Genomic DNA, 50,278 nt, shown 5'->3' on the forward strand with positions numbered 1-50,278 from the left:
ATCATCTGGATCTGCCGCGGTTTGAGGCTCTTGTGGTAGCCCTTGTCCTCCGCGTGGAGAAGGTTCTCGGTGGCATGGGCCTGGGCCGGAACCGTGTGGTCTGTGATGGGTTGGTTACTCATGGGGAGTCCTTTGATTTCCTGTTGGGGGAAGGAATGTTGTTACTTGCTGAGATTCGCCAGGCGTTCGGGGCTGAGCAGCTCCTGCAGCTGGGCTTCGGTGAGCAGGCCGTGTTCAAGGACCAGTTCGGCCACGCCCTTGCCGGTGGCGAGTGCTTCCTGGGCAATGGCCGTGGCGGTGGCGTAGCCGAGGTGGGGGTTGAGGGCGGTGACCAGGCCGATGGACTGTTCCACGGTGAGGCGCAGCCGTTCGGTGTTTGCGGTGATGCCGCGGACGCAGCGGGCCGTGAGCGTGCGGCAGGCTGCTTCGAGGTGCGAGATGCTCTTGTGCAGGCTGTGCACAATGATGGGTTCGAAGGCGTTGAGCTGGAGCTGCCCGGCTTCGGCGGCCATGGTGATGGTGACGTCGTTGCCGATGACCTCGTAGGCCACCTGGCTGACCACTTCCGGGATCACCGGGTTGATCTTGCCGGGCATGATGGAGGATCCGGACTGGACGGCCGGGAGGTTGATCTCGCCGAGGCCGGCGCGCGGTCCGGAGGAGAGCAGGCGGAGGTCGTTGCAGATCTTGGACAGTTTGACGGCCACGCGCTTGAGCACGCCGGAGAGGTGGACGAACGCGCCCACGTCCTGGGTGGCCTCGATGAGGTCGACGGCGGTGACCAGGGGCAGCCCGGTGATCTCGGCCAGGTGCCGGCAGGCGGCCTCGGCGTAGCCGGCGGGGGCGTTCAGCCCGGTGCCGATCGCGGTGGCGCCGAGGTTGATCTCGTGGATGAGCAGGTCAGCCTCGGCCAGCCGCTGCCGGTCCTCGCCGATGGTCACGGCGTAGGTGCCGAATTCCTGGCCCAGGGTCATGGGCACGGCGTCCTGGAGCTGGGTGCGGCCCATTTTCACCACGGTGCGGAACTCCATGGCCTTTTCCGCGAACGATTCCTCCAGCTCCGCCAGCGCGGAGAGCAGTTCACGGGCAGCGAAGATCGTGCCGAGCTTCACCGCGGTGGGGTACACATCGTTGGTGGACTGGCTGAGGTTGACGTGGTCGTTGGGGTGCAGCCGCGCGTAGTCGCCCTTGGGGTGGCCAAGGATTTCGAGGGCCCGGTTGGCGATGACCTCGTTGGCGTTCATGTTCGACGACGTTCCCGCGCCGCCCTGGATCACATCGACGACGAACTGCTCGCTGAGTTCGCCGTCCATTACGTCGGCACAGGCCTGTTCGATGGCCGCGGCGCGTTCGGGGTCCAGCAGCCCAAGTTCAAGGTTGGTGCGGGCTGCGGCCATTTTCACGGCGGCGAGGCCGCGGACCAGGTGCATGTTGCTGGAGAGCGGCTGCCCGGTGATAGGGAAGTTCTCCACAGCACGGAGTGTGTGGACACCCCAGTACGCGACCGCGGGGATGTCGCGGTCGCCGAGCAGGTCGTGCTCGGAGCGGACATCGGACAGGGGTTGGGCGTCCGGCAGGGTTTGGGTTTCGGTCATGTGCAGTCCTTAAAGAACGTCGTCGGTCGGGGACAGGGAGGAAAAGTCTGCGGCCTGCAGCAGGCCCACTTGGCGGCCGCCGCCGAGGACCGCGCCGGTGGCGATGCCCCCAAGAGAGGAGGTGTCGACGTCGAGCGCTTCCAGCGCGCGGACGGTGACTGGCATCCGGGCCCGGTCACCGCCGTCCGAAATCTTGACGGCGATGGCGCGTCCGTCCGGCAGCCCCACCAGCTGGACGCCTTCGAAGCCGTCCTTCGCCAGGGCGCCGGGCAGGAGGCGCATGAGCTCCGTGACATCGCGGCCCTCGCCCGCCACCATGTCCGGGTGGCGGCGCATGGCATGTGCGACGGCGGCTTCCGGGCTTTCGGGGGCGGACGCACCGTCGGCAAGTTCGGCCGAGGCGAGGCGGCCGAAGGCGCGGGCCATGCCGGCGAGGGTGAGGGCGAACAGCGGGGTGCCGCAGCCGTCGGTGCTGATGCCGGCGGGTTCCTCGCCGGTCAGGTCGGTGACAGTTTCGGCCACAAGCTTCTGCAGCGGGTGTGAGGGGCCGAGGTAGCCCTGCACGGGCCAGCCGTTAACGACGCAGGTGGCGGCCATGGCAGCATGCTTGCCGGAGCAGTTCTGGGCCAGCTGCGTGGGCCGGCCGCCGTCGCGCAGCCACTGCTCGCGCTCGCGGACGCCGTAGGGAAGGTCGGTGCTGTTTTCGAGAGCTGCGGGCGTGAGCCCGTGGAGTTCCAGGATGCGGCTGGCGCCGTCGAGGTGGCGGGCTGCGCCGGAGTGGCTGGCGGCAGTGAGGGCCAGCAGGTCGGCAGGCAGGTCAAGTCCCGCCCGGACCATGGCCACGGACTGCAGGGGCTTGAGCGAGGACCGGGGGTAGAAGGCGGCCTCGGGTTCGCCCGCGGAGAGCAGGGTGCGGCCGTCGGCGGCGGTGGCGATCAGGGAGCCGTAGTGGACGCTTTCGACCAGCCCGTCGCGGGTTTGGAAGGCGAGAGGCTCATGGCGCGGCAGGATCGCTGCTGGTGCGGGAGGCGCGGAAAGGGAGTGGCTTGCCGGCATGGCGGGGGAAGGCATGGTGTCCTCTGCTGTGGGTGTTGATGTGTTGAGTCGGGTGTGGCTGGCGCCGGGGAAGGCTGGGGCCGTTACTGGCCGGGGTTTTATTGATTAAGGATGGAGTCGAGCGCCGCACCGACGGCGCGCAGGTGCTCAGCCATGGCGGCGCTGGCGTCTGCAGCGGACCCGGCTTCGATGGCGTCCAGGATGACGTGGTGCTCGACGTCGGAGGCGTGCTGGCGGTCGGCCACCATGTTGAGGGTTTCGGACTGGTGGGCGAGGGCGTCCCGGATATCAGCCACCACGCTTTCGAACACCTTGTTGCCGCTGGCGCGGGCGATGGCTGCATGGAAGCTGGAATCGAGGGCCACCCAGGCTTCTGGATCGGTCTCCGCAGCCATGGACGCCATCATGCCGCGGAGGATTTCCAAGTCCTCGGTGGTGCGGCGCTCGGCGGCGAGGCCGGCGGCGGGGACTTCGATGTGTGGCCGGGCCTCCGTGAGGTCCCGTGCCGAGAACTGGCCCAGGACGAGGTCGTTGGCCACGTGGTCGGCGACGACGAACGTGCCGCGGCCGGTCTTGGTGACGGTCAGGCCCAGGGCGGTGCAGGAACGCAGGGCCTCGCGGATCACCGAGCGGCTGACGCCGTACTGCGAGGCCAAAGATGCTTCGGAACTGAGCTTGGCGCCGACGGCCAGCGCGCCGCTCCGGATGTCGCTGCGGATGGCGTTGAAGACAGCTTCGGCTGCGCTGAGGCGCGCCAGCGGAAAGGTGGGCGCTCCGCTTTGTGGTCCGGCTGTCCGGCTGTCTGACAGGTTCACGGTTAAGAATATGGCACGGGTCACAGGCGGGTGTCAACCGGGTCCTTGAAGGGGGCCGGACATGAAGGGCCGGACCCTTGGAGAGACTCGGTGCCTGATCGGGACGATCGTTCCGATGCCGGCCTTGTGTCCCGCCCCCGTCGGGCGTAGCGTAGGAGCTACGGGCAAACCGGCACGATCGTTCCTAATCGGTAAGGAGGCGCGGTGGCCCACCCCTTCACCACGCAGCTCGCCGCGGCCGTCCGCGCCCGGCGCGCGGACCTCCGCCTGAGCCAGCAGGACCTGGCCGACATGGCAGGAGTCTCCGAGCGCTTCGTCCGCTTCGTCGAGCAGGGCAAGCCGAGCCTCCGGCTGGACACCCTGCTGGCCTTGCTGGAAACGCTCGGGCTTGAGCTGGAGCTCGGCACCCGGACCAGCGCCGCCGCCCGCGCGCTGGTGACCCAGCCGTCGGAGCTGCCGGTGACACAACCGCCGCCGCACGAACCGCCGTCGGCGGCCCCGCTGGAAGGCAGCGAGCCCAGCGAACGGGAGGACCGGCCTTGAGGCACCGCATCGCTGACATTTACAAGCAGGGCGTTCTGGCCGCCCGGCTGGAACGGCACGACGGCGGAACCAGGTTCAGCTATCTGCCCGCCTACCTGCAAAGCGGCCGCCCCGCCGTGGCCAGTTCCCTTCCGCTGTCACCGGCACCTGTGCTCTCCGGAGCCGGGGCCGCGCCGCCGTACTTCACCGGGCTGCTCCCGGAGGGCCGGCGGCTGAACGCTCTGCGCCGATCCATCAAGACCAGCGCGGACGATGACCTCTCGCTGCTCATCGCCGCCGGCGGCAACCCGGTGGGTGACGTGCAGATCGTGGGCCACGGGGAGCCGCTGGACCCGGAGGAGCACGCCGTCGAGGTGGACCCGCGCAGGCCCGTGGACTTCGACGAACTGCTGGGCGACTCAGGACTGATCGACCCCGTGGCGCTCGCCGGCGTGCAGGACAAGCTCTCCGCCGGAATGATCTCCATGCCCGTGGCCAGCGCCGGACGCCGGTTTATCCTCAAGCTCAACGCCCCGGAGTTCCCGCACGTGGTGGAGAACGAGTTCATCATGTTCCGTTACGCGGCGAAGCTGCGGATTCCGCTGAGCCGGGTGCAGCTTATGCGTGACGTCGCCGGCCGGCCGGGGCTGCTGGTGGAGCGGTTCGACCGGGTGCCCCTGGAAGCCGGTACGGCGGCGGGCGCGCCCGACGGCCCGGACCCGGTGCAGCGACTCGCCGTCGAGGACGGCGCGCAGGTACTGAAGCTGTACCCGGCGGACAAGTACAACGTGGGGTTCGGAACGGTGTGCTATGCACTCGCCGATTACTGCTCGGCACCGCTGCCGGCGCTCCGGAACCTCGCCATCCAGGCCGCCTTCGCCCTGCTCAGCGGCAACGGCGACCTGCATGCGAAGAACGTGTCCATGGTGCAGCAGCCGCACGGGGAATGGTCCATTGCGCCCGTCTACGACATCCCCTCCACAGTGGTCTACGGCGACAAGACGCTCGCCCTGACGCTCGGCGGCAAGCGCAGCGGCATCTCGCGGAAGCACTTCCTGGCCTGGGCCACGGGACTGGGCCTGCCCGAGCGCACGGCGGTGCAGGCGGTGGATCTGGCGCTGAAGGCGGCCGGCCCGCTGCTGGCTGATCTGGAGGCCGGGACGGCCTTCGCGTCAACGGCGGTCACAGCAACGGCCACCGCAGCAACGGCCGCCGCTCGAACGGACGACGGCGGCGCCTCGCCTTTTCCGGACATGGTCACCAGGGCGTGGGTCAAGGAGCTCAAGCACCGGCGGAGGCTGCTGGAGGGGTAAAGCCGTCGTACCAGCTCAGCACGCGCAGGGCCCGAAGCGTGTTCCAGCGGCTGGGCCGCCCGTCGCCGTCCTCCATGGCGAAGTGGATGCGGCCGGGGTGCGTGTTCTCGAGCAGCCAGGTCCCGTCGGGCTGCCGTTTTGAGCGGAGCAGGCCGGCGGCCTCGGCAAGGCGGCTGTCCGGCGCTTCGCCCGTGCCCCGGGAGTACGAGTCCCGGAAATAGTCCAGGCCGCGGAGCGCGTCGTAGAACCAGCGGGTCGGGTAGGAAAACTGCAGCCAGTCCGGGTCCACCAGCTCCCCGGTGCTCTTGCGCCGGAGCAGCGCGCGTTCCAGCAGGTACTCCTCGCCCCGCTTCCGCGCAGCAACCGATTCCGCGGTTCCGCCGGTGGCCCGCTCGTGTTCCAGCAGCCCCTCCAGCACGTTGATGGTGGTGGCGAAAGACGAGCGCACCGACCCCCGCTCCGCCTCGCAGTTCCAGCCGCCGTCGTCGAGCTGTTCGCCGAGGAGCCGCCGGACGATCCCGTCGACGTTCTCACCGAAGTAGGCTCCGAGCGCCACGGCCTTGCCGTTGATGCAGGGCTCCACCTCGCCGTCGAAGAACGGCTGGCCGCCTTCCTCCCAGCGGCTGTTCTCCCGGACTTTCCGCACCGCCGCGCGGGCCTCTTCGCTGCCCGGATCGAGGCCGAGGTCGCGCAGGAGCAGCAGGCTGTAGGTGGTGGCGGTCCACGGCTGGCCAGCCTCGGAGCCGTCATACGGCACCGGGAAAAAGGTGCCGCCGTCCCACTGGCCGTCGTCGCCCTGCAGGGCGAGCAGGCGCGCGCCCCAGCCCTCCACTGCCACCCGGACACGTTCGGCGCGGACCTCTTCGGCAGGCGCCTCGGTCAGGTCGCGCAGGACCTGCCAGCGGATCGAGGGGTCGGAATCGAGCAACCAGTCGAGCACGTGTCTGACCGAGCCGGTCACCGGGAGCTAAAGGTGCTGGATGCCCGCGCGCTGCATGGCGTCCTTGTAGACGTCCACGCTCTTGGTCAGGAGTTCTTCCTGCTTGGCCTCGGAAACAGCAAAGGCCCGCCCGCCGAGCGCGCTGGCCTTGTAGATTTTGATGCCGTTGTTCTTAAGTGAGGAATGGTAGGTCTTCTCGAAGAGCGTCAGGAAAGTGGCGGCGTCGGTCCCGTGGGCAATGATGGCCGAGACGCGCCTGTTGATCTTCATGAACTGCCGGAAGGGGCGCAGGCCGTCGGTCTTCTCCTGGATGCTGAGGGCCGAGGGCATGTCCGGGTCGCGCACCCAGGGGTAGGCGTTCCACGGCATGACGTAGCGCGGATCCAGTTCGGCGAGCTCGTAGATCTGGGTGGCCCGCCGGGCGGCCTCGTCGTCGTTGAAATGGGACACGAAACCGGATTCGGTTCCCTTGCCCGGGCTGACCTGGAGGCTGACAATCCGGCATTCGTCCTCGTCATGGACGGGGTCGATATAAGGAACGGTCGATCCCGGCTTCTTCTCCATAAGTTCATCGCACAGTTGCGTCACTGCTGCGATGTTCGGTTCCTGTAGCAGGGCTTTCTTTTCGTCCCAGTCAATCGTCACGATTTCTCCCTTAGCTGCATGGCGTCCAAGAATCAGGCGTCTTAGGCCACTCTACGCTTTTGACGGTAAGGGTGGGTGGGGGAGTTTCCGCCGGCCCGGCAGGACTCCTAAACCCCTGCGCCCCGGAACGTGAACCGGCCGGCCATAAGCGTTGCAGCGACGGGCATTGCGGCGAACACGGCATCGGACACGGCAAGGGGATCAGCATCCAGCACGGCAACATCCGCCATATCCCCGGCCCGGATCCGGCCGCGCCCACGCGTTGAGGCGAGCAGCGCTTCCTCGCGCGTCAGGGCCTGCTCCGGGTGCCAGGGGCCGCGGCCGTCTGCACGTGCGCGCACGGTCGCGGCGGACATCGCCAGCCACGGGTCCAGGGCCGCCACCGGTGCATCGGAACCGAGTGCCAGCCGCGCCCCGCCGTCCAGCAGCGAGCGCAGTGGGAAGGCCCGGGCCGTGCGGCCGGCCCAGTTGGTGTCAGCGGCGTCGCGGTCATCGAGCGCGTGGGCGGGCTGGACGCTGGCCGTCAGGCCAAGCTCGCCGAACCGGGCGAAGTCCTCCTGCCGTACAAACTGGGCGTGCTCGATCCGGCCGCCGATCCCAACTTCGGCGAAGGCATCCAGCGCAACCTTGTTGGCGCCGTCACCAATGGCATGGACTGCCGGAACGAAGCCCGTCTCCCGGGCCCTGGCGAGCAGGGTAACCAGTTCGGGTTCGCTCACCGTCAGGATCCCGTGCCCGCCGTGCGGGTACGGGGCAACACAAAAGGCGGTACGCGTGTTAAGGGAGCCGTCGATGAGCACCTTCAGCGGACCCACCCGCAGAAGGCCAGCACCGCCGTCGGCCATTTGTCCCGTCCGCATCCCGGCAGCAGCGGCCCGCTCCAGATCCTCCGGGTACACCCCCGCGTCAATGCGCAACGAGTGGAATCCGCCGCCGATCCGGCGCAGCCAGACGTCGCGGTTCCACGTCATCTCCAGGTCCACCACGCCCACAACACCGCGGCCGGCGGCTTCCCGGCCTGCCGTGCCGACCCAGCCGTCCACAACGTCGTCGGGCAGCCTTCCGAGTTCGAGCGTGAGGGCGAACGCCGGTTCCTCACGGAGCAGGCCGTCTGGCGGGAGCTGAACTCCGAACCGCCGCGCGGCCACCGAATTCAGCCAGACACAGTGCAGGTCATGGCTGACCAGGGCGGTGGGCACTCCCCGGGTGGCGTCGTCGAGCATTTGGGCGCTCGGGGCGTCATCCCAAATGGCGTCGCGGAAGCCGGCGCCCACCAGAGTACTGGCCGGTTCGGCTCCGGGGTCCGCCGCGGTAATCTGCTTCCGGACAAGCTCGACGGCGGCGCTCGCCGAAGCGGCACCGGACAGGTCGACCCGGTTGGCGGCCAGGGCCCACTGCGTCATGTGGATGTGCTCGTCCCACAGTCCGGGGATGACGAAGCGTCCCTCGAGATCCAGCACCTGGGCATCCGCTCCGCTGAAACCTCCGGGGCGTACCCCCGCTGCGGTGATTGCGGACACCCGGCCGTTGCGGATATGGAGGTCGGAGCACTCCTTGTCACCGGGCAGCCTCACGGACGCGAGCAGCAGGTCCTGTGACGTGGTGCCTTGGGCCGCTGGGTCGTATCCTGCTGGGCGGTCCTGGCTGGAAGGCATAGGAACAGGCTAGGCGGGTAGCGCGTCAGCACCAATCTGCGCCGCACCGCTGTTTCGGTGACCTGCACAGGCAGGGCTCCAGTGAACGCCTCTTCCCTGTGCTGGCAACAGGGTGCATTCTGGACGTTACACAGTTCCGACAACGAAGTCGGGGAGGCGTAGGCCACATGAACTTTAATATCCGGTCCCTTGATGCGTTCCGGCCGGGCCAACTTGGGCAGCGACTGCCGGCCAAAGGGACGTGAGCGGCGTGGACATCGCTGCAAGTCATCACCGCCTCAAGGTCATGGTCCGCATCGATGCGAACATGGAGCGCGCCTGCATCGAGGTCCGCGGAACCCTGACGCCAGCCAACATACGGGCGCTTTATGTTGTTGCGCGGCGTGCCAGGACCCTGATGCCGGGCAAGGAAATCGTATTGGACCTGTCGATGGCACGTGCCGCCCTGGACACCATCACCGCGCTTCATGATCCAGCGCATCTCACCCAACTCAGCGGCGAAGGCACCTCCGAGAAACCGTGCCGGCTCAGCATTCTGGACCCCCGGCCGGGCATCCACGCGCACCCTTCGTTCACTCACGGGCGCGGCGACCACAAGCACCCTGACGGCAAGCACCCTGACGGCAAGCACCCCGACCATCAACACGGTGACCACAAGCACCCGGACGGTAAGCACAAAGACAAGGCGGGCAGAACCCAGGAACGCAAAGTCGAACCATCCGCCGCCCGATCACGCACCGCCCGGGCAAGCGAGGTCCAAGCAACTGCCGTGGAAACGGGTACTGCCCAACCCAGCCCTGACCAACCACGGGTGGCACTTCGCCGCCGGGACCGAGATAAGGAACCGGCGTGAAACCTGGCCGCATGGTGATGCTCGTCCTCGGTACACTCGCCGCGCTCCTCGGACTGGGGCTGCTGGCAGGCGCAGCCGGGGTGGGCTGGCTCAACTTCCAGCAGCGCGACGAAGGATACTTCACCACTCAATCGCACCGGTTCGACGCCGCGTCCTCCGCCATCACCACGGCGGGGCTGGACGTCATGGTCAGGGGCAGGCTCCCGGACGTCATTCCGTCTCAAGCGGCCGGCAGCGTCCTGCTCCGAGGATCGGCAGCCAGCCCGGGCAAGGGGATCTTCATTGGCATCGCACCGCAGCAGGACGCGGCGCGTTATCTCGAGGGAGTTAAGCGTTCCGAGATCCGCGAGTTGAATCTACGGCCCTTCAGGGTCGATTACACCGAAGTGCCGGGAACGCGGACCCCTGCCCGCCCCGGTGCCCAAAATTTCTGGGTCACGTTCGCCGAGGGCACCGGCACGCAGGAACTCAAGTGGAACATCCTTCCCGGCAGCTGGACCGTGGTGGTCATGAACGCCGACGCCACCGCCCCGGTTTCCGTGGATCTGCAGGCCGGCGTCCGCTCCGACCTGCTGTGGCCTCTGTTCCTGTGGCTGCTCATTGCCGGGATCGTGCTGCTGGCCATCGGAGTGCCGCTGATCGTTGCAGGGGCGATGGGACTTGGACGGCACGGGCCGCCACCGCATCTTCCCCCCGGCCAGTATCAACCCGGCCACTATCCGCCCGGCCAGTATCAACCCGGCCATCCCCTGGCGGCGGGGCCTCCCGCCGCTGCCGGTGCCACCGGGCCGTTCCCCAGTTCTGCCGTGCCGGACGGAAGTGCAGGTGGCAGCGCAGGTCCTCCCAGCATGCAGCCGGGACCGTATCCGGCAGCTAGTTACCCGGCCGCCGGCTACCCGGCACCCGGTTATCCGACTCCTGGCTATCCCGCCCCAGCTGGCGGGGCGGGCGCACCGCCGCCGCCCGCCGTCGTCGACCAGTTTGAGAACCCGAGGTACCCTGCCCGCCTGACCGGACACATCGACCCGGCCCTGTCCAGGTGGATGTGGCTGGTCAAATGGTTCCTGGCCATCCCGCACCTGATCGTCCTGTTCTTCCTCTGGTTCGCACTGATCATCACCAGCATCGTGGCGTGGTTCGCGATCCTGTTTACCGCCCGCTACCCGCATTCGCTGTTCAATTTCAACGTGGGCGTGCTGCGCTGGAGCTGGCGGGTGTCCTTCTACGCCTTCACGGCGATCGGAACGGACCGCTACCCGCCCTTCACCCTGGCCCGCACCGACTACCCGGCCGACTTTGACGTCGACTATCCGGACCACCTCTCGCGCGGCCTGGTGCTGGTGAAGTCCTGGCTGCTCGCCATTCCGCACCTCCTGATTGTGGGTGTGCTGGCGGGATCCACGCGTACCTGGGTGGCGTCGTCGGATGACGACTTTGCCGGCGGCGCCGGCCGCTACACGGCGGGCAGCGCGGTCTCCCTGCTCACGCTCCTGGCCTTCATCGCCGGCGTCATTCTGCTGTTCACCGGCAGGTACCTCCGGACCCTGTTCGACCTGCTGATCGGCCTCAACCGCTGGGTTTACCGCGTTGCGGCTTACGTGGCCCTGATGCGGGACGAGTATCCTCCGTTCCGGCTCGACATGGGCCCTGCCGATCCCGGGGAACGCCCGGTGGCGAGTCCGCAAACCGCTCCGCCAAGAGGGCCGTCATGAAACTCACCGTTCACACCTTCGTGAGCCTCGACGGCGTCATGCAGGGCCCGGGCGGCCGGGACGAGGACACCAGCGGCGGCTTCGAATTCGGCGGCTGGCTGGTGCCGCTGTTCGACGAGGACATGGGCAGGATCGTGAACGGGTGGTTCGCCGAAGCGGATGCGATTCTGCTCGGCCGCACCACCTACCAGATGTTCCAGCCCTACTGGGAGCAGGTCACGGACCCGGGCGACGCCGTAGCCACGGCGCTCAACAGCCTCCCCAAGTACGTGGTGTCCTCAACACTGACCGAAGCGACCTGGAACAACACCTCCATCCTTCCCGCGAACTTCCTCGAAGCCGTGGATGACCTCAAAGCGGGCCCGGGCCGGGAGCTCCAGGTTCACGGCAGCTACCGGCTGGTCCGGGCCCTGCACGACGCCGGCCTGGTGGACGAGTACCGGCTGATCATCTTCCCTGTGGTCTTGGGCCAGGGCAAGCGGCTTTTCGAACCCGGCGTCACGCCGTCGGCCTTCACCCTGGCCGGGAGTAAAGCGACGTCGTCAGGTGCCGTCCACCTGACCCTCCTGCCCGCCGCCTTTGGCGCCGCCGGCCTGGAGGTAGGGGAGTTTGAGGTGCGGGAAGGCCGGGAGCAGGTTAAGGACTGAGGGGCTGGCAGCCCAGGCCGCTGTCAGCCCAAGCCGCTGTCAGCCCGGTCCGCGCAGGCGTTCCATTTCGCGGCGGTCCTTCTTGGTGGGCCGGCCGGTCCCGCGGTCCCGCTGCGGCAGCCCGAGCGCCGGCGCCACGGGCCGGGGTGGCGTGTGGTCCGTGAAACAGTGCGACGCTGCCTCTGCACCCACCCGCTTGGCGATAAGCCGGCGCACCTCGAGGATGCGCTCATAACCGGGTTGCCGGACGCGCACGGTATCGCCGGGGACGAGTGACTGCGAGGCCTTGGCCGGGTTGCCGTTGATGCGCACATGCCCGGCACGGCACGCGGCGGTGGCGGCGGACCTGGTCTTGTAGGCGCGGATCGCCCATAGCCAGGCGTCGACGCGGACAGTGGCGGGGGACGAGGAAAGGCTGCTCATAATTGCAGCCGAGTATAGCCGGGACGGAACTGACCTAGACGTCCGAGACGGCGGAACTCACCGCCGTCGGGCTGCCATATTCCCTGTCCGGAATACTCTGGAGCGCGTCCAGGACGTTGCTGTCTGCGCCGGACTCCTTGGCCCGGGAGATGAGGGTTTGGCGGCTCGCGGGGTAGTCGATCCCGCTCAGGAACTTCTGGATCTGGATGGGGTTCGGTGTCTCGGCCATGTCAGTACCTTTCGGCTAGTTGGTGGGTTGCATCCTCCGGGCTGTCCGCCAGCACGATGTCAAAGGCTTCCACCCGGCGGTCCGTGACCGTGGTGGGGGATTCCAGGTGGACGGCGCCCGTGGGAAGGATTCCCGCGCCGCCGAACCTTTCCATCACCCGCCACTGGGCCACGACGTCCTCACCGCAGTGCTCGGGCGGCAACTGGGTCCAGAACCGGAACCCGCCAGTCTCCTCCAGGGCCTCGCGGCGGAACATGGTGCACCCGCCCAGCCAAGCCACCTTGTACGGCACCCATTGCCCGGATTCCAGTCCCAGTTCGGCGCTCAGATGGCTCAGGTTCGCCGCATTGTGCAGCGGCCAGCGCTGGAAGGCCTCGCCGCCGGGGCGGATCCGCTCGGGTGTCACCCTTCCCTGCCATGGTTCAAACGTGCGGGTCTGTTCCGGGCGGCGGTCGTTCAGGAAGGAGAGCCCCTGCGGTGCCATTCCCACAAAGCCGCAGCCCAGGGTATCGAGGGCTTCACTCATCCTGTTCAGCGCACCCGGTTCGAGCCAGACATCGTCATCGAGGAAGAGCACTTTGTCCGTCCGGGCCTGCTCGAGTGCGAACTGGCGGTGTTCGGCGAGGCCGCGGCGCGGCAGGTGGCGGTGCAGATCGACCCGGGTGCCCTGCGCACGGAGCACGCGGAGCAGGGCGGCCGCCGGAGGATGCTCCCAGGCCGGCAGCCCGTCCGACTGGTCGCTGACCACCAGCCGAAAGGCCGGACCCTGCTGTGCTGCAAGCCCGGCGAGGGTGACGGCCAGCTCGGCGGGCCGGTTGCAGGTGGGAATGAGGACGTCCACGACGGCGTCCTCGGAGATCTGGCCGGAGGCCCAGTTGGCGGATGTGTGGCGATCCATGATCACCGCCTTTCAGAGACCAGTGGTCGGTCGGGACCGACGAGGTGTACGGTGCACTGGTTCAGGTACCCAGGGCTTTTGCCGCCTAAACGCCGCACGGGCGTGTCGGGCCGGACTCGCCGACAGCCGATTTCAGGACCACACGTCAGGGGGCGGCGGGGCAGAGAGGCTACGCGACCAGGACGGCCGCGGCGGAGTCCATGTGCTCGCGGATGGTGTCGCGGGCCAAGGTGGCGTCGCCGGTTTCGATGGCTGCGACGATGTCATTGTGCCGGTCCACGCTCATGTTCCGCACGCCCTTTTCGAGCCCGGCGAACATGATGGACATCCGGATGGACCCTTCCAGGGATTCCCACGAGTGGAGCAGGGTCTCGTTGCCGGTGAGGCGGCACATGGTGCGGTGGAAGTCGAGATCGGATTCCACCCGCTCCTCCAGTGTGCCGTGGGTGGACGCTTCCATGGCCTGGATCGCTGCGCGGAGCGAGCCGATGACGTGCTGGCGGTCCGGCAGTTCGCACAGTGTGCGGGCAGCCAGGGATTCCAGGGCCGCCCGGACGGAGTAGATGTCGCGGATTTCCTTGGCATCCAGGTGCCGGACAGAGAGCCTGCCGCGGGTGCCCGCGGACACCAGGCCTTCCTGCTGGAGCTGCCGCAGGGCCTCCCGGAGCGTTCCGCGGCTGATCTGCAGCATCTCGGACAGCTCGGTTTCCACGAGGTGGCGGCCCGGCTCGAGTGCTCCGCTGGTGATGGCGGTGCGTAGCGCGGCCAGCGCCTGCTCGCGGAGGCTTTTCTTTTCCAGTCCCAGCAGGGTTGCTGTCGCGGCCATCGGATTCTCCCAAGGTCAGAGGTCGACTGTTTACAGTCGCCGTGTTAACAATGATGCCACGGCAGGAGTGCGGGCCACGTGCTGTCCCGCCCTCCTGCCGTGGCTGCGCTCCAGGCGGAGCCGAAGCCGGGACTAGCCGAGCTCGGCGAGCACCTTCGCCACGATGCGCTGGACGGTCAAGCCGTAGCGTTCGTGGAGCGTGGGCAGGGCGCCGGCGTCGAGGAATTCGTCCGGCAGTGCCACCGGCACCACCCGCTTGCCGAGGCCTGCGCTGACTACGGATGAGGCGACTGTTTCGAACAGCCCGCCCACCACGGAGTGGTTTTCCAGGGTCACGGCCAGCCGGTCGGTGTTGATTTCGGCCAGGACGGTTGCGGCGTCGAACGGTTTGATGGTGGGCGTATGGACGACGGCGACGTCCACGTTGTGTTCCGCCAGCGCCTTGGCTGCCTGCAGGGCACGCATGGTCATCAGGCCGCTGGAAACGAAGACGACGTCGTTGCCCCCGCGCAGGACCTTGGCCTTGCCGAGCTCGAACGTGTAGTCGTACTCGTCCAGGACGGTGGGCACGTTGCCGCGGAGCAGGCGCAGGTAGGTGGGTCCTTCGCTGGCGGCGAGCTGCGGGACGGCCTGTTCGATGTCGATGGAATCACAGGGGTCCACGATGGTCAGGTTGGGCATGCCGCGGAAGATCGCCATGTCCTCGGTGGCCTGGTGGCTGGGGCCGTAGCCGGTGGTGAGGCCGGGCAGGCCGCCCACGATGTTGACGTTCAGGTTCGGCTCGGCCGCGTCCAGGCAGAGGAAGTCGTAGGCGCGGCGGGCGGCGAACACGGAGTAGGTGGAGGCGAACGGCACCAGTCCGGTTTCGGCGAGGCCTGCTGCAGCGCCGAAGAGCAGCTGCTCGGCCATGCCCATCTGGAAGAACCGTTCCGGGAAAGCCTGGGCGAAGATGTGCATGTCCGTGTACTTGCCCAGGTCCGCAGTGAGGCCAACGATCCTGTCGTTTTCCTGCGCGGCCTTGACCAGTGCGTGGCCGAAGGGGGCGGAAGCGGTTTTCTGTCCCGGATCGGCGAAGGACGCGATCATGGCCGAGGTTTTGAGCTTGGGGGCGGTGCTTGCCCCGGCGGTGGACTTCACTGCTGTGGTGCTCATCGGGCAGCCTTTCCTTCGTATCGTGCGGTCAACTGCTCGCGGCAGAGCTGCCATTCGTGTTCCTCGATGCGCATGAAGTGCGCCTTTTCCCGTTCCTCCAGCAGTGTCACACCACGGCCCACCTTGGTGTCGCAGAGGATCACGGAGGGGCGTCCGCTGGTGGCGGCCTGCTCTGCGGCGTTGTCGAACGCGGCGAGCAGCGCGGCGACGTCGTTGCCGTCCACCCGCTGGGCGTACCAGCCGGCGGCTTCCCACTTTTCGGTAATGGGTTCGGTGCGGAGCACGGTGTCGGTCTTGCCGTCGGCCTGCAGGGCGTTGATGTCCACCATGGCGGTGAGGTTGCCGAGCTGGTGGTGGTGGGCGCCCATGGCAGCCTCCCAGGTGGAGCCCTCGTCCAGTTCCCCGTCGGAGAGGAAGTTGTAGATCCTGGCGTCCGAGCCCTGGTAGCGCAGGCCAAGGGCCATGCCGACGGCGATGGTCAGTCCGTGGCCGAGGGAACCGCCGGAGATTTCCATGCCGGGGGTGTAGGTGGACATTCCGGACATGGGGAGCCGGGAGTCGTCCGAGCCATAGGTTTCGAGCTCCTCGACGGGGACGATGCCAGCTTCGGCCAGGGCTGCGTAGTGGCCGATGGCGTAGTGCCCGGTGGAGAGCAGGAAGCGGTCACGCTGCTCCCAGTGCGGATCATCGGCACGGAACCGGAGCTGGTCGGCGTAGACGACGGCGAGCATGTCCGCGGCTCCGAGCGCCTGGCCCACGTAGCCCTGGCCCTGGACCTCGCCCATGTTCAGGGCGTGGTGCCGGATGCGGTAGGCGGCGGCACTGACCCGTTCGAGTCGTTCTGCGGCAGTTTCCTGGGTCATTCGTTCCTTCTTGGGAGGTGTTGTGGCCTGCAGTTCCTGCAGGCTGGCTTCGTTGACGGCGGTCATCACGCGTTCACCGACTGGGGGGTGCTTTTGGTGATTTCATCAGCGAGCTGGCGCTCCTGCTTGCCCCAGGTTTCCCGGGTGGCGAAGGCTGCCCAGAGGCCGATCAGGGCGTACAGGCCGAACAGAAGGGCCGGGCCAATCCAGCCGAAACTGACGAACAGCAGGGTGGTGATGAACGGGGTGAAGCCCGAGACCATGGCGGAGATCTGGTAGGCCAGTGAGGCGCCCGAAGCGCGGGTCTTGGCCTGGAACAGCTCGGGGAACCAGGCTCCCTGGGCTCCGGCGAGGGAGTTCTGGCAGACCGCGTAGGAGATCACGATCGTGGCGATGATGAAGACGAACATGCCGGTGTTGACCAGCAGGAACATCGGGATGGCGAACAGTGCGGCAAACGCGGTGGACCAGATGTAGAGGGGGCGGCGGCCGATCCTGTCGGTCAGGCGGCCCCAGGCCATGGTGGCGATGATGCCGATGGCGGACGCGATGCAGAGGGCCACCAGGGTCTGGGTCTTGTCGGCCAGCTGTTCGGTGTGCAGGTAGGAAATCATGTAGGTGATGGACACGGCGTAGCCGGCGGTCTCGGCGATGCGGAGGCCGATGCCCTTCACGATGTTGCGCCAGTCGGTCTTGATGACCTCAACGATGGGGGACTTGACGATGTCTCCGTGGTCCTTGACCTCGTCGAAGACCGGGGACTCGGGGACCTTGGAACGGATGATCAGGCCGACCACCACCAGCACAATGCTGGCGAGGAAGGGGATGCGCCAGGCGAGCTCGCCGCCGAGGTTGACGCTGACCAGGAACACCAGGTTGGCCAGCAGCAGTCCCACCGGGAAGCCGGCCTGGACGATGCCGGTGTACTTGCCCTTGGACTTCCATGGTGCGTGCTCGTAGCTCATCAGGATGGCTCCGCCCCATTCCGCACCGAAGGCCAGGCCCTGGACGATGCGGACGAAGACCAGCAGCGCCGGAGCGAGCAGGCCCACCTGGCTGTACGTGGGCAGCAGGCCGATAAAGAAGGTGGCGATGCCCATCAGGATCAGGGAGGTGACCAGGACGGGCTTGCGTCCCACCTTGTCGCCCAGGTGGCCACCGATGATGCCGCCCAGCGGCCGGGCGGCGAAGCCGACGCCGAGCGTGGCGAAGGCGGCCAGCGTTCCGGTGACCGGGTCACCGGTGGGGAAGAACGCAGTTCCGAAGTAGAGGGCGGCCGCAGTACCGAAGCCGATGAAGTCGTACGTCTCGATCACGGCGCCGACGCCCGAGCCGATGGCGACCCGACGGGCATCTTTGGTGCCGTGGACCGGCCCCCGCATGTTCAGAGCTTCGTTGCTCATGGTGGTTCCCTTTCGAAGAGCGGCTGAAGAAGCTCCAGCGCTGTCGACTGTTAACAAGATGTGTCCCAGTGTGACCGACGTCATGCCGACTGTCAACAGTCGCCGTCAGGAGTTGACTGTTAACAGTCGCCAGCGATAGTGTGGTGCCCATCACTACGGCCCTCCGGGCACGACTAGAGGATCAACAACGATGTTCCATTCCCGACTCGGGTGCTCATCCATCAGCTTCCGCCACCAGGACCTGCCGGCCGCCCTGCGAAGCATCGCCGGGCTGGGTTTCGGCGAGATCGACCTGGGCGCCCTTCCCGGCGTCTGCGATCACGTTCCTTATGAGCTCGACGCGGACGCCGTTTCAGCGGTCGCCGCTGACGTGGCCGCATCGGGACTGCGGGTACGTTCCGTCAACGGGGATATCGGGGACCTCAATGCAGTGCTCGACGCCGGCCGGCAGGCTAAGCGGGACAGGCACCTTGATGCCTTGCTCACCCTCACGGCGAAAACCGGAGCCAAGGCGCTGGTCCTGCCCTGCGGTGCGCTCAGCCACGAACCGGTGAACAGCCTCGAAGAGGACCTGGACACCGTCGCAGCGCAGCTCATCAAGGCCCAGCGTCGTGCGGCTGGATTCGGCGTCGAACTCTGGACCGAATCGCTGCACTTCCTGAGGTTCTGCTGGAACCTGGAACGCGCGGAACTGCTGGCGCAGCGGCTGGCGGGCTCCGGCGTCGGGATTGTCATGGACTTCAGCCATATCGTCGCCGCTGGCGAGGACCCGCTGGAGTACTTGGCACGCCACGAGGGCCGCATAGCCCACGTGCACCTGCGCGATGCCCTGCCCGGGAACATCAACCTCAGCATCGGCAACGGCCAGGCCGATTTCGCCGCCGGGCTGCGGGTCCTCGCCGAGCAGGGCTACACCGGGCACTTCAGCCTGGAACTCGAAACCCGGGACATCACCCACGACGAACGCCCGGCGGCTGCCGCCAAGGCAGCCAGCTTCATCACAGACCTGATCTGATCGACCAACCCCACAAAAAGCAAGGAGCATCATCATGACCGCCATTCAGCGCACCGCCGTCCTCACCGGAGCCACCTCGGAACGGGGCATCGGCATGACCACCGCCCGCCGCTACGCCAGCCAGGGCTGGGCCGTGGTGATCCTGGACCTCGACGGCGAGAAGTCCGCGAAGGTCGCCACCGAAATCGGCAACGAATTCAACGTCCCGGCGTTCGGCTACGAAATCGACGTCGCCAACGAGGACTCCGTCAACGCCGCGTACAAGGCAGTTTCGGCCGAGGTCAAGAGCGGCGCCCTTCCGGCCGTCGGCGCCCTGGCCAACATCGCCGGCATCACCTCACCGGTGCCCTTCCTGGAAACCACGCTTGACCTCTGGAACAAGGTCATGGCCGTGAACTCCACCGGCACCTACCTCGTCACGAAGGCCTTCCTGCCGGACATGATCGACAACGGCTGGGGCCGTATCGTCAACATGTCCTCCGTTTCCGCCCAGCGCGGCGGCGGCGTCTTCGGCAAGGTCCCCTACTCCGCTGCCAAGGCCGCCATCCTCGGCTTCACCAAGGCCCTCGCCCGTGAGCTCGGTGACTCCGGCGTGACCGTCAACGCCATCACCCCGGGCGCCGTGGACACCAACATCCGCGTCGGCAGCACCGATGAGCAGGAAGCTGCCATCAACGCCGGCATCCCCCTGGGCCGCAACGCCACCACCGAGGAAGTCGCCGCCGTCATCACCTTCCTGTCCTCCGACGATTCCGCCTACCTGACCGGCACCACCATCGACATCAACGGCGGAAGCCACATGCACTAAGAGGGCGCCGGCCAAGGCAAGCTCAGCGGGCTACTCGACGATGACCCGCACCCGCTGCACCGTGTTGTTGCCCATGCCCTGGTAATTCCAGTGCTGCTCCAAGGGCTGGGTAGACCCGGCCGCGTCGGTGGCCCGGCACGCCAGTTCGTGGTGGCCGGGATCGGCCACCCATGGCAGGTTCCAGCCGCGCCAGGCAAAGGCACCGGCAGGCTTGTCCAGCTGCGCCGGAACCCACTTGCCGTCGATCCCGACCTCCACTTTCGTTATGGCGCCCTCACCGGACCACGCCCGGCCCTGGAGCATGACGGGCCCGCGGGGAAGGTACCTGCGGCGGGTGTAGAAGTCAGGAATGCCCGGCGGGACCATCAGGGACCGCACCCTGATCCGCGAAACCGGTGTGCCGGCGTCGTCCGCGTTGTGCTGGTAACGGTAGGCGACCGACTGCTGGAAGCCGGTGAACGGCGTCGTGACCACCTGGATCGACTGCAGCCACTTGACGCTGGCCATGCCATACCAGCCCGGGACGACGAGCCGCAGCGGATAGCCGTGCTGGGGCGGCAGTTCGGTGCCGTTCATCTTGTAGGCAAGGACGACGTCGGCCCGCGAGGCTTCCGCAATCGGCAGGCTCCGGGCGTACTGCTGCCGGACGCCGCCCTGGATGCCGGCATCCAGACCGGTGAAAACCACCTCGACGGCTTCGGGCTCGACGCCGGCCTGGGCCAGCAGGTATGCGAGCGGAACACCGGTCCACACGGCCGTTCCCACGCCCTCCAGCGTCCAGGGTTGGCTGAGCGGCCGCGGCCTCAGCAGCGAACGCCCGTTGCCGGCGCATTCCAGGGTCACCTGGACGCTAATGGCCGGATCCCGCTTCAGCGCCGCAAGGCTCAGTTCCATTGCCCGCTCCACGGCGCCGCCTATCCGGAGGTGCCACGCGCCACTGACCTGCGGAATGTCGAAGTGGGTCAGCACGTAATGCAGCCCGGGAGGAGTCACGTCCTCGCGCAGGGCCTCAAGCGGCATGGAGTGGTTCCGCACGGCGAGCTGCAGCTCTTCGCTGGTGAGCGGGCCATGCGTCGGTTCACCGGAGTGTGCTGTTACACCGGAATGTGCTGCGGGGCGGGCGGACGGTCGGCGTCGGTAGATCAGCTTGGACATGGCCTTGCGATTCTGCTGGGTGCTGCGGTTCCTCGGGGCTGCGGGGTGCAGCCGCGAATAGGCGTACTCCTCCTCACAGGTTTACGCCGCGCGCAAATGACCGTCAACAGCCCGGCCGCGTCGCCCCTAGAGCTGCGGCAGCTTCACCAGTTCCTCGAGTGCCATCGGGTCCTGGCCGGTGAGGCCGTGCACGTCCGTCGTCGCCCCTGCCAGCTCCCCGGCGGCGATCGCCGTGTACGTGCTGACCCAGGCCTCGACCTGCCAAGCCGGGGCGCCGTAGGAGGCGCGGGAGGCGAATGCCTCCTCCACAGTTTCGTGGTGGTACGTGACGGTCCTGCCCGTGGAACGCGAAAGCACCTCGGCGGCGCGCGCCAGCGAGATGTCCTCCGGGCCGGTCAGGTCGTAGGTTGCCCGGGCGTGAACGGCCGGGTCACGGAGCACGGCCACCGCGGACCGGGCAATGTCCTCCCGGGCGACGGCGGCCATCACGCCGTCGCCCGCCGGACCCCGGATGACGCCGTCCTCCCCGGCCAGCATGGGCAGGAAATCCAGGTAGAAGTTGTCCCGCAGGAAAGTGAACCCCATGCCTGAGGTCCTGATCCGCTCCTCAGTGGCGTAGTGGTCGCGGCCCAGCGTGAAGGTGCAGTCCGGCGCGGCCCCGAAGAAGGACGTGTACACAATGTGCTGCACGCCGGCCTCCGCGGCGGCATCCACGAACGCGTAATGCTGCTGCAACCGGTCCTCCGCCTCCGCCGCCGACACCATGAACAGGACCTTGACCCCTTCCAGGGCCGGCCGCGACAGTACTGGATCACCGTAACTGACCGCTACCGCCGGGGCGTCCTCCAAGTCGGGCGCCCGCCGGGGGTCGCGCACCAGCAGGCGCTGGGAAAACCCGGCGTCGGACAGCTGCCGGGCCACCATGCCGCCCAGGACCCCCGTGGCGCCGGTGATGGCAAGGTCTGGAAGGTCAGTCATTTGGACTCCTAGGCCTCGCGGGTTGCAGGGGACTTTGTTTTGGCCGGGTCCCGCTCAGCGAGGGAGCCGACGGCGGCGTCGATCTTCTTCAGGACGTCCGGTTCAAGGCGCACTCCGGCGGCCGCGGCGCTGTCGGCGACCTGTTCGGGCCGGGATGCGCCGATGATGGCCGAGGCCACGTTCGGGTTCTGCAGCACCCAGGCCACCGCCAGCTGGGGCATGGTCAGCCCGGTTTCCTCGGCGATGGGCCGCAACTCCTGCACCGCGGCCAGGACGTCATCCCGCATCCAGCGCTCGATCATCTTGGCACCGCCCTTGTCGTCGGTGGCGCGGCTGCCCTCCGGCAGCGGCTGGCCTGGCAGGTACTTGCCGCTCAACACGCCCTGCGCCATGGGCGACCAGACGATCTGGGAGACGCCCAGCTCCTCCGACGCCGGAACCACTTCCTCCTCGATGACCCGCCACAGCATGGAGTACTGCGGCTGGTTGGAAATCAGCTGGAAGCCCAGCTCCTTGGCCATGGCGTGGCCGTTGCGAAGCTGCTCAGCGGTCCACTCGCTGACTCCTATGTACAGGGCCTTTCCTTGCCGGACGATGTCCGCGAACGCCTGCATCGTCTCCTCGAGCGGCGTTTCAAAGTCGTAGCGGTGCGCCTGGTACAGGTCCACATAGTCCGTCTGCAGCCTGCTAAGGGACCCGTCGATGGATTCCATGATGTGCTTGCGGGACAGGCCGACGTCGTTCTTTCCCTTGGGCCCGGTGGGGCCGAACACCTTCGTGAAGATCTCTATGGACTGCCGGCGTTCACCCTTGAGCGCTTCGCCCAGAACGGTTTCCGCGGCGGTGTTGGCGTAGACGTCCGCGGTGTCGAAGGTGCTGATGCCGGCGTCCAGCGCCGCCCGCACGCACTGCGCCGCGACGTCGTTCTCCACCTGGGAGCCATGCGTGAGCCAGTTGCCGAACGTGATTTCCGAGATCTTGAAGCCGCTGTTTCCGAGGTATCTGAATTCCATGGGGTTCACGCTAGCGGAGATGGTTGCTCAGGGTAAGGGATGCCGGCGGCTTATCTCGCCGACTTCTCACAGCCGGCGCCCACCGCCGAACGGAAGGCGCAAGGAGCCCGACGGCATGGAGAACCAGCGCGGTCAGGCGCGGGCGCGGGCGTCCGGGTGCTGTGCGAGGGACGTCATGGAGCCGGTGTCCAGGACAGTGGCATGTCCGGCAACCGTCGGTTTCCGCGCAGGCTGCGGCGGCTGCGCCGACGGCGCCAAGGCGGACCGGACCGTTGCCCCCTTGCTGGAGGCACCCTTGCTGGTCGCGCCCGTGCCGGTCGCGCCCGTTCCGGGCGGTTCGGCCGGCACGGCATCGTGGCGCAGTGCCGATTTTACGAGCGGCGCCACCTGCGTCACGCTGGCCGCAGCCACGTCGGGCGGCGGCAGGTCCCGGACGGTGACTTTTATATCCGGCGCGGCGGCCCGGGCGCGCGCCACCGCACGGGCGTCGGCTGCAGCCACGGCGTCGGCCCAGCCTTTCGAGAGCACCGGCGGTACCGGCCGGGCGGCGGTCACCAGGGGGTGGTGGACGACGGCGCTGCGGAGCGCCTCCTGGAGGCCGGCGCGGGTCCGGAGCTTGTTCCAGTCGATCGGTGCGCGGGGCTCGCGGACCGGGCGGGGGGCCTTGGGGGCCTTTTTCGCCTTGGCTTTTGCCGGCGCCGTTTCCGCCCTGGCGGGCAACGGGCGGCCGTCCGCGGTGAGCCGCACGATCTCGATTGTTTCGTTTTTGGGGAGGCGGCCGAACAGCGCCATCACGATCAGCGCGACAAGGCGTCCCAGCCCTGCAATCACCAGCGTGAGCATGACACTGATGCACAGTCCGATGAACATGAGGAAGGCAACACCCAGGGTGCCAAAAAATGTCAGGTTCAGTGCAATCGTTGTCGGATCTTCCACTTCACCCTCCTTACCCTCGGCGCCCGGCCCGTCCCCAAGGATCGAGCCGGCGATTACGCCGGAAAACAGCCCCTAACCACCATACGGACTATTTACTGCCGACATGCCCGCATGGCAAGTAGCGGCAACTGTTGTTTCAAAGCTGTTATAGGACGCGGCCTTCCGCAGGCGCCGATAGGCTGATCCAGCAAGCGACCGCCACGTTCCCAGGGATGCCATGACCGAACCAGAACCCTTCTCCGGCAACTGCCCGTGCCTTTCAGGCGAGCAGTACACGGACTGCTGTGGCCGGTTCCACTCCGGCTCGGCAGACGCAGCCACCGCCGAGCAGCTGATGCGTTCCCGTTACTCGGCCTTCGTCCTGCTCCATGCCGATTACCTCCTGAAAACATGGCACCCCAGCACCCGGCCTGCGGAGCTGGACTTCGATCCGGGCCTGGAATGGCGGCGGCTGGACATCCTGTCCGTCGAGCGGGGCGGCCCGCTCGACACCGAAGGCACCGTGGAGTTCAAGGCGCACTTCCGTCAGGACGGCGAGCGGGGCGTCCACCACGAAACCAGCCGCTTCCTCAGGGCGGACCACCGCTGGTTCTATGTGGACGCCGTCGCGCTCTACCGGTAGCGGAACCTGCGGCCGCGCCCGGCCGCAGGTCACTTGTACTTCTGATTCAGTGTTCCTCGTAATCGGCCGTGGGAGTGAAACCGGCGCGGTCCACCTTGCGGTGGAAGTGCATGCCGGCCATGCCGCCCAGGACAGCGCCCACCAGCGCCACCAGGGCGACCACGACGGCGGCAATGATGCCGGTGGTGGTCACCTGGCCTTCGTTGACTGGAATCCGCGGGAAGCTGTTCAGCTGGGCCAGGATATTGAACTGCTCGCCCGCGATCATGCCGAGCACGGCCACGAGCACAGCCACGATCAGGGCCCAGATCCACACGGCGAACCCCTGCTTCGCGCCATTGAACCGGGCCATTCTGCCGGCGACGTAGCCACCGCTGTAGTAGGAGGCGAAGAGGATGACCAGCAGGACGATGATGCCCACGATTCCCACTGTCTGGTTTGAGGCTGCCCGGCCCACGGCGGCGTTCACGTCAGTGTTCGTGGCAAGTCCCACGGCGGTGCCTGCCGCGGCGACCAGGGCGGTCAGCAGCACGGCCATGCCCGTGGCGGCCAGCCAGCCAAAGAACGCCGAGCCAATCTTGATGCCGCCGAACGCCTCCTTCTGGCGGGCCGCGGCCATTTCCCGGGTGGCAAAGGCCGGGTCGTCGGAGCGTGCCGTGTCCGGGCGGCCGTCCTCTTCAGTGTCGGGCGTGTAGTCGCGCTCGGCGTACGGAGCGTCCGTGGTGTTGAGGGCCCGGGTGTGCGTGTCCGTCCAGGCGCCGGTGCTGGTGGCGCCCGTGCTTGTGGCACTGGAGCGGGCGGCGGAACTCCGGGTCTGGGTGGCATCGTAGACCGGAGTTGCCTCCGTGGGAGCGTCGGCGGAACTGCGCTCCGGGGTGCTGTAGCTGGCAGGGTAGGGCTCTGCCGCGCTGTGTTCAGGCCTGCTGCGTTCTGGCCTGTTGGGTTCGGACGTGCCTGATTCAGGGGAAGTGCGCCGGGGGCGCTTGTCCTCAGAGCCGATTGGGCTGCTCATCAGCGACTCGCTTTCATTGAACGGACCCGGACTCAGGGGCCTAAGCCGGGCAACGCAATGCCTGAGGCCAAGGCACTGGCCTCAGTTTCTAGCTAACTCCGTTCAATGGGCATTAGCAAGGATGCTTAGTATTTTGGTTTTGGCGCGTCTCCCCTTGTCAGAAACGGTGTGGGCGGTCAGGGCTGGCGTTCGGGTGGCCCCCGCGTCAGGCGTCCGGTGACTGCTGGTTGGTGCGGTCAGCGGTAGGCGCGGTGCAGGTTTTCCTTAGCCGACTCGCGGGCGGAGGCATCGGCGATCCATGGGCCGGTCCCTTCGGACTGGTCCAGCACGCCGGCCTCCAGCCACGTGTAGTCACCGGCGAGCACCTTGCGCGCGAGGTCGCGGTCGCCGTCGTCGGTGTTGCGCCACAGCTGGTCGAAATATTCGTCCACCCGGACGCGTGCCTGCTCGCAGAAGGCGTCGGCCAGTTCAAACGCGGTGGCGCCTCGTTCAGGTGCGGTCCGGAGCAGCATCTCGGCGCGCGAGCAGCAGGCCGCCATGGCGAACAGCTCGGCTCCAATATCGACGATCCGGCCAAGGAAGGCCTGCTTGTGTTCCAGTCTGGCCTGCCAGCGGCCCATGCCATAGAAGGTCTGCCGGGCCAGCCGCCGCGAGGACCGCTCCACGAAGCGGAGGTGCTTGGCCAGCCGCCCGAAGTCGCCGTAGGACCGCGGATCCATGCCGGCGCCGGCCACCAGTTTGGGCAGCCATTTTGCGTAGAAGCCGGAGGCTCCGACGGCGGCCCGCGCCTTGTCCGAAAGGCTCGCCTCCGCGGAGGCCAGGTCCCCGGCCGCGGCGAGGTGCGCGTCCACGGCCTCGCGGGCTATGAGCAAACGCATGATCTCGGACGAGCCCTCGAAGATGCGGTTGATCCGCAGGTCGCGCAGCTGCTGCTCGGCGGGGACGGCCCGCTCGCCGCGGGCCTCGAGTGACTCCGCCGTCTCGAAGCCGCGGCCGCCGCGGATCTGCACGAGTTCGTCCGCGATCCGGTAGCTGATCTCGGTGGACCACAGCTTGGCCAGCGCCGCCTCAATGCGGACGTCCTTCTGCCCGGCGTCGGCCATTTCCGCGGACAGCTCGAATACGGCGTCAAGGGCGAACGCCGTGGCTGCGATGAATGCGATTTTCTTGCTGACTGCCTCATGCTTGCCCACCGGGCGGCCCCACTGGGTGCGGGCATTGGACCATTCCCGCGCGATCTTGAGGCTCCAGCGGCCCGTCGCCACGCACAGCGCGGGCAGCGAGAGTCTGCCGGTGTTCAGCGTGGTGAGCGCAATTTTCAGACCCTGGCCTTCACGGCCGAGCCTGTTGGCGGCCGGCACCCGGACCTGGTGGAACCGGGTCACCCCGTTCTCGATGCCACGCAGGCCCATGAAGGTATTCCGGTTCTCCACCGTGATCCCCGGGGTGTCCATGTCCACTACAAACGCGGTAATGCCGCCCTTGTGGGCCGCGCCGTCCGCGTCGGTATGCTGCGGCACCACTGCCATGACCACCACGAGTTCGGCGATCACCCCGTTGGTGGTCCAGAGTTTGACACCATCCAGAACGTAAGACCCGCCGTCCGCGCTGGGGACAGCGGTGCTGCCCATCCGCGCGGGGTCGCTGCCGACGTCGGGCTCGGTCAGCAGGAATGCGGTGACGGCCCCCTCCGCGCAGCGCGGCAGGTACTCGCGTTTCTGTTCGGCCGTGCCGAACACCTTCACCGGTTCCGGTACGCCGATGGACTGGTGGGCCGAGAGCAGTGCGCCCAGGCTTGGGTGCACCGATCCCAGCAGCGCCAGCGCCCGGCCGTAGTAGACCAGGGACAGGCCCAGGCCGCCGTACTCCTGCGGTATTTTCATGCCGAACACGCCCAGCTCTGCCAGGCCGCGGAGGTACTCGTCGGGAATTTTTGCATCGCGCTCGATGATCCGTCCGGACATGGTGCGGCAGAATTCCGTCAGCCGTGCCATGAAGGCCTCGCCGCGTTCCACGTCATCGGGCTTGGCGGCGGGCCAGGGATGGATGAGGGCCAGGTCGAAGCTGCCGAGGTACAGGCCCTTGGCGAAGCTGGGCCTGGCCCACTCGGTTTCGCGTGCTGCCTCGGCGATGGCGCGGGCATCCTCTGCGGACGCCCCCGCGCCGATCTTCTCGGGAGCAACGGGTGTTTCGGACGCGGGACTGTCCACGGGCGGGACGGCGCCAGTGCCGTCCGCAGCTGTGCTCGCGGTGGCTGTGCTGTGACCAGCCCTGCTGTCGGGTGCCTGGCGTTCAGTTGCCTGGCTGTCAGTGGCGGAGCTCACGGGGCATCTCCTCTGACCGGATGACCGGCTCAAAGCCCTGGGTCCGCCGCGGGTGGAGAACCCTTCAGCTGTCCCTCAATGCTACCCGCGGGTAGGTTCCGGTGCTAGGGGATGGCTGCCCCTGAAATTCCGCGGGAAACTCGACTCCAGAGGCGTGGTGCACCAGACTGTCCCAGGCGTGGTTGATCCCGTGGACGGTCCTGAGCAGGGCCGCGGCAATGACCACCCAGGCCAGCCTCCCCACGCCTACCAGGACGAGGGCGGCGAATGCCGCCACCGCCACGAAGAGGACAAGTGCCAAGGCAACCATCAGCGTTCCGATGAACACCAAGGTGCCTGTCTCCACTGCACTCAAGTCGAACTGCATGCTTCCCCCTGCGCCGTTGCTGCGGATGGATCAGACCAGTAGCTCGAGACTAGGGCCATGGGCGGAGCTTCCTCTAGCGCCTCGGCCATGCTGTGGCCGCGTTGATACGGGATCGAGACAATACTGCGCCGTAGGTCACGGAGTGATTGCGAAAACCTCATGTGTCACACCAGTAACGTTGCGTGGCGGGCACGCGGAGCCGGCTCCGGGGTGGCGGGGAACCGCGGCGCGGGCCGCCCGGGGCTCTGCGTTAACCTTGTAGTTGGCAGTTTTCGGGTTTCCGCTGCCCAGACCATCCCCCAAGCTGCCGAAGGAGAGTGTGTGCCCAGGTCCGCTACGTCCTCCGCTGACGCGATCAGCGCCAGGCTCAGGGACCTTGAGCTCCTCACCAAGGGGTCGGCATGGGCCCTCACCCGTTCCGCCCCGTGGGTGATCGCTGTCCTGCAGGCATCCTTCACCCGCACCCGGCCGCAGCTTCCGCTGGAAGAATTCCATGCCGACGTCGACTCCTTCCTTGAGCAGTTGCGCCGCCATGACCCGGGGCTGGGCGGCCACGCCAATGGGAAGTCCTTCGGCGATGAGTGGACCCGCAAGCAGTTCCTGACGCGCCGGAACCAGTCGGGGCAGATCGTGTACGAGGTCACCGAGCCGGCCGCCCGCGTCCTGGCGTTCCTGGACAGCCTCTCCAGCGAAAGGTCCACGCTCAACGGGTCCCGCCTGGGCACGCTGCTGGGCGACGTTGAGAAGCTCGCCAACGAGACCAACCCGGACCAGAGCGCCCGGCTCGAAGCGCTCGAGGAGGAGATCGGGGAGCGGCAGCAGCTGATCGAGGACATCAGCTCCGGTGACTTCGACGGCCTCCTCGACGACGACCAGGCCGTCGAAGCGGCCGGCAACATCCTGGACCTCGCGGCCAGCCTGCCCGCGGACTACAAGAAGATGCGTGACCGGATCGAGGAGCTCGTGGGCGAGCTCCGCAACCAGATCATCGAGGAATCCCTGACCAAGGGCGCCACGATGGCCCAGGTTCTTGAGGCGGACAAGCGGCTGCGCCAAAGCCCGGAGGGCAGGACCTTCCGTTCCTTCACGGCCTTCCTCGAGGACCCGCAGCAGCAGCTGCGCTTCCGTTCCGCGATCGGCGAAGTGCTCAGCCGGCAGTTCGCGGACGACCTGTCGCCGGAGGACCGCGAAACCCTGAAAAATTTGGTGGCTGAGCTCCGGCAGCAGCACAGCCAGATCCAGCGCATCTACGGCAAGCTCAGCGAGAGCCTGAACACCTACGTCCAGAGTGACGATTTCCGTCAGTCGGTGCGGCTCCGCAAGGTGCTGCGGGAGGCCGAACAGGCCATCCGGTCCATGCCCTACGAGCGCGAACGGCCTGGCCTGGTCCGGGGTCCGGTGCTGTTCAACGCAGGTTTCGAATCCCTCGCCATGGTCAAGCTTTTCGACCCCGATGAGTTTGCTGCCCCGCCCAGGCTCGCCGACCCCATCGCGTTCAGCGACTCGGACCGGGTCCGCTCGCCCCGGACCGCCAAGGCCAGGCCGGAGGCGATCCGCGCCGCGGCAGCCGGGGCCTCCACCCTCGCCGAGGCGTGGGAGCAGCTGGCGCCGGAGGAACAGCACATCAACTCCATCCGGGCGCTCCTCTCGCACGCACTCCACACCGGTGCCGGCTTTGACCAGCTGGCGTGGGAGGCCCTCGACTTCGAACAGATAGACGGCACCACCCGCAAGGCGTACCTGCCGGTGGTAACGCTCAAGAAGGATTAGCGATGACTGAAGAGATTACGACGGCGGACGCCGCGGCCCAGGGGGCCGAGCCCACCGAAACCCCGCTGGTTGAGCCTGTCGAAACCCCCGGGATATCGACAAGCCCAATCACCGGCTCTGTCAGCCCCCGCGACACGTTTGTGGACGGCGCCGCACTCTTTCCGGGCGATACCGGCGTGCTTCCGATGAAGGTCCGCCAGGCTCTCGTGAAGCTGCTGAAGGGTCCGTACGTTGACGGCGGCCGGGACGAGAAACTCTGGACAACGCTGCTGGACAACCAACTGGTCCTGCGCAGCCGGCTCTCCGAGCTGTTCCTCACCCTGCAGCTGGACCACGAGAAAAAGATCGCTGTGCTGCGCCCCGTCGACCCCGAAGCGATCGGCGGCAGCGCCCGCTCGAGCATCCTGCGTCAGCAGCGGGCGCTGAGCCGCGTGGAGACCATCGTGCTGCTCCGCCTGCGGCTCCTGCTGGACCGCCACGTCACGGCGCAGACGGACCCTACCATCACGCGGGAAGAAATCGCCGAGCTCGTGGCCCACTACCAGCCGGCAGGCCAGCAGGACGCGCTGCGCGACTCCGACGTAGTGAACCGGGCCATCACCAAACTCCTGGCCCGGCAGCTCCTGCTCGCCACCGGCCTGGATGACGTCTACACCATCTCCAACGCCCTGCCACTGGCCCTCCCTTTCGACAACATAGGTGACATCCCCGCCCAGATCGAAGCCCTGATAGCCGCAACGGCAGACCCCACAGGCACCGAAGCAATGCTGGAACTCGACGCCGACCAGCCCTCAGACGATAACGACGACGCCGATACGAACGACTCTGATGCCGCCGCTCAAGGTGACGTAGGGAAAGACGGAGCAGCCGATGCCGCCCAGGGAGTGGCATCGGGCCTGTCGGAGCCGCGCGCTGGGCTGATCGAAGATCAGCTGCGCGGCGAAGGGGCGGGGGCGGCATCGGCTGCGGAGTCAAACGCAACCACGGCTAAGGAAGAGAGCGCCAAGTGAGTATTGCGAGCATGCTTCCGCTGGGCGACGTCGTTAACCCGGGCCAGATGCGCCTCGCCCTGGTGCAGGTGGTCAACTGGGGTACGTTCCATGGCGCCCATACGATGCACGTGGACCGCAACGGCACCCTGCTCACCGGCAACTCCGGCGTGGGCAAGTCGACGCTGTTCGACGCCATGCTGCGGGTGTTCGACGCCCGGCCGCGCTCCAACGAGGCAGCAGCCCAGCGGTCGGGCGCCGTGGAGGACAAGCGGACCACGTTCACGTATATGCGCGGCAAAGTGGGGGACAAGGCCGTCGGCGAGGGCTCGGCCAGTGCGTTCCAGCGCCCCGGTGCCACCTGGTCCGCCGTCGCCCTGACGTTCGACAACGCGGCAGGCACCAAGGTGACGGTGTCGGCGCTGTTTGACCTGCCCAAGAACGGCACAGAGTCGAGCGTTGGCCGGTACTACCTGATCGACAACAGGCCGCTGGACCTCGGCGCCATCGAGGACATTGCGGAGAAGCGGTTCACCAGGGCTGCGCTGGAAAACATTTTCCCGGACGCCCAGGTCTTTGACGTGCACAAGGCCTTCGCGGAGCGGTTCCGCCGGCTCCTGGGCATCAACTCGGACCAGGCGCTTCCGCTGCTCCGGGTCATCCAGGCCGGCAAGGGCCTGGGCGGCAGCGTGAACACGTTCTTCCGCGACCAGGTGCTGGACGCGCCGGCCACCCTGGCGGCTGCGGACGACGTCGTCGAGGAATTCAGCAACCTCATGTCCATCCGGCAGCGGCTGGAGGACGTCCGGCAGCAGCGCGACCAGCTGGCCCCCGTCCCGGGACTGAACAGGGAGTACGCGCAGTCGCTGCTGGACGCGAACAGGCTGCGTGAACTCGCAGGCGAGGAGTTCGAGTCCTACCGTCAGCAACTTGCTGTTACCGTGCACGAGAAAACGCTCGCCCGCTTCAAGGCGCTCGCCCAGGCGAAGGCCAAGGAGCTCGGAGCGGAACGCGGCGTGCGGGACGGGCTCGCCAAGGAGCTCCGGCAGCTGGAGGCGGAGTACAACAACCAGGGCGGCAACGCCATCTCCTCGATCGAGCAGTCCCTGGAGAACGCCCGGGTGGGGCTGAAGCTCCGCCAGCAGATGGAGGAGGCGGCCCGGCAGGCGCTGACGGATGCCGGCCTGGATCTGGAATGGACGGCAGAGGGTTGGGAGCAGGCCCACGAACAGGCGGCCACCCGCTCCGCCGAGCTGAAGGATGACTCCGCGGCCCTGCAGGAGCTCCGCTTCGAGGCTTTCGACGCCCACGCGACAAAGAAACGTGAGCTTGCCGCGGCCGAGCAGGAGCTTGTGTCGCTGAAAACGCGCAAGTCCCTGCTGCCGCCGTCGAGCATTGAAAACCGGGCCGCCATTGCCGCGGCCACCGGCGTCCCCGAGGAGCAGATGCCGTTCGGTGGCGAGCTGATAGACCTTGCCGAGGGCCAGGATCATTGGCGCCCCGCCGCTGAACGTGCCCTGCGGAACCTGGCCACCACGCTGCTTGTTCCGGGCGAGCACTTTGCCGCTGTCACCCGCTACCTGAACGACCACGCCGTCCGAGGCGCCCTGCGCGCGGTGGACGTGTCCAAGCCGCTCGCCGGAGCGGCGCTGGCCGTGGAGGACGTGGCCGACGGCGACCTGCTGACCAAGCTGGATATCCTCACCACCGGGGCAAAGGGCGGGTCCGCCGCACAAGCTAGTGTGTGGATCCGTGAGCGGATCGCCCTCGACTTCGCGTACCCGTGCGTGGAGAACCCCGACGAACTGGCGGCCCTGGACAAGGGCCTGAGCCTCGGCGGCGTGGTCAAACGCAACCGGCACACCGTGGAGAAGGACGACCGGTTCACCAGCCGGCAGGACTACGTCCTCGGGTTCGACAATGCCTCCAAGCTGGAGCTCGTGGCCGGACAGGTGGAGGACCTGCGCCAGGAACTGGCCAAGGCGGCACAGCTGGCGCAAAGCCGCGAGGAATCGCACCAGGGCCTGTCCCGGCAGCTCGAGGCGCTGCGCAAAGTGGCCGAGGACAACCGCCCGTGGGAGCAGGTGTCGGCCGCAGTGGCGGCAGACGAGCTTGCCAGGATCGAGCAGCGGCTCAAGGACGCCCTTGCGGCCCAGACGGACCTTGAACCGCTCCGCGCCAACATCGAGGCGGCGCGCCAGAAGCACCAGTCCAGCACCGAGGCTGCCGCGGTGCTGCAGAGCGAGTACAAGGCGCTGGACCAGCAGCTCACCGCCTCCGACTCGCTGCTGGAAGCCGCGCGCCTCCGCCTGAACCAGGCGCCGCCGTCGGACTCCACCTCCGCCGCGCTGGCGCCGTACTTCGCCGAATTCGGCGACGTCACCGAGATGCATGAGCTGGACAATCTCGCCAGCCGGGTGCGCACCCAGCTGCTCGGCGACCTGCACGGTGCAGAGTCCCGGGCCCAGGCTACGTCGGAGCGGCTCACCCGGATCTTCGAAGGCTTCGTCCGCGACTGGGGCACCGCGATTTCGGCCGACCACGGCACGTCCATCGGCGCCGTCGGCGAGTTCGAGGCCCGCTACCACGCGATCATCAATGACGGATTGCCGGCACAGGAGGCCGAGTTCCGGCAGTTCTTCAACCAGCGCACGCACGAGTCGTTCAGCACGCTGCTCCACCTGCTTGACGAGGAACGCCGGTCCATCACTAGCAGGATCCTGCCGCTGAACGGGATCCTGTCCGAGGTGAATTTCCACGAGGGCAGCTACCTGGAACTCGACATCAAGCAGACCTTGCCGGCCACGGCCAAGCAGTTCAAGGACGCCATCCAGAACGCGCTGAAGACCCGTCACATTCGGCCGGCCAAGGCAGAGGCAGCCAAGGCGGACGCCGGCCAGAACGACGACGCCGAGCTGACCGCCCGCTACAAGTCCCTGGAGACGCTGGTGAAGCGGCTGGGGTCGCAGACTCCTGAGGACCGGCGCTGGCGGGCCGAGGTGCTTGACGTGCGCGGGCACCTGTTCATCCAGTGCAAGGAGCACCGCGAGGTGGACACCCCCGGGAAGAAGGGCGGCAAGCGTACGGACGTGTTCATGCACGCCGACACCGGCTCGATGTCCGGTGGTGAGCGGCAGCGGTTCACGGCGTTCATCATGGCCGCGGCGCTGAGTTACCAGCTGGGCATCGCCGAGCAGGGCTTCACCACGTACGGCACGGTGATGATGGACGAGGCGTTCGTGCTGGCCTCCGAGGAATTCGCCGGCGCAGGCATCAAGGCGCTGCACGAGTTTGGGTTCCAGCTGCTCCTGGCGGCGCCGGAGAACGTCATCGACCTGTCCCGTCACCTGGGCTCAGTCACAGAGATCCTGCGGGACAGGCGCACCAATCGCTCCGGCGTGCTCACCGCGCCCGTTATCACCCCGAAACCGGGCACAGAAGGCCGATGGCGCTCCGAGGCCAATCCCGTCGATATCGTGCTGCGCTAGTCCATAACGCTTTCGCGCGGTTTATAACAAATCGATGGATTTATTGCGCCGGCCCTAGTGGCGGGGGATTTTGGCGTGCCACTGTGGTGACTCCACCAGTCTTCGCCAAACGCTCCACGGGGTCATGGACACTCCCATGCGGCGGGCAGAGCAGCCCCCGTGAGCTTGACGGCGTCATCATGAAAGGCACCATCATGCGCCCTGCGTTCCGCGCCCCCCTCGTCTCTGTCCTTGCTGCTGCCGCCGCCTTCGCCCTGGCCGGCTGCGGGGCCGTGGTCTCGGCGGCCCCGTCGACGTCGTCCGCGGCAGCTTCCGCACCGGCACCGGCGTCACCGAACCCTTCAGCTTCCGCCGCTGGCGGCGCCGGCGGTGCGGCTACACCGGGGACCACGCCGTCGTCCGCTCCGGCGCCCGCCGAGCTGAAGACGTACACGTTCCCGAACGGCCACGTGTCCTTCAAGTACCCGGCCGGCTGGAAGGTTGAGCTCTTCACCGGCGGCGGGTCGCCGTCCGAGTCGGCCACGGCCACGGTTGTCGACGCGAGCGGCACCGAGCAGGCCACGGTGTACTCCGGACGGGCCGCCGACGGCGTCTCCCACCCTGTGACCCGCACCGTCTACGAGTCCGCGCCGGTTCCGGGACTCGCGGCGCAGCCCGCGCCGGCTGCCCACTACGGGTTCTACGTGGACCGGATGGACGGCAACGCGACCTACCGGATGCACCTGGCGGCAGGCGCGCCCAAATCGGGGCAGGGATCCGCCCTCGACGGCATCATCCGCGCCGGGGACGGCGTCATCCTGGCTGACGTGAAGTTCATCGAGAACCCCTTCGCCAATGACGCCGCGGCCAAGTCCTGGCTGGCAGGCGCCGAAGGGCAGGCCCTCAAAGCGCTGCTGCTGAGCATCTCGTACAGCTGACGCTCTATCAGTTGTGGTCGGGCGTGGCCCGACGCTCTCTCAGTTCCTGCAACAAATCCGCCAACGCTCCCGCACCTAGGTGCGGGAGCGTTGCGGTGTGGACGAGGGGATGAGCGTTTTTGCCTTAGGCATGTGCGGCCGTGCAGGCGTCGATCGGTGCCTGCACGATCCCGCCGTAGTAGGCCACCAGCTCGTCAAAGTCCCAGCTGTCGAAGAGTCCCAGGGTCCGCACGGTTTCGCCGAAGCCGGTCATCAGTGCGGTGACAGTCGACGCGTAGCGGCGGTCCGGCGTCGCATCCCCGATCAGCTGTGCGATGCTGCCGACGTAGCGTTCGCGCAACTCGTTCCGCGCCGCTTCGGGATCCGGGGCATCGTGAACATTGATCGGAATAATGGCCCACGGCTCGTGCATGCCGCGTTCCCGCCGCATCAGCACGCGGAAGACCAGGGCGCCACCGAGCTCGGAGGCCGGGACGGACAGCTCGGTGAGCAGCGACTCGTCCGGCTGCACCGCTGCGAAGAGCTTGGCCTTGGAGATAAACAGTTTCATCACCAGGGCCGCGGAAACCCCGGCCTCAGCGGCGATGTCCCTGACCGTCACGGCCCGGTAGCCGCGTTCGCCGAACAGCCGGTCCGCCGCGGTGAGGATGGACTCCTGGCTGGGGCTGCTCATGCGCGCACCGGCTCCCCGCCGATCCCTTCTGCGCTGTTCACTTCAGGGGCGCGTTCAGCGGCTAGGTCCACGGTCACGGACCGGTTGTCGACGGCGAGCTTCCGCGCCACGGCTTGATGAGTCACGGGATGAAGCATAGCCACTATGTAGCGTCCGGCGGCGGGCAGCGGAAGTGTGTACACGCCGTCGTCGTCAGTCCTCGCGGTGTCCACATGCTCCCCGGTGGCGTGCAGCAGTGTGACCACGGCGCCGGTCACGGGCTCGCGGCCGATGGCCGCCCGGCCCCTGATTTCCAGCCGCTCCTGCAGGAGGAAGTTCTGCTTCAGCGTGCGGCCGTCGAAATCGAAGACCTCCGCCATCGGCGCCCAGCCCGCGGCGTTGGCCACCACGAGGTACTTCCCGGCACCAGGCAGCGCCACCGAATAATTGCCTTCGGTGTCCACGCGGCTCCAGTCCACCGGCTCGCCCTCCGTCTGGAGGACGGTGACGACGGCGGGAGTAAGCGGGCGGTGGTCAGGTGCCAGGACGCGCCCCTGCACCACCAGTTCCGCTGCCGCCGGTGCTGCGGGGCGGTGGGTGGTGGTGCGCGGGATGAAGACGGTGGCGAGGACGGAGGCGGCGGAGGCCAGCGCGGCCATCCAGAACACATCCCGGAACGCATCGAACGAAGGCAGCCGGGCGGCGCCGAGCGGAATGGTGACCGAGGTCAGAACTGCGGCGACGGCGGCGCTGGAGGTCGACGTGCCAATGGAGCGGACCAGGCTGTTGAGTCCGTTGGCGGAAGCGGTCTCCGTGATCGGGACGGCACCCATGATCAGTGTTGGCATGGCGGCATACGCGATGGCCGTGCCGACGCTCACCACGGTGGAACCAATGATCACCCAGGTGATGGAGTCGTAAAAGAAGACCCGGCCCACGTACCCGACGATCATCACTGCGGCGCCGGCCAAGAGGGCGGACCTGCCGCCGAAGCGCCGGATGATCCCTCCGGACACCGGTGCGAACACCACCATGGCCAGTCCGGACGGCACCATGCAGAGGCCGGCCGTGATGACGTTCAGTTCAAAGCCGTAACCGGTGGCTGCGGGGAGCTGGAGCTGCTGCGTGGTGAGGAGCATGTTGGCGAACATCGCGAAACCGATCAGCAGTGACGCGAGGTTGGTCATCAGGACAGGCCTCCGCGCCGTGGTGCGAAGATCCACCATGGGCTGGCCCACCCTGAGCTCGTAGGGAATCCAAACGGCCAGCAGCAGTGCCGCTGCGAGGAACAGCAGCAGCACTGGTTCCGAGCCCCAGCCCCAGGCGCCGCCTTTGGAAATGGCCAGCAGCAGTGATCCGAGTGCGGCGGACAGCACCAGTGCGCCCGCATAGTCGAAGCGGCCGGGAGTGCGGACCTTGGATTCCGGAACCACAAGCACCACTGCCAGCAACAGCAGCATGCCGGCCCCGGCGGAAACCCAGAAGATCGACGTCCAGCCGAGGCTTTCATAGAGGAGTCCGGCGAGCGGCAGGCCCATGGCGCTGCCGATGCCCAGGGTGGCGCTCATGAGTGCCACCGCGGAGCCCATCTTTTCCTTCGGCAGCTCATCGCGCATGATGCTGATGCCCACCGGGATCAGCGACGCGGAAAACCCTTGCAGGGCGCGGCCGATGATCAGCCACAGGAAGGTCCCGCCCAGGGCGGCCATGACCGAACCGGCCACCATGATGGCCAGGCAGATGACCATCATCTTCCGCTTGCCGTACATGTCGGCGCTGCGGGACACGATCGGGGTGGCGACGGCGCTGGCGAGGAGTGTGGCCGTGACCAGCCAGGATGCGTCGTCGGGCGTGACGGACAGGATCCGTGGAAAGTCGGGCAGCAGGGGCACCACGAGGGTCTGCATGAGTGCGACCAGCGTGCCGCTGAGCGCGAGGACCGTAGTGATGGCGGAGGCGCTGCGGGTTGCTTTCGGGGCAGAGTGTGCTGTGGCAGGGGGTGCTGTCATGTGCGGCAGGCCTTTGTGGGGGAGGGTGCCCGATTGACGGGTGAACGGGCGTTTACTCCTTCGAGTGAACCATCGTTCACCCTTGGCTGGCAAGACAGTTTGGAGTTACGCTGGCCACTCGGGGCAATTAAGTGACGCAAACCTTTCGTAATCTCCGCAAGGATAGGCTAGCCTTACTTAGGTTCGCTTCATTCACCTAAGGAGTTCCGTGACTTCCCCCCTCTTCCGCGGCCGGTCGGCCGTTCCCGGCCGCTCGGCTGCCGCTGGCACCACGCGCCGCTCACTGCTCAAGACCGCCGGCAAGGCCACCGCCGTCCTCGCCGCCGCGGCACTTTCCCTCACCGCATGTTCCACCGGGCCCGCCTCTTCCTCCGCTTCGGAAGCCAGCGCCACTTCATCCGCCAGTGCGCAGTTCCCCGTGACCATCAAGCACGTCTTCGGCCAAACCACCATCAAGGAGCAGCCCAAGCGGGTCGTCACGGTCTCCTGGGTCAACGACGACGTTGCCATTGCTCTGGGCGTGGTTCCGGTGGGCGTGCCCAAGAACGAATGGGGCGGCAATGACAAGGGCTCGACGCCGTGGAAGGACGCCGCGCTGGAGAAGCTCGGCGCGGGCTTCGGTTCGGACAAGGCGCCGGTCCAGTTCTCCGAGGCTGACGGCATCAACTTCACTGAGATCGCCAAGCTCAACCCTGACGTCATTTTGGGTGCCTACTCCGGCCTGACGGAGGAGGACTACAAGAAGCTCACGGAAATTGCGCCCGTTGTTGCGCATCCCGAGCTGGCCTACGGCACGTCCTGGCAGGACTCCACGAGCATCATCGGCAAGGCGCTGGGCAAGGAAGCCGAAGCCACGAAGCTGATCGCCGACACCGAGGCCACCGTCAAGGACAAGGTCTCCGCCTACCCGCAGCTCGCTGGCAAGAGCTTCATCTACGGAAACCTCGAGCCGGCCAAAAGCGACGGCGTGAACGTGTACACCGCCAACGACAACCGCCCGCGCTTCCTCAGCGAGATCGGCATGAAGCTCGCCCCCGTGGTGGAGGAGAACTCGAAGGGCTCCAAGGAATTCTTCATCCCGTGGTCCGCAGAGAAGGCCAACGAGCTCAATTCCGACATCTTCGTGACCTGGGTCCCGGACGCCAAGACCACAGAGTCCATCAAGGCTGACCCGCTGCTGGGCCAGATCCCGGCCATCAAGAACGGCGCCATGGTCGCGGACTCGGACAACACGCTCACCCTGTCCATCTCGGCCTCCTCGCCGCTGAGCCTGCCGTGGTCGCTGGACAAGTTCCTGCCGCAGCTGGCCAAGGCCGCCGACAAAGCTACTGCCGCGGTCTAGCAGGCAACTCCCATGACACCGAGCACGACGACGGCGGCAAATCAGCGCGAACTGGCAGGTAATGACGCCAAACCCGGCGTTACAGGGCATTACCAGCCAGTTCGCGCTCCCCTGGAGTGGAAAGCTCCCGGGCCGCGCGCCGCCTGGCTGCTGGCCGCCGTCGTCGTGCTCGTTGTTGTCTGCGGCGCCTCACTTGCCGTGGGCGCCCGTGGCCTGGCCCTCGAAACCGTGTGGCAGGCACTGACCCGGTTCAACCCGGCAGACGGCGAGCATGCCGTGGTGCATGCCCGGATCCCGCGGACCGTCTTGGGCCTGCTCGCCGGTGCGGCGCTGGGCCTGGCGGGGGCGGCCATGCAGGGCGTGGCCCGGAACCCGCTGGCGGACCCGGGCATCATCGGCGTCAACGCCGGCGCCGCGCTGGCCGTGGTCACCGGAATCTACGTCTTCGGCATCTCCTCGCTGACCGGCTACATCTGGTTCGCGTTCATCGGCGCTGCTGCTGCCGCCGTCGTCGTTTACCTCATTGCCTCCATGGGCCGGGACGGCGCGACGCCGGTCAAGCTCGCCCTGGCGGGCGCCGCCCTGAGCGCGGGGTTGTTCTCACTGATGAACGTCATCCTGGTCTCCAGCCAGGACACCCTTGACCGCTTCCGGTTCTGGCAGGTGGGCGGCATTGCCGGCCGCGACTGGTCCGTGGTGCTGCCCGGGCTGCCGTTCCTTATCGCGGGGGCACTGATCGTACTTCTGACAGGACGGGTCCTCAACAGCCTCGCGCTGGGCGACGACGTCGCCCGCGGCCTGGGCCAGAACGTCGGCGTGGCCCGGGCCGTCACCGCGCTGGGCATCGTCCTGCTGTGCGGGTCGGCCACGGCGCTCGCCGGCCCCATCGGGTTCGTGGGCCTCGTTGTCCCGCACGCCGTCCGCTCCCTGACCGGCCCCGACTACCGCTGGATCCTGCCGTTCTCCGCCGTGCTCGCACCCGTGCTGCTGCTGGTGTCAGACATCGTGGGCCGCGTAGTCCTGCTACCCGGCGAGGTCCCGGCCGGCATCATGACCGCCCTGATCGGGGCGCCGGTCTTCGTCTGGCTGGTCCGCCGCGGCAAAGGGGCGGGCCTGTGACTCCGCACCAGCTGCGCGAACGGGCAGATAACGCCCTCAAAACCCCCGAAACAGGGCATTATTTGCCCGTTCGCGCGTCGACCAGGGCGCTCTTCCTGAACCGGACGGCGGTACTGGCCGCCGGCGTCGTGCTTCTCCTGGCCGCAAACATCCTGCTGGGCAGCTATACCGTGACCATCCCGGATTTCTTCAAAATCCTCGCCGCCCACTTCACCGGCGGCGAGAAGATCCCCGGCGCCAGCTTCATCGTGATGGAGGCCAAGCTGCCGCGGGCGGTCATCGGCACGCTGATCGGGGTGGCCTTCGGGCTCTCGGGCGCCCTGTTCCAGACCATGCTCCGCAACCCGCTGGCCAGCCCCGACGTGATCGGCATCAGCTACGGCGCCAGCGCGGCAGCGGTGCTGGCCATCGTGGTGTTCGGCGCCTCCGGTGCGGCCGTGTCCGGTGCTGCCCTCGGCGGCGCCATGGCCGTGGCAGCCCTGATCTACGGCATTTCCCGCAGCGGGTCCCTGGGGCTCGGCGGCGGCAGCCGCGGGAACGCCGCCGGCAACCGCCTCGTCCTCGCCGGCGTCGGCATCGCCGCTGCCCTGCACGCCATGGTCAGCTTCCTCATGACCCGGGCCGACATCCGCACCGCCGCGGAGGCCCTGATCTGGATCAACGGCTCGCTCAACTCCGCCAGCTGGGACCGTGCGGGAGTGCTGGCCCTGACGCTGATGGTCCTGGTCCCGGTAGCCGCCCTGCTGGCCGGACCGCTGCGCATCCTCGAACTGGGGGACGACGCCGCCGCGGGACTCGGCATCCGCGTGGCCGCGACCCGGCTGGCTCTGGTGCTCACCGCCGTCGCGCTCGCAGCGGTGGCGACGGCGGCCGCCGGGCCGGTGGCGTTCGTCGCCTTCCTGGCTGGCCCCATCGCCCGCTGCTTCACCGGCAAAGCCAGCCTCCCGGCGTCGGCCCTGGTGGGCGCCCTGATCGTCCTCGCGGCGGACTACTTCGCCGCCAATGTCGCGCCGCTGCTGCTGGACGGCACCGTCCTGCCGGTCGGCGTCGTCACCGGCGCACTCGGCGCCCCATTCCTGCTGTGGCTCCTGGTCACATCCAACCGAAAGGATGCCTGATGGCTGTTCTGCAAGCCCGGGACCTCACGCTGCAGTACGACCAGCGCCGGGTCGTGGAAAACCTCACGGCGGAGATCCCCGAGGGCAGGGTGACCATGATCGTGGGCGCCAACGCCTGCGGAAAATCCACGCTGCTGCGCGGCCTGTCCCGGCTCCTGAAGCCTGCCGGCGGCACGGTCACCCTCGACGGCAGGGACATCCACTCCCGCCCGGCGCGCGAGCTGGCCCGCACCCTCGGCCTGCTGCCCCAGCACCCGACGGCGCCGGACGGCATTACCGTCCGTGACCTGGTGGGCCGCGGGCGGTATCCGCACCAGGGCTTCTTCCGCAGCTGGTCGGAGAAGGACGACGCCGCCGTGCAGCGTGCGCTGGAAGCCACCGAAACGCTGGAGCTCGCCGGGCGGAACGTCGACGAACTCTCCGGCGGTCAGCGCCAGCGGGTGTGGATCGCGATGGCGCTCGCCCAGGAAACGGACGTGCTGCTGCTCGACGAGCCCACCACCTACCTGGACCTGGCACACCAGGTTGAAGTGCTGGATCTGGTCACCGACCTGAACCGGCAGCGCGGCACCACGGTGGCGATCGTCCTGCATGACCTCAATCTCGCCGCGCGGTACGCCGACCATGTCATCGCCCTGAAGGCCGGGCAGATCGTGGCTGAGGGCGCATCGTCCACCGTAATTACCGAGGAACTGGTCCGGAGCGTCTTCGGGCTGGAGTCCCGGGTGGTGCCGGATCCGGTGTCCGGCACGCCTCTGATCATCCCCCTCGGCAGGCACCACGCTGACCCAAAAGTTTCAATCACGACCCTGGAGATGGCCTCATGAGCGCAGCACAGACCGGTGCAGTACAAAACAGCACTGCCCGCACCTCCATCACGGACCGTCCCGGCTTCGCCACCGAGCCGATGACCCTGGCGTTCGATGTCACCGTCGCGGCAGTGCAGGAGCTCAGCCCGAATTTCCGGCGCGTGACGTTCGGCGGCTATTCACTGCGCGACTTCGGTGTCCACGGCGACAGCCTGGACCTGCGCATTAAGCTCATGATCCCGTCAATGGCGCCGGACGGCGGCCGGCTTCCGCTGCCGAAGTTCCGGATGGAGGAGAGCGGCTGGTACCAGGAGTGGCTGGCCATGGATCCCGCCATCCGCGGCTCCATGCGCACCTACACCGTCCGGCAGGCCCGGCTGGACGCCGTCTACCCGGAGATCGACGTCGACTTCGTGATGCATTTCGACGCCGCCGGGCACGGCGGTCCCGCGGCGAACTGGGCGCTGACGGCCAGGCCTGGTGACACCATCACCCTGATCGGTCCGAACAACCGGGCGGCGCACTGCGTTACCGCGGAAACGTACTCGGGCATCGAATGGCGGCCCGGCCTGGCCGGACGGGTGCTCCTGGCCGGTGACGAGACGGCTGTCCCCGCGATCAGCGCCATTCTCGAAAACCTGCCCGAGTACATGACCGGGCATGCCTTCCTGGAAGTGCCGGGGGCGGGCGACTTCCTCGACCTGGAGACAGCGGCCGACGTCGAAATCACCTGGCTGGCACGCGGCGCCTCGATCGGCAGGTCCCGGCCGCACGGCGAGCTCCTTCAGGAAGCGGTGCGGGCGGCGGTCCCCGTGCCGGGCTGGGTGGGCATCAAGTCCGCGGACGCCGCTGGCCCGGAGCCCGACGACGTGAACGTGGACCAGGAGATCTTGTGGGAAACCCCGGCCCGGCTGGATGCCGCCGCGGTCAGCACCACGAAGAACCCCGACAAGCCCGCCGGCGCCCTGCCGTTCTACGCGTGGATCGCAGGGGAGGCCGGGGTCATCAAGGACATGCGGCGCTACCTCGTCCGCGACGTCGGGATCGACCGGAAGCAGGTGGCGTTCATGGGGTACTGGCGGCAAGGCAAAGCCGAACTGTAACCCTAGTTGTGTCGGGCTGCGTCCGCCTCCACCGCCGACTTGCCGTCGCTTAGACACCTCCCGACGCTTCCCTCGGCCGCGGGCGGCCTCGCTCAGCTTTGGTCGGCGATGCGCTCCTTCGCAAGCCAGCGGTTGCGGCTCGGTGGGCCGCTCACCTCGGGTTAATCCGTTCTTTCCCTACTGGCCTTTTGGGTTGGCTAGTTTGTCCGGGTGGGTGTCTCTCCTTTGCTTCCGGACCGGGGCAGGCCGCGGGTGTTCGTTGCCTTGGGGGACTCGTTCACCGAGGGTGTGGGCGACCGGAGTTCCAGGCTGCCGAACGGGGTGCGTGGCTGGGCTGACCGTGTGGCGGAGAAGCTGGCCAAGGCAGAACCCGGCTGGCATTACGCCAACCTGGCCATCAGGAGCAAGCGGCTGCGCCACATCGTGGATGAGCAGCTGGAGCAGGCACTGGCCATGGAGCCCACGCTCATCACTCTCTACGCGGGCGGCAACGACATTATGGACATCGGCACGGACATGGACCACCTCCTCGCGCAGTACGAGGAACTGGTGGCCCGGCTGGCGGCCACCGGCGCCACCCTGGTCCTGTTCACGGGGTTCGACGTCAAGGTGTCCGCGGTGCTCGAACCGCTGAAGAAGCGCAACACCTTGTACAACCGGCGGGTCCGGGAGATCGCCGCCAAGCACGGGGCTATCCTCGTGGACTACTGGTGCTTCGAAGCCTTCCACGACCCCAGGATGTGGGACACCGACCGGCTGCACATGTCCAAGGCCGGGCACAAGTACCTCGCGGCCCAGGTCCTGGACCACCTGGGGGTTCCGCACAAGATCAGCCTCAAGGAGTGGGAACCGCCGGCCAGGATGACCCTCCGCGATTGGGAGCGGCGGCAGCGGCGCTGGGTTAATGACTGGGTGCTGCCGCTGTTTGGCCGCAAGCTCCGGGGCGTCACACTGGGCGACAGCCTCAGCCCCCGGTGGCCGCAGCCGGTGAAGGTTCCGCGGAAGGGCGGCCTGAAAAAGCTGATGGAGCCGGACGGCCGCGGACGGGCAGGCTAGTCCAGCAGGTTCTCGAACCCCGGCGCAGTGCGGTTTGCGGCGAACTCGATGACGTCGAAGTCGGCAACGCCGTGCACGCTGAACGGATCCTCGGCCAAGGACTCGTCGAGTGTCAGCCGGTCCGACCGGGAGAGCAGCACGCCGCCCGTGCGCGGAACCTTGCGGCCGGCGGCGATGAAGACGCCTTCATCGAAGGCATCCTTCAGCCAGTCCACGTGGGCATCCAGGTGCTGGTCCACAATCTCTTGGGCAACTTTGTAGGTCAGGGAAACTACGTACATGACGGCCAGCCTACCGCCAGAGCCTTGGCCGCCCGGGGAGCCGCCCCCGGAACCGGCCTTGAACCGTCAAGCGTCAGTTCTCCTAGGATGGAGTAATGACCGAACCGCGCTGGCTCAACGCCAATGAACGCCGGGCATGGCTAGCTCTGCTGAGCATCAACACCATGCTGCCCGCGTCGCTCGATACCCAGCTGCACGCCGCAGGCAAGGTGTCGCTATTTGACTACAACGTGCTGGCGATGCTCTCCGAGGCCGACGGGCACTTCCTGCCGATGAGCGAGCTGGCGGCGCGGACCAGCGCATCCCTGTCCCGGCTCTCCCATGTGGTCACCAAACTCCAGAACCGCGGCTGGGTGGAACGCCGGCCGCATCCCGGCGATGCCCGCGTCACCACGGCACACCTCACGGACGAGGGCATGTCCACCATCGTGGAACTGGCGCCGGGACACGTCGAATCAGTGCGCTCGCTGTTCCTCGACGCCCTGACTGAACGTGATGTTGCGGACCTCGCCCGCATCGGCGAAAAGATTGTGGCCCGGCTGGACAGCAATCACTGGATCCTCCGCGAGCGGGAGCAGTAGCAGCACCCGGCCAGTCGCCGGCGGCAGCTCCCTGCGAGCCGGACAGCACGGACCCGCCTTGGTTGCTCCCGGCAACGGGTGGCAGACTTGCTCCCATGGATTTCACCGCCCGCTACGTTGCCCTCGGAGACTCCTTCACGGAGGGCGTCGGCGATGACGACCCGGCGCGGCCCAACGGGGTCCGCGGCTGGGCTGACCGGGTGGCGGAGCAACTGGCCGCGGCCGACCCCGGCTTCGGCTACGCCAACCTCGCCATCCGCGGCCGCAAGCTGCGGCAGATCCTGGCCGAGCAGGTGGACGCCGCCGTCGCGCTCAATCCCACCCTAGTGACGCTCTACGCAGGTGCCAACGACATTCTCCGGCCCAAGATCGACATTGACGACCTGCTCGTGGACTACGAGAAAGCCGTCGGGAAGCTCGCAGCCACCGGCGCCACCGTGGTGCTGTTCACGGGCTTCGACGCGCGGGGCTCGAAAGTTTTCGGCACCATGCGGGGGCGGACGGCCATCTACAACGAACTCGTGCGCGGCATCGCCGGGGACCACGGCGCCCTGCTGGTGGACTACTGGCGCTTCAACGAGTACTACGACTGGGGCATGTGGGCCAAGGACCGGATGCACATGTCCGCCGCCGGCCACGCAAACATGGCCAAGCGTGTCCTGACGGTCCTCGAACACGAGCACTCCATTGAGGTTCCGCCGATGACTCCGGTCCCGGAGCTCAGCCAGGCGGAGGCGCTGAGGGCTAACGCCCGTTGGGTCCGGGAATTCGCCGCACCGTGGGTGGTCCGGCGGGTCACGGGTAAGTCCTCCGGCGACAACCTCCAGCCCAGGTACGCCCAGCTCACCCGGCTCTAGCCCCGCCGGAACCCGCCCGTCGCCAGCAGCTCGCCATTTGCGCGGACGGCCAGCGCCTCGATGTCCCACATGGCGGTGGCGCGGTTGAGCATGGAGACCCCGCCCGCCACGATCGCGGTTGCCAGCACATCGGCCGTGACCACGTCCGCTGCGGCGACCGAAACCTGCCGGAATTCCGCGACCCCGGCCGTGGCACCCCAGATGTGGTCCCCGCGCTCAGCGGAACCGGAGGTGGCCAGCGCCGCCCAGGTCCCGCCGTCGGCCGTCTTTCCACTCAGCGGAGGCGAACCCAGCGCGGCCCCGCCCAGCGGGAATCCGGCGAGCAGGGTCCTCCGGTCGGCCGGGTCAACGATTCCCGCCCGCCAAGGCACGTCGGTACCAGGATTGGGAGAGCCGCTGACCAGCACGTCCCCGCCGGCGTTCAGGCACCAGTCGGCCATTCCGAGCGCCATCAGGGACATGCCGGCTTCCCTGATGGCGTGCCCCTTGACGATGCCGGAGAGGTCCAGCGCCCCGTCCGGACGTTCCGGCGTGAACGCCCCCTCGGTGAGGATCCTCCACTCGGCCGCCTCCTCGTACCGCGCCCGCATGTCTCCTGACGCCTCCGGCAGAGCAAGTTCGCCGCGCACCAGCCGGCTCGCCTCCGAATCGGTGCGGTAGAGGCTGAAGATACCGTCCAGTTCAGTGAAAAGGCGTTCGACGACGGCGGTCGCCGCTTCCAGCTCATCCGCAGCAGCCTGGGGTGCTTTGTGCGTGTACGAGGGGACGGTCAGGCTGATGACAGTTCCCATGCAGGTGAAGGTTCGGGCCCGGAGCCGGTGCGCAGCCTCAGAGGTTTGCTGCATCGAGGGCCGCCTGGAGGGACGTGAGGTAAGCGTCGCTGGTCACGGTGGCGCCGCCCACGGTCTGCACGTCGGCGGACTGTGCCTGCAGCACTTCGCTGCGAAGAATCGGGGCGGCATAATTGCTGATCTGCACGGACCGGCCCTCGGCGTCGGTGAGTTTCAGGGCCGCGACGTCGGTGATCTGCCCGGACTTCACGGTAACCTGCACCTGCACGGTGCCGAAGCGGGTCTGGACCACATCGCCGTCGTACGTGCCGCCGGCCTTGGCCGCCGCGCCGGCGGCGCCGGACGCGCCGGATGCGCCCGCCGTTCCCGCCGCCTGACCTCCCGTCGCTGCGGCAGCAAGCGTCGTGCGCGTGTCGGCCACGTGGACGCCTGACTGCCAGCCGACCAGGAGGATGCCGGCCGAAGCCAAGGCTGCTGAAACTGCTGCTCTGATTCTCACCAGTCGAACCTTTCGTGATGGAGCTGATCTTCATGGACGCCGGCCGCGCGGGCGGCGTCCAGGACGTTGCCTGCCCACCGCGAGGGCCCGCATACATAGACGTCGGCGTGGGCGATATCGGGGACATAGTCCGCCATGGCATACCCGGCCCGGTGTTCGGCCGCCGGAAGCCAGCTGTCAGGTGAGCCGGGGTCCCGTCCGCCGGTCAGGTGGAACAGGGTGGCGCCGCGCTGCCGGCACAGTTCGAGGATTTCCTCGCCCAGGTAGAGCTCCTGGTTGCTGTGCCCGCGGAGCAGGACCGTGGCCTGGCCGGGGGTGAAAGGGGTGGTCTCCAGGAGGGCCCGCAACGGCGTAATACCGATGCCTGCGCCGATCATGACCACATGGTCCTTGCTGCGTGCGGCGGAGCTGAAGAGTCCGTAGGGCCCTTCGACCGCGACCTTCGTTCCGCGCCGCAGCCTCAGCAGTTGCGCGGAGCCCCGGCCCAGATCACGGACCGTGATCCGCAATCTGCCATGCCCATCAGGTCCTGTCCGCACCGGCTCCGCAGACAGGCTGAACGGATGCGGATGCCACCACAGCCCCGGGGCGAGGAAGCGCCAGATGAAGAACCGGCCGCCGTTGCCGGACAGCGAGTTGAGCTGCAGGCCGCTCATTTCGATGTTGACCACCCCGGGGGCCACGGAGGTGACGCGCTCAACCGTGAGCTGGTGCCTGAAGGTTGCCCGTACAGGCTGGATGATCCGGCAGTACAGCAGGGCGGCCCCGGTGGCGATGCAGATGGCCAGCCAGTACCAGCGCTGCCAGGTGCCGACGGCAAACAGGCCGCCCACGCTGAACTGGTGCGGCAGCGAGGTGAGCACGGCAGCATAGGTGAGCAGGTGCACGACGTACCAGAATTCGTAGGGAAACCGCCGGCGGACCGCCACCAGGGACGTGACAACAACCGCGATGAAGAGGGCCAGGGAGATGAAGGCGAGCCACATGTCGGGCACCAGCACCCAGAGCGCCACGGCTTCGCTGACCGGGTCGAGACCTTCGGCCATGCCGTAGCCCACCGGGATGAGGAGGCCGTGGGCCAGTAGCAGGTACAGCGAGGGTTTGCCCAGCTTCCGGTGAAACTCCAGCGCCCGGTCATGCCCCACCGCGCCGTCAATGAAGGGAATCCTTGCGGCCAGCAGCAGCATGAGCAGCACCAGGTCCATTCCGGCAAGGCCGGCAGCAATGCCCAGCGCCGTGACCATGCCCGCCGGCGAGGAAGCCGCCGTCAGGCCGCCGTCGGCAAGCCAGAGTGCAACCGAAGCGGCCAACGAGGACCAGGCCGTCACCGTCAGGACATCGGCGCGGAGGAGCCTGCGCCGGTGCTGGCCGGCGAAACGGCCAGCCTCCGGAACCGGAGCAGGCCCCTGTGCGGGGCGCATCTGCGCGCCGGTCCCGGGGGAGGGCAGGAGCTGTGTGTTCATGGCTCAAGATTCCGCCCCGATCCTTTGGCTTTGCTGTGAAGAGCCTTCTTTCCGGATATGTCTTGGAGAAGGTCCTGCCGACGGGCCGCTTTATACACCCGTTCACCCCCGGATTGGTCTTTAATTCGGGTGTCTCGTAGACTTGGTTGGCGCTAGGTGGCGCGGAGCGTGTGCAATTGCTCCGGTTTGCGGTGGCTGTAGACAGTATTCACAGTCCTGGAGGCCGGTAGTTAGGGGCTCAAGTTGCGTGCATTCCTGTATTCGCCCAGTATCCCGGCACTTCGCAGTGGCTTCCTCTGCCAGGTGTTCGTGGCTCATCGTATTCCGCCGCAGTAAGCCCGGTTCTCCGGTGTTGAAACGTTCGGACGCGTGAGGCTGGACGCGGACGCCGCCTGCCGCACGGTGAAGCAGAACTCTGCCAGCCGTTTCATTCATTTTCAGAGGAGAGTCGTCATGGCAGCACACTGCCAGGTGACCGGAGCCGAGCCGGGCTTTGGACACAGCATTTCGCACTCGCACCGCCGCAACAAGCGTCGGTTCGACCCGAACATTCAGAAGAAGCGCTACTGGGTTCCGTCCCTGCGCCGTAATGTCACTCTGCAGGTCTCTGCAAAGGGCATCAAGACCATCGACGTACGCGGCATCGACGTTGTCGTCGCCGACATCCTGGCGCGAGGAGTGAAGCTCTAGTGGCAAAGGACAAGGACGTACGTCCGATCATCAAGCTCAAGTCGACCGCGGGCACGGGTTACACCTACGTAACCCGTAAGAACCGTCGTAACGATCCGGACCGTCTGGTCCTGAAGAAGTACGACCCCAAGATCCGCCAGCACGTCGAATTCCGAGAGGAGCGCTAAACACATGGCTAAGAAGTCCAAGATTGCTCGCAACGAGCAGCGCAAGGTCATCGTTGAGCGTTACGCTGCAAAGCGCCTCGAGCTGAAGAAGACCCTGGTTGACCCGAACGCGACTGACGAAGCACGCGAAGCTGCACGCCTCGGCCTGCAGAAGCTGCCCCGCAACGCCTCCCCGATCCGTCTGCGTAACCGCGACATCATCGACGGCCGTCCGCGCGGTACCTTCCAGAAGTTCGGTATCTCCCGTGTTCGCTTCCGCGACATGGCTCACCGCGGTGAGCTCCCGGGCATCACCAAGTCTTCCTGGTAATTCAGCACTGCTGATTCCAGCTGCTTGAGGAGGGCCGGCAACCACATGGTTGCCGGCCCTCCTTTGCGTTAACCGCACTCGTTTGCGGGGTCGGGTTGGTGGGTGACGCACCCCATAGAACGGAATTACGACGGCCGAGGCTCACCAGAGTGCCCTCATGCACCGTTCCGCGGCGGAAACGCGGGGATCCCAGGTTCTTGGGAGGCCGGTTTGCGGTGCGGCGGCAGCGGGTGTATTGTTTTCTAAGTCGCCGCGAGGGAGACAGCGAAGAGCTGGTAACCGCGGGCGGCCAAATCCCCGAAATCAAGACCATGATCTGGTGACTTTTAGGTTGCTTGGGTGTGGTGGGGCTGGTTTTCCTGCCGATGAGGATCCTGAAACACGGATTTGCGTCGGGGAGTGAAACCGGGTAAGTTTGAAAAGTTGCTCCGGAGCGATCCTGAACGTTGGTTTGGGTGGTGCCGGGTGTGTCTGTTGTTTGAGAACTCAA

General features: G+C 67.3%; 49 protein-coding genes. 23 read left to right on the plus strand and 26 right to left on the minus strand.

Annotated elements, in window-relative coordinates; all coding sequences use genetic code 11:
* Positions 1–161 precede the first annotated feature (161 nt).
* The 3 genes from ACTHQX_RS19850 to ACTHQX_RS19860 form a co-directional block, all read right to left on the minus strand.
* On the minus strand, positions 162–1,595 hold the full coding sequence (locus ACTHQX_RS19850; protein ID WP_236805747.1) for an aspartate ammonia-lyase: 1,434 nt from the start codon (positions 1,593–1,595) through the stop codon (positions 162–164).
* Positions 1,596–1,604: 9 nt separating this feature from the next.
* Complete coding sequence (locus ACTHQX_RS19855; RefSeq protein WP_440159022.1) at positions 1,605–2,666, minus strand: asparaginase; 1,062 nt, start codon at positions 2,664–2,666, stop codon at positions 1,605–1,607.
* An 83-nt stretch (positions 2,667–2,749) separates the two neighbouring features.
* Positions 2,750–3,466 carry a FadR/GntR family transcriptional regulator gene (locus ACTHQX_RS19860; RefSeq protein ID WP_236805744.1) on the minus strand — a complete coding sequence of 239 codons (717 nt, stop codon included), beginning with the start codon at positions 3,464–3,466 and terminating at the stop codon, positions 2,750–2,752.
* Between the two features lie 204 nt (positions 3,467–3,670).
* Here ACTHQX_RS19860 and ACTHQX_RS19865 point away from each other — a divergent pair, with 204 nt between their 5' ends.
* On the plus strand, positions 3,671–4,009 hold the full coding sequence (locus ACTHQX_RS19865; protein ID WP_440159021.1) for a type II toxin-antitoxin system Y4mF family antitoxin: 339 nt from the start codon (positions 3,671–3,673) through the stop codon (positions 4,007–4,009).
* Positions 4,006–5,301: a type II toxin-antitoxin system HipA family toxin gene (locus ACTHQX_RS19870; protein WP_440159020.1), complete on the plus strand. Its 1,296-nt coding sequence runs from the start codon at positions 4,006–4,008 to the stop codon at positions 5,299–5,301. The genes ACTHQX_RS19865 and ACTHQX_RS19870 overlap by 4 nt, the downstream gene beginning before the upstream one ends.
* On the opposite strand, the gene ACTHQX_RS19875 is transcribed toward ACTHQX_RS19870, so the two are convergent.
* The 3 genes from ACTHQX_RS19875 to ACTHQX_RS19885 form a co-directional block, all read right to left on the minus strand.
* Complete coding sequence (locus ACTHQX_RS19875; protein WP_440159018.1) at positions 5,270–6,241, minus strand: hypothetical protein; 972 nt, start codon at positions 6,239–6,241, stop codon at positions 5,270–5,272. The genes ACTHQX_RS19870 and ACTHQX_RS19875 overlap by 32 nt on opposite strands.
* Before the next feature lie 27 nt (positions 6,242–6,268).
* On the minus strand, positions 6,269–6,886 hold the full coding sequence (locus tag ACTHQX_RS19880; protein WP_236805730.1) for a uracil-DNA glycosylase: 618 nt from the start codon (positions 6,884–6,886) through the stop codon (positions 6,269–6,271).
* A gap of 107 nt (positions 6,887–6,993) precedes the next feature.
* Positions 6,994–8,541, minus strand: coding sequence for an amidohydrolase (locus tag ACTHQX_RS19885; protein ID WP_440159017.1), 1,548 nt, complete (start codon positions 8,539–8,541; stop codon positions 6,994–6,996).
* Positions 8,542–8,791: 250 nt separating this feature from the next.
* Between ACTHQX_RS19885 and ACTHQX_RS19890 the strand changes: the two genes are divergently transcribed.
* From ACTHQX_RS19890 to ACTHQX_RS19900, 3 genes are read left to right on the plus strand one after another with little or no spacing between them, the layout of a single operon-like run.
* Complete coding sequence (locus tag ACTHQX_RS19890) at positions 8,792–9,394, plus strand: hypothetical protein (protein ID WP_440159016.1); 603 nt, start codon at positions 8,792–8,794, stop codon at positions 9,392–9,394.
* Positions 9,391–11,106 carry a DUF4389 domain-containing protein gene (locus tag ACTHQX_RS19895; RefSeq protein ID WP_440159015.1) on the plus strand — a complete coding sequence of 572 codons (1,716 nt, stop codon included), beginning with the start codon at positions 9,391–9,393 and terminating at the stop codon, positions 11,104–11,106. Before ACTHQX_RS19890 ends, ACTHQX_RS19895 begins: the two co-directional genes overlap by 4 nt.
* The gene (locus ACTHQX_RS19900; RefSeq protein ID WP_440159014.1) at positions 11,103–11,753 is read left to right on the plus strand and encodes a dihydrofolate reductase family protein; all 651 of its coding nucleotides are present in this window, start codon (positions 11,103–11,105) and stop codon (positions 11,751–11,753) included. The genes ACTHQX_RS19895 and ACTHQX_RS19900 overlap by 4 nt, the downstream gene beginning before the upstream one ends.
* A 39-nt stretch (positions 11,754–11,792) precedes the next feature.
* Here ACTHQX_RS19900 and ACTHQX_RS19905 read toward each other — a convergent pair whose 3' ends face one another.
* From ACTHQX_RS19905 to ACTHQX_RS19935, 7 genes are all read right to left on the minus strand, one after another.
* Positions 11,793–12,176, minus strand: coding sequence for an RNA-binding S4 domain-containing protein (locus ACTHQX_RS19905; RefSeq protein ID WP_440159013.1), 384 nt, complete (start codon positions 12,174–12,176; stop codon positions 11,793–11,795).
* Positions 12,177–12,210: 34 nt separating this feature from the next.
* Positions 12,211–12,405 carry a DUF2795 domain-containing protein gene (locus tag ACTHQX_RS19910; RefSeq protein ID WP_236805719.1) on the minus strand — a complete coding sequence of 65 codons (195 nt, stop codon included), beginning with the start codon at positions 12,403–12,405 and terminating at the stop codon, positions 12,211–12,213.
* A gap of 1 nt (position 12,406) precedes the next feature.
* Positions 12,407–13,303 (minus strand): glycosyltransferase family 2 protein, encoded by an 897-nt coding sequence (locus tag ACTHQX_RS19915; RefSeq protein WP_440159012.1) that lies wholly within the window; start codon positions 13,301–13,303, stop codon positions 12,407–12,409.
* 169 nt (positions 13,304–13,472) lie between these two features.
* Complete coding sequence (locus ACTHQX_RS19920; RefSeq protein ID WP_236805717.1) at positions 13,473–14,129, minus strand: GntR family transcriptional regulator; 657 nt, start codon at positions 14,127–14,129, stop codon at positions 13,473–13,475.
* 132 nt (positions 14,130–14,261) lie between these two features.
* Entirely contained in the window at positions 14,262–15,281 is a 1,020-nt protein-coding gene (locus ACTHQX_RS19925; protein ID WP_236805716.1) for a transketolase family protein, read from the minus strand.
* A complete protein-coding gene (locus ACTHQX_RS19930) occupies positions 15,278–16,144 on the minus strand; it encodes a transketolase (RefSeq protein WP_440159026.1) in 867 nt (288 codons plus the stop codon). The genes ACTHQX_RS19925 and ACTHQX_RS19930 overlap by 4 nt, the downstream gene beginning before the upstream one ends.
* A gap of 65 nt (positions 16,145–16,209) precedes the next feature.
* Positions 16,210–17,547, minus strand: a complete 1,338-nt coding sequence (locus ACTHQX_RS19935) for an MFS transporter (protein WP_236805715.1) — start codon at positions 17,545–17,547, stop codon at positions 16,210–16,212.
* A 190-nt stretch (positions 17,548–17,737) separates the two neighbouring features.
* Between ACTHQX_RS19935 and ACTHQX_RS19940 the strand changes: the two genes are divergently transcribed.
* Positions 17,738–18,562, plus strand: coding sequence for a sugar phosphate isomerase/epimerase family protein (locus tag ACTHQX_RS19940; RefSeq protein WP_236805714.1), 825 nt, complete (start codon positions 17,738–17,740; stop codon positions 18,560–18,562).
* Between the two features lie 34 nt (positions 18,563–18,596).
* The gene (locus ACTHQX_RS19945) at positions 18,597–19,370 is read left to right on the plus strand and encodes an SDR family NAD(P)-dependent oxidoreductase (RefSeq protein WP_236805713.1); all 774 of its coding nucleotides are present in this window, start codon (positions 18,597–18,599) and stop codon (positions 19,368–19,370) included.
* Between the two features lie 30 nt (positions 19,371–19,400).
* Here the strand turns inward: ACTHQX_RS19945 and ACTHQX_RS19950 are convergent, their stop codons facing one another.
* The 4 genes from ACTHQX_RS19950 to ACTHQX_RS19965 all read right to left on the minus strand — a co-directional run bounded on the left by ACTHQX_RS19950 (position 19,401) and on the right by ACTHQX_RS19965 (position 23,452).
* The gene (locus ACTHQX_RS19950) at positions 19,401–20,525 is read right to left on the minus strand and encodes a sulfite oxidase (protein WP_440159011.1); all 1,125 of its coding nucleotides are present in this window, start codon (positions 20,523–20,525) and stop codon (positions 19,401–19,403) included.
* A 126-nt stretch (positions 20,526–20,651) separates the two neighbouring features.
* Entirely contained in the window at positions 20,652–21,503 is an 852-nt protein-coding gene (locus ACTHQX_RS19955) for an SDR family oxidoreductase (RefSeq protein ID WP_440159010.1), read from the minus strand.
* An 8-nt stretch (positions 21,504–21,511) separates the two neighbouring features.
* A complete protein-coding gene (locus tag ACTHQX_RS19960) occupies positions 21,512–22,516 on the minus strand; it encodes an aldo/keto reductase family protein (protein ID WP_440159009.1) in 1,005 nt (334 codons plus the stop codon).
* Positions 22,517–22,648: 132 nt separating this feature from the next.
* Positions 22,649–23,452, minus strand: a complete 804-nt coding sequence (locus tag ACTHQX_RS19965; RefSeq protein ID WP_440159008.1) for a hypothetical protein — start codon at positions 23,450–23,452, stop codon at positions 22,649–22,651.
* Positions 23,453–23,669: 217 nt separating this feature from the next.
* On the opposite strand from ACTHQX_RS19965, the gene ACTHQX_RS19970 reads away from it, so the two are divergent.
* Entirely contained in the window at positions 23,670–24,074 is a 405-nt protein-coding gene (locus ACTHQX_RS19970; RefSeq protein WP_440159007.1) for a YchJ family protein, read from the plus strand.
* Between the two features lie 46 nt (positions 24,075–24,120).
* On the opposite strand, the gene ACTHQX_RS19975 is transcribed toward ACTHQX_RS19970, so the two are convergent.
* From ACTHQX_RS19975 to ACTHQX_RS19985, 3 genes are all read right to left on the minus strand, one after another.
* Positions 24,121–25,086 carry a TIGR04086 family membrane protein gene (locus ACTHQX_RS19975; RefSeq protein ID WP_440159006.1) on the minus strand — a complete coding sequence of 322 codons (966 nt, stop codon included), beginning with the start codon at positions 25,084–25,086 and terminating at the stop codon, positions 24,121–24,123.
* Positions 25,087–25,322: 236 nt separating this feature from the next.
* Positions 25,323–27,296, minus strand: coding sequence for an acyl-CoA dehydrogenase family protein (locus ACTHQX_RS19980; protein WP_440159025.1), 1,974 nt, complete (start codon positions 27,294–27,296; stop codon positions 25,323–25,325).
* 178 nt (positions 27,297–27,474) lie between these two features.
* On the minus strand, positions 27,475–27,777 hold the full coding sequence (locus ACTHQX_RS19985; RefSeq protein WP_440159005.1) for a hypothetical protein: 303 nt from the start codon (positions 27,775–27,777) through the stop codon (positions 27,475–27,477).
* A gap of 321 nt (positions 27,778–28,098) precedes the next feature.
* On the opposite strand from ACTHQX_RS19985, the gene ACTHQX_RS19990 reads away from it, so the two are divergent.
* The 4 genes from ACTHQX_RS19990 (at position 28,099) to ACTHQX_RS20005 (ending at position 34,941) form a co-directional block, all read left to right on the plus strand.
* On the plus strand, positions 28,099–29,547 hold the full coding sequence (locus ACTHQX_RS19990) for a DUF3375 family protein (protein WP_440159004.1): 1,449 nt from the start codon (positions 28,099–28,101) through the stop codon (positions 29,545–29,547).
* Between the two features lie 2 nt (positions 29,548–29,549).
* Positions 29,550–30,557 carry a DUF4194 domain-containing protein gene (locus ACTHQX_RS19995; RefSeq protein WP_440159003.1) on the plus strand — a complete coding sequence of 336 codons (1,008 nt, stop codon included), beginning with the start codon at positions 29,550–29,552 and terminating at the stop codon, positions 30,555–30,557.
* Positions 30,554–34,024 (plus strand): ATP-binding protein, encoded by a 3,471-nt coding sequence (locus ACTHQX_RS20000; RefSeq protein WP_440159002.1) that lies wholly within the window; start codon positions 30,554–30,556, stop codon positions 34,022–34,024. The genes ACTHQX_RS19995 and ACTHQX_RS20000 overlap by 4 nt, the downstream gene beginning before the upstream one ends.
* 179 nt (positions 34,025–34,203) lie before the next feature.
* Complete coding sequence (locus tag ACTHQX_RS20005; RefSeq protein WP_440159001.1) at positions 34,204–34,941, plus strand: hypothetical protein; 738 nt, start codon at positions 34,204–34,206, stop codon at positions 34,939–34,941.
* A gap of 124 nt (positions 34,942–35,065) precedes the next feature.
* On the opposite strand, the gene ACTHQX_RS20010 is transcribed toward ACTHQX_RS20005, so the two are convergent.
* Positions 35,066–35,614: a TetR/AcrR family transcriptional regulator gene (locus ACTHQX_RS20010; protein ID WP_236805695.1), complete on the minus strand. Its 549-nt coding sequence runs from the start codon at positions 35,612–35,614 to the stop codon at positions 35,066–35,068.
* Positions 35,611–37,602 carry an MFS transporter gene (locus tag ACTHQX_RS20015; RefSeq protein ID WP_440159000.1) on the minus strand — a complete coding sequence of 664 codons (1,992 nt, stop codon included), beginning with the start codon at positions 37,600–37,602 and terminating at the stop codon, positions 35,611–35,613. Before ACTHQX_RS20015 ends, ACTHQX_RS20010 begins: the two co-directional genes overlap by 4 nt.
* A 208-nt stretch (positions 37,603–37,810) precedes the next feature.
* On the opposite strand from ACTHQX_RS20015, the gene ACTHQX_RS20020 reads away from it, so the two are divergent.
* The 6 genes from ACTHQX_RS20020 (at position 37,811) to ACTHQX_RS20045 (ending at position 44,149) form a co-directional block, all read left to right on the plus strand.
* A complete protein-coding gene (locus ACTHQX_RS20020; RefSeq protein ID WP_440158999.1) occupies positions 37,811–38,944 on the plus strand; it encodes an iron-siderophore ABC transporter substrate-binding protein in 1,134 nt (377 codons plus the stop codon).
* A 12-nt stretch (positions 38,945–38,956) separates the two neighbouring features.
* Positions 38,957–40,063, plus strand: coding sequence for a FecCD family ABC transporter permease (locus ACTHQX_RS20025; RefSeq protein ID WP_440158998.1), 1,107 nt, complete (start codon positions 38,957–38,959; stop codon positions 40,061–40,063).
* Between the two features lie 95 nt (positions 40,064–40,158).
* On the plus strand, positions 40,159–41,181 hold the full coding sequence (locus ACTHQX_RS20030; protein ID WP_440159024.1) for a FecCD family ABC transporter permease: 1,023 nt from the start codon (positions 40,159–40,161) through the stop codon (positions 41,179–41,181).
* Positions 41,181–42,008, plus strand: a complete 828-nt coding sequence (locus tag ACTHQX_RS20035) for an ABC transporter ATP-binding protein (RefSeq protein WP_440158997.1) — start codon at positions 41,181–41,183, stop codon at positions 42,006–42,008. Before ACTHQX_RS20030 ends, ACTHQX_RS20035 begins: the two co-directional genes overlap by 1 nt.
* Positions 42,009–42,088: 80 nt before the next feature.
* Complete coding sequence (locus tag ACTHQX_RS20040) at positions 42,089–43,093, plus strand: siderophore-interacting protein (RefSeq protein ID WP_440159023.1); 1,005 nt, start codon at positions 42,089–42,091, stop codon at positions 43,091–43,093.
* Between the two features lie 210 nt (positions 43,094–43,303).
* Positions 43,304–44,149: an SGNH/GDSL hydrolase family protein gene (locus ACTHQX_RS20045; protein ID WP_440158996.1), complete on the plus strand. Its 846-nt coding sequence runs from the start codon at positions 43,304–43,306 to the stop codon at positions 44,147–44,149.
* Here ACTHQX_RS20045 and ACTHQX_RS20050 read toward each other — a convergent pair.
* The gene (locus ACTHQX_RS20050) at positions 44,146–44,430 is read right to left on the minus strand and encodes a YciI family protein (protein WP_440158995.1); all 285 of its coding nucleotides are present in this window, start codon (positions 44,428–44,430) and stop codon (positions 44,146–44,148) included. The two genes, ACTHQX_RS20045 and ACTHQX_RS20050, sit on opposite strands and share 4 nt — an antisense overlap.
* A gap of 95 nt (positions 44,431–44,525) precedes the next feature.
* Here ACTHQX_RS20050 and ACTHQX_RS20055 point away from each other — a divergent pair, with 95 nt between their 5' ends.
* The gene (locus ACTHQX_RS20055; RefSeq protein ID WP_236805685.1) at positions 44,526–45,011 is read left to right on the plus strand and encodes a MarR family winged helix-turn-helix transcriptional regulator; all 486 of its coding nucleotides are present in this window, start codon (positions 44,526–44,528) and stop codon (positions 45,009–45,011) included.
* Positions 45,012–45,106: 95 nt separating this feature from the next.
* The gene (locus ACTHQX_RS20060; protein ID WP_440158994.1) at positions 45,107–45,868 is read left to right on the plus strand and encodes an SGNH/GDSL hydrolase family protein; all 762 of its coding nucleotides are present in this window, start codon (positions 45,107–45,109) and stop codon (positions 45,866–45,868) included.
* On the opposite strand, the gene ACTHQX_RS20065 is transcribed toward ACTHQX_RS20060, so the two are convergent.
* Genes ACTHQX_RS20065 through ACTHQX_RS20075 form a run of 3 tightly spaced genes read right to left on the minus strand, consistent with a single transcriptional unit; the run spans position 45,865 to position 48,621 of the window.
* Complete coding sequence (locus tag ACTHQX_RS20065; RefSeq protein WP_440158993.1) at positions 45,865–46,659, minus strand: FAD:protein FMN transferase; 795 nt, start codon at positions 46,657–46,659, stop codon at positions 45,865–45,867. The two genes, ACTHQX_RS20060 and ACTHQX_RS20065, sit on opposite strands and share 4 nt — an antisense overlap.
* Before the next feature lie 37 nt (positions 46,660–46,696).
* On the minus strand, positions 46,697–47,158 hold the full coding sequence (locus ACTHQX_RS20070; protein WP_440158992.1) for an FMN-binding protein: 462 nt from the start codon (positions 47,156–47,158) through the stop codon (positions 46,697–46,699).
* A complete protein-coding gene (locus ACTHQX_RS20075; protein WP_440158991.1) occupies positions 47,155–48,621 on the minus strand; it encodes a ferredoxin reductase family protein in 1,467 nt (488 codons plus the stop codon). Before ACTHQX_RS20075 ends, ACTHQX_RS20070 begins: the two co-directional genes overlap by 4 nt.
* 453 nt (positions 48,622–49,074) lie before the next feature.
* Here ACTHQX_RS20075 and rpmB point away from each other — a divergent pair, with 453 nt between their 5' ends.
* The 3 genes from rpmB to rpsN are packed head-to-tail and all read left to right on the plus strand — an operon-like array spanning position 49,075 to position 49,788.
* Positions 49,075–49,311: a 50S ribosomal protein L28 gene (gene rpmB, locus ACTHQX_RS20080; RefSeq protein ID WP_003798559.1), complete on the plus strand. Its 237-nt coding sequence runs from the start codon at positions 49,075–49,077 to the stop codon at positions 49,309–49,311.
* Entirely contained in the window at positions 49,311–49,478 is a 168-nt protein-coding gene (gene rpmG, locus ACTHQX_RS20085) for a 50S ribosomal protein L33 (RefSeq protein ID WP_003798558.1), read from the plus strand. The genes rpmB and rpmG overlap by 1 nt, the downstream gene beginning before the upstream one ends.
* Before the next feature lie 4 nt (positions 49,479–49,482).
* Positions 49,483–49,788: a 30S ribosomal protein S14 gene (gene rpsN, locus ACTHQX_RS20090; protein WP_003798555.1), complete on the plus strand. Its 306-nt coding sequence runs from the start codon at positions 49,483–49,485 to the stop codon at positions 49,786–49,788.
* Positions 49,789–50,278: the final 490 nt, after the last annotated feature.

Source organism: Arthrobacter sp. SAFR-023 (assembly GCF_051965295.1).
In the GTDB taxonomy this organism is placed as follows: Bacteria; Actinomycetota; Actinomycetes; order Actinomycetales; family Micrococcaceae; genus Arthrobacter.

What these genes read in the sequence shown, in the direction of transcription:
- ACTHQX_RS19850 (WP_236805747.1), bottom strand. Translation starts at nt 1,595, where the DNA reads ATGACCGAAACCCAAACCCTGCCGGACGCCCAACCCCTGTCCGATGTC.
- ACTHQX_RS19855 (WP_440159022.1), bottom strand. Translation starts at nt 2,666, where the DNA reads ATGCCTTCCCCCGCCATGCCGGCAAGCCACTCCCTTTCCGCGCCTCCC.
- ACTHQX_RS19885 (WP_440159017.1), bottom strand. Translation starts at nt 8,541, where the DNA reads ATGCCTTCCAGCCAGGACCGCCCAGCAGGATACGACCCAGCGGCCCAA.
- ACTHQX_RS19900 (WP_440159014.1), top strand. Translation starts at nt 11,103, where the DNA reads ATGAAACTCACCGTTCACACCTTCGTGAGCCTCGACGGCGTCATGCAG.
- ACTHQX_RS19905 (WP_440159013.1), bottom strand. Translation starts at nt 12,176, where the DNA reads ATGAGCAGCCTTTCCTCGTCCCCCGCCACTGTCCGCGTCGACGCCTGG.
- ACTHQX_RS19910 (WP_236805719.1), bottom strand. Translation starts at nt 12,405, where the DNA reads ATGGCCGAGACACCGAACCCCATCCAGATCCAGAAGTTCCTGAGCGGG.
- ACTHQX_RS19915 (WP_440159012.1), bottom strand. Translation starts at nt 13,303, where the DNA reads ATGGATCGCCACACATCCGCCAACTGGGCCTCCGGCCAGATCTCCGAG.
- ACTHQX_RS19920 (WP_236805717.1), bottom strand. Translation starts at nt 14,129, where the DNA reads ATGGCCGCGACAGCAACCCTGCTGGGACTGGAAAAGAAAAGCCTCCGC.
- ACTHQX_RS19925 (WP_236805716.1), bottom strand. Translation starts at nt 15,281, where the DNA reads ATGAGCACCACAGCAGTGAAGTCCACCGCCGGGGCAAGCACCGCCCCC.
- ACTHQX_RS19930 (WP_440159026.1), bottom strand. Translation starts at nt 16,144, where the DNA reads ATGACCCAGGAAACTGCCGCAGAACGACTCGAACGGGTCAGTGCCGCC.
- ACTHQX_RS19935 (WP_236805715.1), bottom strand. Translation starts at nt 17,547, where the DNA reads ATGAGCAACGAAGCTCTGAACATGCGGGGGCCGGTCCACGGCACCAAA.
- ACTHQX_RS19940 (WP_236805714.1), top strand. Translation starts at nt 17,738, where the DNA reads ATGTTCCATTCCCGACTCGGGTGCTCATCCATCAGCTTCCGCCACCAG.
- ACTHQX_RS19945 (WP_236805713.1), top strand. Translation starts at nt 18,597, where the DNA reads ATGACCGCCATTCAGCGCACCGCCGTCCTCACCGGAGCCACCTCGGAA.
- ACTHQX_RS19950 (WP_440159011.1), bottom strand. Translation starts at nt 20,525, where the DNA reads ATGTCCAAGCTGATCTACCGACGCCGACCGTCCGCCCGCCCCGCAGCA.
- ACTHQX_RS19955 (WP_440159010.1), bottom strand. Translation starts at nt 21,503, where the DNA reads ATGACTGACCTTCCAGACCTTGCCATCACCGGCGCCACGGGGGTCCTG.
- ACTHQX_RS19960 (WP_440159009.1), bottom strand. Translation starts at nt 22,516, where the DNA reads ATGGAATTCAGATACCTCGGAAACAGCGGCTTCAAGATCTCGGAAATC.
- ACTHQX_RS19970 (WP_440159007.1), top strand. Translation starts at nt 23,670, where the DNA reads ATGACCGAACCAGAACCCTTCTCCGGCAACTGCCCGTGCCTTTCAGGC.
- ACTHQX_RS19975 (WP_440159006.1), bottom strand. Translation starts at nt 25,086, where the DNA reads ATGAGCAGCCCAATCGGCTCTGAGGACAAGCGCCCCCGGCGCACTTCC.
- ACTHQX_RS19985 (WP_440159005.1), bottom strand. Translation starts at nt 27,777, where the DNA reads ATGCAGTTCGACTTGAGTGCAGTGGAGACAGGCACCTTGGTGTTCATC.
- ACTHQX_RS19995 (WP_440159003.1), top strand. Translation starts at nt 29,550, where the DNA reads ATGACTGAAGAGATTACGACGGCGGACGCCGCGGCCCAGGGGGCCGAG.
- ACTHQX_RS20005 (WP_440159001.1), top strand. Translation starts at nt 34,204, where the DNA reads ATGAAAGGCACCATCATGCGCCCTGCGTTCCGCGCCCCCCTCGTCTCT.
- ACTHQX_RS20010 (WP_236805695.1), bottom strand. Translation starts at nt 35,614, where the DNA reads ATGAGCAGCCCCAGCCAGGAGTCCATCCTCACCGCGGCGGACCGGCTG.
- ACTHQX_RS20015 (WP_440159000.1), bottom strand. Translation starts at nt 37,602, where the DNA reads ATGACAGCACCCCCTGCCACAGCACACTCTGCCCCGAAAGCAACCCGC.
- ACTHQX_RS20025 (WP_440158998.1), top strand. Translation starts at nt 38,957, where the DNA reads ATGACACCGAGCACGACGACGGCGGCAAATCAGCGCGAACTGGCAGGT.
- ACTHQX_RS20035 (WP_440158997.1), top strand. Translation starts at nt 41,181, where the DNA reads ATGGCTGTTCTGCAAGCCCGGGACCTCACGCTGCAGTACGACCAGCGC.
- ACTHQX_RS20040 (WP_440159023.1), top strand. Translation starts at nt 42,089, where the DNA reads ATGACCCTGGCGTTCGATGTCACCGTCGCGGCAGTGCAGGAGCTCAGC.
- ACTHQX_RS20050 (WP_440158995.1), bottom strand. Translation starts at nt 44,430, where the DNA reads ATGTACGTAGTTTCCCTGACCTACAAAGTTGCCCAAGAGATTGTGGAC.
- ACTHQX_RS20055 (WP_236805685.1), top strand. Translation starts at nt 44,526, where the DNA reads ATGACCGAACCGCGCTGGCTCAACGCCAATGAACGCCGGGCATGGCTA.
- ACTHQX_RS20060 (WP_440158994.1), top strand. Translation starts at nt 45,107, where the DNA reads ATGGATTTCACCGCCCGCTACGTTGCCCTCGGAGACTCCTTCACGGAG.
- ACTHQX_RS20065 (WP_440158993.1), bottom strand. Translation starts at nt 46,659, where the DNA reads ATGGGAACTGTCATCAGCCTGACCGTCCCCTCGTACACGCACAAAGCA.
- ACTHQX_RS20075 (WP_440158991.1), bottom strand. Translation starts at nt 48,621, where the DNA reads ATGAACACACAGCTCCTGCCCTCCCCCGGGACCGGCGCGCAGATGCGC.
- rpmB (WP_003798559.1), top strand. Translation starts at nt 49,075, where the DNA reads ATGGCAGCACACTGCCAGGTGACCGGAGCCGAGCCGGGCTTTGGACAC.
- rpsN (WP_003798555.1), top strand. Translation starts at nt 49,483, where the DNA reads ATGGCTAAGAAGTCCAAGATTGCTCGCAACGAGCAGCGCAAGGTCATC.